Below are 56,665 nucleotides of genomic sequence, written 5' to 3'. Positions count from 1 at the left end.
GCGAAGAAGAGAACCGACGACGACAGCCCGAACTCCGCCGATTTCGAGTACGTCGAGAAGATGATCCCGCACCATAGCCAGGCCCTGGAGATGACCGAACTCGCCCCGAAGCGGGCGAAGTCCACGAAGGTGAAGCGGCTCGCGGAGCGCATCACCGCCGCCCAGAAGCCGGAGATCGGCGCGATGGAGCGGTGGCAGAAGGCCCACGCCAAGAAGGGGAAGCCGGGGGCGAAGCCCTCGAAGCCCGGGCACGACGGCCACGACGACCACGCGGGGATGCCCGGCATGGCGACCCCGGCCCAGCTCAAGCAGCTGCGCGCGGCCAAGGGCGAGGCATTCGACCAGCTCTTCCTGAAACTGATGATCACCCACCACACCGGCGCGGTGACGATGGCGACCGACGCCCTCTCGCAGGGCAACAACCTGCTGGTCGAGGAGATGGCCAACGACGTGGTGGCGCAGCAGACGAGCGAGATCAACAGGATGCGGGGGATGGGCTGAGGGCGCGGTGCGCCGGGGCCTTGGGCGAGTGGCTCCATGGCGTCCGGCCAAGGAACCCCCGTGAAAACCCGTTGGGCGAACCAGGGCGGCCACGCTAGTCTCCCTGAGGCCGTGCGAGAGAACGAGGAGGTGGTACCCGTGAACGCAGTATCGACATGGGTGCTCCCCTCCGGGGTCACGGTCGGGCGATAGGTCGTCCGGGAGTGCCGCTCGAGAACACTCCCGAAAGGCACGACCATGCGATTCACCTCCGAACAGCGCCTCGACGACGGCGTACTGGAGCGCGAATTCACCCTCGGTGAGATCCCCGGCACCCTGTGGACGCCTGGATCCGCACCGGCTCCGCTGATCCTGATGGCCCACAACAACGGCCTGCCCAAGGCGCAGCCCCGGCTGGTGGCCCGGGCCCGGCAAACCGCGGCGTACGGCTACGCGGTGGCCACCATCGACGCCCTCGGATGCGGTGACCGGCCCCGTTCCGCCGCCGACGAGCAGGCCCGCGCCGAGCTCCGCCGGGCGATGCGGGCCGGGGAGCCGGTCGACGAGATCTTCGAGTCCGTCGTCGGCCCGATGGTCGAAAAGGCGGCCCCGGAATGGCAGACCACCCTGGACGCCCTCCTTGCGCTGCCCGAGATCGGCGGCCCGGTCGGGTACTCGGGGTGGACCGCCCTCGGCATCCGCCTCGCGGTGGTCGAGCCGCGCGTCGCGGCCGCCGGTTTCTTCGCCGGGGGTTACGTGCCCCGCGCCCAGCGCGAGGAGGCCCGCCAGATCACCGTTCCGCTGCTGCTCCTGCTCCAGTGGGACGACGAAGGGAACCCCCGGCAACGGGCCCTGGACCTGTTCGACGCCTTCGGCACCAAGGAGAAGACGCTGCACGCCAATATGGGCGGGCACCTCGGCACCCCGTGGTTCGAGATGGAGGACGGGGGCCGGTTCTACGACCGGCACTTGAAGTGAGGCCGGGCCGTCAGGCCGACACCTGAAGTGAGGCCGGGCCGTCAGGCCGGCAGCAGACGGTAGACGTAGAGGCCGCGGTCGCCGCCGACGGCGAGGCCGCGGCTGTCCGGCCGCCAGCTGCAGGACCGCAGCGGGCCCTCGGTGCGCTGGGCGGCCACCACTTGTCCGCCCCGGCGGTCCCACACCCGTACGGTGGCGTCCTCCCCCGCCGTCGCGATCCAGCGGCCGTCCGGGGAGGCGGCCACCGCGTGCAGGGGGCTGTCGCTGCCGGTGCGCAGGCCCCGGTAGGCCCCGGTCCGCGGGTTCCACAGACGTAAGGTCCCGTCCGCGCCCCCGCCGAACAGCCAGTTGCCGTCCGGCGAGACCGAGAGCGTAAGCACCGCACCGGTCCCGCCGGTCAGCTGGTTCCTCCGGGTGCGGGTGGCCAGGTCCCAGACCGTGACCACCCCGCTGTCTCCGCCACTCGCCAGCCAGGTCGCGTCGGGCGAGACCGCGACCGAGCGCACCCGGCCGTCGCCGGTCAGCACAGCCAGTTGCTCCCCCGATGCGCGGTCGCAGAGCCGCACGTTGCCGTCATGGCCCGCGAGGGCCAGCCAGGAGCCGTCGGGAGCGGCCGCCACCGCGGACACGCGGAAGCCCTGGTCGTTCATACTCGCCTTGACGCACCCGGCGGCGAGGTCCCACACATCGATCTCACGGCGCGAGCTCGGGAAGGCCAGCCAGGTCCCGTCGGGAGCGAAGGCCAGGCGCTGCCCGTCCTGCGGCCCGAACACCTCTTGCCACCCGTAGCTGTCGAGCCTCAGCGAGGTGGCACCGTCCTCCGCCCCGTAGAGCCGCACGGCGGCGGAGCCCTGCGCGGCCACGTGCGACCCGTCCGGTGCGTACGCGACGGCCGCCACGGGCCGGTGCCCGGCGTCGACCGGCGCCACCGGCCGCTCGGTCGGCGTCTCCCACCTCCTCGCCTCGCCGCCGCGGTCGACGGTGACCAACCAGGAGCCGTCCGGGGCGACGACGAGACCGGCGACGGCGCCCGCGTGCCCGGTCAACACCGCACGGCGGCGCCCGCGGGACAGGTTCCACAGGCAGACGGCCCCGTCCTCGTCACCCCAGGCGGCCCACGTGCCGCACGGCGCGACGGCCAGCGCCGTGACGGCGGAGGAGTGGCGGGTCAGGAGCGTGGACGAATCCTCGGACCTCATCATCGTCGACGCGCGGCCGACGAGGTCCCACCGGCGGACGTTGCCCTGGGTGTCCGCGGTGAGCAGGAAGTCCCCACGTGGAGAGAAGGCCGCGGCACACGCGGCAGCCGAGGTGAGGAGAATCTGCGTCGGCACAGTGCGTGAGGCCACATCCCACACGCGAACCCGGTCGCCGGGGCCGGCGGTTGCCAGCCGGCGACCGTCGGGTGCGACAGCCAGGGGTCTCCGCGCCGCCGGGTCCCATGGTGGAAACCGGTGGCCGGTCCCGGCAGGAGGCTCGACCGCGAAGGGCCTGGTGGGCAGGCCCCGGAGCGTCCTGGTGAAGTCGGGCCCTGGGCCCAGGGTGAAGACGGATGTGCCACGGTCCGCGTAAGTGAACCCGCGTCCGTCCGCCGCCGCGCACCAGCTCCCGTCCGGCGCGGTAGCCACGTCCAGTATCTCGTCGAGGGCAGTGAACAGCCTCTCGGTCGGGCCTCCGGCGAGCGGGTCGATACGAAGGACCGATCTGCCGACGCCGACGATCAGCGAACTGCCGTCGGGGCCAGGGGCCATGGCCCTGACCGCCCTTCCCGTACGGTCGCGCTCTCGCGCGAGGACGGCACCTGTCCCGGGATCCTGGATCACCACTTCGCCTCGGGCGTCGCCGGTGGCCACCCACGCTCCGTCCGGCCCGATCGCCACCGACAGCACTGGGTGGGCGAGGACGCGCGAGGGTGCGGCGTCCGGCAGGTCGGGGAGCGGCCAGTGGTTGGCCAGCAGTGGGCGGAGGCCGGGGTGGGCGGCCTGCCGGAGGGCGATCTGCCGGTCCCAGTGCGGGAGTTCGGCCAGGCGGCTGTGCAGGACGGCGGTCAGGATCCGGTCGGACTCCATGGGGGTGAGCAGATGGGCGACGCGGGTGAGGTCGCCGGCCAGGGCGGCCGCGGTGGAGGTCGGGATACGGGCGAGGTCGCTCACGAGGGCGGTGGGGCCGCGCTGATGGAGGCGTGCCTCGACCCAGCGGATGTCGCCCGCGATCAGTTCGGCGCGGCCCGTCTGCCCCGCGGCCAGCAGGTGTTCGATCGTGTGGTCCAGGAGGTAGCCCTCCTGGATCGCGAGCCAGTCGGCGGTGAGAGCGGCGTCCACCAGGACGGCGTTCAGGCGTCGCAGTTCGGCTGCCCCCAACTCCTCGCGCAGGTAGTCCCGGAGGACGTCGTGGAGGGTGATCCGCCCGCCGTTCTCCGGACTGAGGGCAACGAGGGAGAACCGGTCCAGCTGGGCGCACAGGTCTCGCGCCTGGGGCTCGGTGAGGCCGCCCGTTGCCTGCCACAGCTGTACGACGATCGGTACGGGGATGGACTCGTCCTCCACGAACACGGCCAGCTCGGCCAAGCGCCGGGAGCCGCCGTCCGAGAGGAGGGTGGTGCTGGCCTCGATCGTCGCGCGGACGGCGCGGGATCTGCGGGCGGGGTCGTCCAGGTCGAGCGGCTGGGGCGGGGCCTCACCGGCGGCCGGTCCCCCGGTCCGCAGCCCCTCCAAGGCATCCCGGGCGGCTGCCGCCGCGTCGGCTCCGGTGGCGATCTGCCGGGCTATGAGGCGGTTCGTCAGCCGCAGCAGCAGGGCCCATCGTCCGGTGGCCCGCAGCAGACCGGTCACGGTCTCGTCCGGCAGCTCGGGCAGCTCCCAGGTGAGCACCGTTCGGGCCTGCTCGGGGGACATCTCATCCACCCGGAGCCGCTCGGCGCCTTCCGGCAGGATGGCCGGGACCCGCGTGGTCACCAGTCGTACGCAGTTCTTGCCGCCGCGCAGAAAGGGTGCCAGCTGTTCCGGCTCCCAGACGTCGTCCAGCACGATCAGGGTCCGTGGCCGCCGTTCCAGCAGCCGCCCCAGGTGTTCACCGGCCAGTTCAGGATGCTCGAAGGCGGTGGTGTCGCCGGTGATGAAGGCCGTCGTCTCGGCGACCTTGGCCGCGATCGCCGCCCGCCCCCGTACGTCCCGGCCCAGGGTGACCGTGTAGACGCGGCCCCGGAACCGGCGCCGCACTCGCCGGTTCGCGCAGACGAGCGTGGCGAGCGTGGTCTTGCCGAAACCGCCCGCACCCTCCAGAGCGGTGGTGATGCCCACCGCCTCGGCCTTGCGTGCGCAGACGGCGGCCGCGGCCCGGCGGCTCTCCGCGCGGTCCACCACCCAGGCCGGCGCGACGGGCGCGACGGGCGGGGGTGGGTCCTGGGCGGCGGCCGTGGGGCCGCCACTGATCAGAGCCGCGGTCACGGCCAAGGCCACTGCCCCGGCGCCGAGTCCGCCCACCCAGGGCCAGGGGCTTGCCCGGATCGCGTCGAGGACGCCCGGCCAACGGTCGTGCGCGGTCGCGGCATTGGCTGCGAGTGAAGCCAGCACCGCGACTGCCGCGGTCAGCGCCGCCGCCAGACATATGGCCAGCGTCTTCACTGCTCGCCGCATTGCTCACCCCCTGGCGGAGGAGGCTACCTCTTCAGGAACAGCTCTCACGCGAGGTGAAGGCAGTCTCAGGTACGGTGCCCCGATGTCAGCGATCAAGAAGTTCCAAGTCACCTTTGACTGCGCAGAGCCTGAGCGTCTCGCTCGTTTCTGGTGCGAGGTATTGGGGTACGTCGCACCGCCGCCACCGGAGGGGTTCACCACCTGGGACGATTTCAACCGCACCCTGCCTCCTGAGCAGCAGGATTCATGGTTCGCCTGCAGTGACCCCTCAGGCGTGGGCCCGCGCCTGTACTTCCAGCGCGTCCCCGAAGGCAAGATCGTCAAGAATCGGGTGCACCTCGACGTCCGGGTGGGCACCGGGCTCGTGGGCGACGAGCGCCTGGCCGCTCTCGAAGCCGAGTGCGCTCGACTGGTCGCGCTCGGCGCCACCCATGTGCAAACGCTGTATGCCGATGAGGAAAACGAGTCGTGCATCCCGATGCTGGACATCGAGGGCAACGAATTCTGTATCGACTGAGCATGCTCCGAGCCGGGGAGGCGGGGAGCCGCCTCCCCGGGGCCTCCCGACAGCCGCCGTCCGCGATGACCGTGGCCCGGCGGCCGAGGGCGGCCTTCGCACCGGGAAGTTCCCTCAGTCGCCAGGGGCGACCGGCTCGGGACCGGCGCCGAGCGCATCGAGCACTGCGTCGCCGTTCGCCCTCGCCCACTCGGTGAGCACGTGGATCGGATCGATCAGCGTCGCCCCGAGCGGGGTGAGCTCGTACTCGACGCGGGGCGGCACCTCGGCGTAGGCGTGGCGGCGGATGAGTCCGTGCGCCTGGAGCCGTCGGAGCGTCTGGGTGAGCATCTTGCGGGAGATGCCGCCGATCAGCTCGATCAGCTCGCCATGGCGCACCGGGCCCTTGCTGAGGCCGGCGAGCACGACCACCGTCCACTTGTCGGCGATGAGCTCGACCGCCAGACGCGCCGGGCAGTCGGCGAGAAAGAGATCACCGGGGCCGTAACCGCTCATGGCGCCAAAGGTACCTGCGCCGCAGGTACCTGCTGGTTCCTATCGGATTCATAGCCTGGGTTCTCTCCCCCTCCCCTTCCAAAGCCAGGAGAGTCATGCGAGTCATGCGCGTCATCACCCAGGAGACGCTTGGCGGTCCCGAGGTGCTCACCATCGTGGACGCGCCCGAGCCCCGGCCCCTGCCGACCGAGGTTCTCGTCCGCGTCAAGGCGATCGGGCTGAACCCGCTGGAGGCGCGCCTGCGCGCCGGCGAGTTTCCGCTGATCGGCCGGCCGCCGTTCATCCTCGGCTGGGACATCAGCGGCGTGGTCGAACAGGCGCCGGGGACGTGGCGGTTGAGGCCCGGTGACGAGGTGTTCGGGATGCCGCTGTTCCCGCGGGCGGCGAACGGGTACGCCGAGGTCGTGTCGGCGCCGGCGCTGCACCTGGCACGCAAGCCGGCGTCGCTCTCGCACGTCGAGGCGTCGGCGCTGCCGATCGTCGGGCTGACGGCGTGGCAGGGCCTCGTCGACCTCGGCGGCGTGGTGGAGGGCGACCGGGTCCTGGTCCACGGCGGTGGTGGCGGGGTCGGCCACGTCGCGATTCAGATCGCGAAGGCGCTCGGCGCGCACGTGATCGCGACCGCGAGCGGGAGCAAGCAGAAGTTCGTCGAGGGGTTCGGCGCCGACGAGGTGATCGACTACGCGGCGGTCGACTTCACCGAGGCGGTCCGCGACATCGATGTCGTGCTCGACACGATCGGCGGCGACACCGCCGAGCGGTCGCTCGCAGTGCTCCGCCCAGGCGGTCACCTGGTGACGGCGGTGGCCGAGGAGGATTCGGAGCTCATCGCCAAGTACGGGGCGGCCGGTATGCGTTTCAGCGGCATCGCGGTCGACCCCGATCCGGTCGCCCTGCGAGGTCTCGTCGAACTCGTCGAACAGGGCAGGCTCCGGGTCCACGTGCAGGAGACGTTCCCGTTCGAGCGCGTCGCCGACGCGCACCGGCTGCTCGACGGCGGTCACCTCCAGGGCAAGCTCGTGCTCACCGTCTGATCCCGTCGGCGATCTTCGCCGCGTGACTGTGACCGAGGGCTTCAGAGAGGTCACTGAGGCTGTACGCCAGCCCGAGGATCTTGCCGTCCACGCGCACTCGAGGGGCCAAAGCGGTGCGCATGGGCGTGCTGGCAGGATGACGGCATGGTGACGAATCAGCCGTGGACGGGGCTTCACGGTGACCTGCTGGCGGCGAAGGCGTTGGTGTACGACCCGGCCGGTTTCGCCTGCTCGCTGCCGGCGCCTGAACCGGAGAGCGCCGAGTACGCGGCTTGCGGGTTCACGCTCGATGGCCACTCGGTTCGGTTCCGCGTGGCCAAAACCACCCCGACGAAGGCGGGACAGTTCGTCACCGTGTGGCAGCGGTCCGAGGAGGGGCCGATCCGGCCCTTCGACGCCGACGACGGGGTGGACCTCTTCGTCATCAGCAGCCGCGACGACGACGGCTTCGGACAGTTCGTGTTCCCGCGCGAGGTGTTGTGCGGGCGCGACATCGTGTCCCGCAACGGCTCCGGCGGAAAGCGCGGATTCCGCGTCTATCCGCCGTGGGTGACCACGACCAACCGGCAGGCCCGCAGCACCCAGGCATGGCAGGTGAACCACTTCTTCAACCTCGGCCGGGCCGACCCTGCCGACCTGACGCGCGCCCACGCCCTCTACCAGCCATAGGTGCGATCTGGCGCTGGGCGGAGAAGAACAGGGTCGAGCTGCACGTCACGTTCGACTGGCACAGACCGGTCACGGACCGCAGCGGGGTCCAGGCCGGTCTCCTCCGCGAGCTCCCGCCGGGCCGCCATCAGCGGTGTCTCGCCCGGTTCGATACCTCCACCGTGCGGCTCCCAGAGCAATGCCCCGTCAAACGGATCACGCCAGTGGAGAAGAAGCAGGCGCTCGGCGGCATCCAGGCAGATCACCCGCGTGGCGGGCCGGTGCGTCGTCCCCCCGGCTTTGTTCCCTGTCAAGTTCGGCGTGTTGAAGCAGACCGCGCTCGTGGGCACACGGCAAACGGGATATTGGCCGCTATTGTGGATGCCCAATAACGAATCCTTGCCTTGTGTCGATGAGCCTGATTCTCCCCAGGCTAACCTCACGTAATTCCCCGCCTCTCCGCTGCGTCAGGCCGTGTCACGTCCCCGCCGTGCTGCTGTGGTCCTAGGCCGGAGGTCGGTAGGCAAGAGACGCATGGCACCACAAGATTGGCGATGTGACATCTCGTAGCTTCGATGTGGACACGTTCCTGCAGCAGCCGCTCACCGCTCGCCTAGCCACCAATGGGCCCACCGTGCGCCCGGTCTGGTTCTTGTGGGAGGACGGTGCATTCTGGGTGCTGACGGGTCCGTGGACCCGGTTGTTCGACCGGGTGAAGAACGATCCGAAGGTCGCGCTCGTGGTGGATGAATGCGATCTCGTGACGGGACGTGTCCGGCAGGCGATCGCGAGGGGGCGGGCTGAGCTCGTGCCGTTCGACGTGCCGAGAGGGCGACGCAAGCTGGTCCGCTATCTGGGGGTGGATGAGGCTCTCTGGGATGCGCGGTTCGCGGGCTATCTGTATGACAATCCGGATCAACGAGGCACGATGTGGCTGCGTTTGAGGCCCGCCTCGCTCAAGGTCCAGGACCTCAGTTATGCCGTCGTTCCGTCCTGAGACTGATGTTGCTGGCTGGGGTGGGAGAGTCGCCAACGCCGACCAGGTCATCGACATGGGGACGGGGCTGCGGCGTCGTAGGCGGAACCATCGTCGCCACTGGCACCCCCGACAGAGCCACCGGCCGTTACACCGCGACCACCTGAGCCCGGAGCGGACGGATTGACCGCAGCCGCCCGTGGTCAGGCGAGGGCGAGTCTTTCCAGCTTCTAGGTGTCGACGCTGTCACGGCCGCCTTCGGCCAGGCGCTGCTCCAGGGCGATCGCGACCAGGGCATAGCCGCCGTGGCTGATGGCGTTGTTGACGGCCGCGAGTTGGGCGAGAGAACAGGCCGAGTCGCCTGCCGCTCTCGAAACCACGGCCTGACCCACCCTGTTGAGCCACTGCGGTCACAGCTCCGACCGCCTCAGCGAAGTGATCTGCTTCACAACCTGTCACAGAGGCCGGCTATGCGGTGACTTAAGGCCGAACACCTGGAACCGAAGGAGGCGCCATGACTGGGAACACGCATGTGCTCGTGATCGGTGGCGGATACGCGGGCGTGATGGCCGCGAACCGGCTGACGCAGCGCGACGACGTGACGGTGACGCTGATCAACCCGCGCCCGGATCTTGTCCACCGGGTCCGCCTGCACCAGTTGGTGGGCGGGTCCGACGACGCGGTCGTCGCGTACGAGGACGTCCTAGCCGACTGTGTGCTGAGCACCGACACCGTGGGCCGCCTGCTCACCGACGAGACGCTGACGAGTGTGGACGACGCGCGCATCATCGCGGTCGGGGACTCGGCGGCACCGTCCGGCCTGCCGCCGCGGATGAGCTGCCTCACTGCGACGCCGCTGGCCGCGCGGGCCGCCGACACGGTGCTTAGCCGGCTCGCGGGTGAGCAGCCGGAGAGCCTCCACCGGTCGATGTACGCCCAGTGCATCAGCCTGGGGCGAAGCGCGGGCATCTACCAGTTCGCCAACAGGTCCGACGTCGCGGTGCGGCTGTACATCGACGATGGCTTGGGCGCCCGGATCAAGGAAATGGTCTGCACGGGCATCCCCAAGCACCTGGCCGGGGAGGCGCACAAGCCCGGTTCGTTCAGCCTGCACCGCATGCCGGGCGGTGTCGCCAAGCGCAAGCAGATGCTGCGCGCCCACCGCGCCGGGACACCGGCGGCCGCCGACCGGGCAGCCTGACCGGTGGGTGCTGGGGAGGATCTTGCTGTGGACATACGCGAACGCGGTCGGCCGCCACGCCCGACCGCGCAGGACGAGGAAACGGGACGAGAGATGGGCGACGACGCCACCGACCCGGCGACCGAGGCATTCCTCGCCCACCGCAACCTGCTGTTCACCGTCGCCTACGAGGTACTCGGATCGGCGGCCGACTCCGAGGACGTCCTCCAGGAGACCTGGCTGCAATGGATCAAGGCCGACCAGGGCCAAGTACGCGACCAGCGCGCCTTCCTCGTCCGGATCACCACCCGCCAGGCGCTCAACCGGCTGCGCACCATCAAGCGCCAGCGGGAGGCGTACGTCGGCTCCTGGCTGCCCGAGCCGCTGCTCACCACGCCGGACGTGGCCCAGGACACCGAGCTCGCCGAGAGCGTGTCGATGGCGCTCATGCTCGTCCTCGAGACACTGTCACCGACCGAGCGTGCCGTCTTCGTGCTGCGCGAAGCCTTCGACATCAGCTATGACGAGATCGCCGAGGCCGTCGACAAGAGCCCCGCGGCCGTCCGCCAGATCGCCCACCGCGCCCGCCAGCATGTCGAAGCCCGCCGCCCCCGCCGGGTGGTCTCCTCGAACGAGAGCCAGGCGGTCCTGGAATCGTTCCACCGCGCGGTCGAAACCGGGGACTCGCACGCCCTCCTTGAGGTCCTCGCCCCTGAGGTCGTCCTGATGAGCGACGGCGGCGGCATCAAACACGCCGCGCTGCGGCCGGTAACTGGCGCCGATCGGGTAGCCCGGATGTTCGCCGGCGGCATCGGCAAAGTCGAAGCCACGATCACCACCGAACCGACCGCGATCAACGGCAACCCGGCACTCCTCGTCCGCATGGACGGCGAGCTCGACGGCGTCATGGCGCTCAGTGTCCAGGACGCCCGCATCACTGGCCTCTACTACGTCCGCAACCCCGAGAAACTGTCCCACCTCACATCCGCGACCCCGCTCACCCTGCGCTGAACACCAACGGTCCCCGTCCGCGGACGTCAATCCTTCCGACGCAGATGAGCCATACAAGCGAGCGAAGAGGAGAAAACATGATGGCAGTGCGTTACCACTCCTACGGCGGCAGCGATGTCCTCGTCTACGAGGAGGCAGACCGGCCGGTGCCAGGCGTGGGCCAAGTAGTGGTGCAGGTGGCCGGCACCTCGTACAACGACGCGGACTCCGGACTCCGCGCGGGATTGCGACAGGACATGCTCCCGCTGGCTTTCCCGCACATTCCCGGCCTCGACCTGGCCGGAGTCATTACCGCGGTCGGCGAGGGGGTGTCCGACTGGAGCGTGGGGAACGCGGTGGTCGCGCTTCTGCCGGCGGACGCGCCCGGCGCGGCTGCCGAATACGTCGCCGCATCCGCCGAGGTGCTGGCCACCGCCCCCCGCACTGTCGAGCTGGCCGACGCCGCGGCCCTGCCCCTCGTCGGGCTGACGGCATGGCAGGCCCTGTTCGAACACGCCGACCTCAAGTCTGGGCAGAGCATCCTGATCAACGGCGCGGGCAGCGCAGTGGGCGGGTACGCCGTCCAGCTTGCCGCGCAGGCTGGTGCCATCGTGACCGCGACCGCCGGTGCGCGCAGCCGCGACCGTGTCCGCTCCTATGGCGCTGACCGGATCGTCGACTATGCCGTGACCCCCGTTGTGCAGGCGCTGGCCGGGCAGCACTTCGACGTGGTGCTGCAGCTGGCTCCCGCCGGTCCTGAGGAAAACGCGCAGCTGGTGGACCTGGTCGCCGACGGCGGAGCCTTCGTCAGCGTCACCACTCCCGGCCCGGAGGATGCCGGGCGCGGGGTGCGCACCGTGCACGTGTTCGGGCGCAGCGACGCCACCCAGCTCGCCAACCTGGTCGCCCGCGTCGATGCTGGAGAGCTAGCGATCGAGGTGGCCCAGCGGCTGCCACTGGCCGACCTGGCCACGGTCCACGCCCGTGCCGCCGGCCGGTTCGCCCGGATCGCTGAGCTGGCCGCCCAGGTCGAGGGTGGAGACCTGGCCGAGCGGCTGCGTGCCGACCCGGCCGCGGTCCGCGCCCCGGCTGCCGTCGGAGAGCTGGCCGGCAAGACCGTCCTGGCCCCCTGACCCGAGCGACGCTGGCGCCGACCCGGTGACGTGATGGCCCCCTCTGAAAAACGGTCAGGTGATGCTCGTATCCTGCCCAGACATGCTCAGTGGAGCGGGCCATCGGAAAACTGAAGCAGTTCGACAACTGGCGCCAGAACTGGAAGTCGTCGACCTCCGACTCCGCTGCCTGCGTCCAGACCTTTCCGCGCTGCCACAGGAAGTTGAGGAACAGGCAGATGTCCGTGATGTAGCTCCGCTTCGTCTCTTTCGTGTATCCGCGGAACGGACTGCTGCGCGTGTACAGGCCGAGGAGTTCGTCGATGCGGTAGTCCGGCGCCAGCAGAATCGGATCACCCGGCCGGATTCCGGTGAACGCTTCGCGCTCCGCCAGGTCCATCCATCCCACCAGAACAGATACGCGCGGTGGCGTGATCGGCGCTGGCTTGGGGGCCCAGAAAACACGCCACTTGCTCATCGCGCCACCCAGTCAGATCGGCTTCAACACGCCGATTCAATAGGGATGCAGTGACACTACTCGATACCCGCGCGACCACCCCGGTGATCCTTTGCGGTCACAGCACTAGGGTCTGCAGGACCGGAGGGACGAATGGCATGGACAGCATTGCGGGAGCCGTGGGCGCGCAGATTCTCAGCGCAGTGGTTACCGCGGTACGAAGTCGCACGAACGCACCCGGCCCTGCGCGTCACGGTGCTTGACGGCCAGGCCGTCCTCCTCGAGGACCGCCGGCTCACCGAGCCACCACGTGCGCGTCCACGTCCTGGATACCCTCGCTCTCCCAGCCCAGCCGCGCGAACAGCGCCGTCAGCTCCTGCCCGTGTGGCGATTGAGCAGGCTGATACCCCGACGCTCGGTTCGCAACGGGGGTCGTCGAACGTGTTGCATCCCAGAGGACGGCGTATGGGGCGGATCATGCTCTCGATTGCTCTGGAATGAGCTCGCCGATCAAGGACCCAGGCCAAGTCTCTGGGGGCGGTGTCAGTGGTGGCTGCGATGCTGCCGACATGATCCCTTGGAACCTGCTTCTCCTGGACAAGGCTCTGCGAGCCAGCTGGGCCGCCGACACGTGCTCGCCCGACGATCAAGCCGACTGGCATCGAGACAACCCGGCCTGGGGCCACTGCGACATCACAGCTTTGATCGTCAATGACATCTTCGGCGGTGACCTCCTCGTCGGCGAGGTGCACCTCGACGGGGCTCAGCACGGCTTTCACTGGTGGAACCGACTGCCCAGCGGCGTCGAGCTCGACCTGACCCACGAGCAGTTCCAGCGTGGTCAGGCTGTCACCGCAGCCCGTGTCGTCGAACGCCCGCCCGGCCCTCTGCACCGTTGGGACGAGTACCTGCTCTTGCGTGAGCGTGTGATCAAACATCTCGGTCACCTGCCGGAGCCCGCCATCTGATCGGGAAGTCAGGCACTGCCCGCCTTCGTATCGGTGCCTCAACTGCTCTCCGTCCGCTACGAGGCGACTGTGCTGGTCGCAGCCGTGAACGAGTGGCTGCGACCAGCGCCGTCACAACAGCCCTCAGACGACGTCGAATTCGTTGCCCTCGGGGTCCCGCATGGCGGCGGCGTAGAACCCCATGTCCGGCTCATCCTTGATCCGCAGCACGGTGGCACCAGCTTTGACCAACCGTGCCACCGCAGCCTCGACCCGCTGTGTGCGGACGTCCAGTGGGACGTCACGGCCACCGCCGACCTTCAGGTCGAAGTGCCACCGGTTCTTGGCGACCTTCGGCTCCGGAACCTGCTGGAACCACACCCTCGGTCCACGCCCCGCGGGATCGATGATCGACTCCGGAATATCCCCGGCACCGGCCGGCAACTCCGCCTCGGGCACCCCCACCGCCGCCCAGTAGGCACGCCACGTGGCGTGCCCGCCCGGCGGAGGCTCAGCCACGTAACCCAGAGCCTCGGCCCAGAAAGTCACCATTCTCTGCGGATCGGAGCAGTCGATCGTCAGCTGCACTGTCATCTCCATGCTCGGAGCATCCCAGGCAGGTCTGACAGTCGATCCACTTTCGATACAGGACCTAGGGCCTGTATCGAAAGTGGATCTTAAAGTGTGATGATCTTGTTTCGTGGCACGTGGAGACCTGACGGACGCGCAATGGGCGGTGCTGGAACCGCTGTTACCCAAGGGCAAGAAGCCCGGACGGCCGCCGACGTGGGCCCGGCGGCAGCTGACAAGGCCGACCAGGCCGGCAACCGTAAGGAACGCGGTTCGCACGGCGGTCGGCCGCCGAAGTTCGACCGACAGGACTACAAGGCCCGGCACGCGGTCGAGAGCGGCATCAATCGCCTCAAGAGGGCATCGCGGCGAGGAGGAAGGTGTGTTCCTGCCCGCCGATGAAGTGGTCCGTGCCGAAGCGGAGGTCGTCGGCCACCTCACCCGGGCCCTGTTCAACGGAGACGGGTCGGACTGGCTCCTCCGCCACGGCGCTGTCCTCCCGACCGGCGAATGGGAGGCACTGCGCTCCGACGCCGAAAACATCGTGGCGATGGCCGAGGCGACGTCACACGCGCACGCGTGGCAATTCACATGCATCACCGGTGTACCGCTCGATCCGCGTAAGCAAGTGGTCTGGCAACCGTGCAGCCCTCACGACCTCGTCGCGTTCGTCGTGGCGCCACGCCTACGTCGTCACCGAAGGGGACACGCTACGCCGCCACGCCAAGCAGCGCGTCTTCACCGGCCCCCAACCCCCCGCCGCACCGGAACGCGCCGCGGGGCAGGCCGTCCACCCCACGAGCACCGCCGCCGCCTCCGCGCAGCCCCAGGCCACCGTCACGCCCGCGCCACCGTGCCCGCAGTTGTGCACCAGCACGCCGCCGCCCAGCGGCACCTCCGGCTGAGCAAGTAGCCGTCCCCGACCGCCTCGCCCATGACCTGTAGTCCCGACGCGCCGGCCGAGGGCTTGCAGACGGCGAGTCCAGCGCGTGCGCCTACGGGTTCCCGGCCTGCCAGACCCCGGACGTCACCCTCCTGCCGCCTGCAGACGGCTACCGTGCCGGCCTGATCTGCCCGCCCTGGCCGCCGGCTTCACCCCAGACCCGGCCGCCAGCTCGGCCCCCTCAATGTCCTCACCGACGCCCGTACGCGCGGCCACCGGCCCCGCCTGCCTGGCCGGCGACCGTGCCGCTCTGATGTCGTTAAGGCACGCGCTCCACGGTCTGCGGATGGCACCGGGAGCACCACAGTGCTGAGCATGAGCAGGTAGCTCGCAGGAGGAGGGAGAACGGGATGGCCGCGGAACGCTGGGTCTCGGGAATCGCGAGCCTGGACCGGGGGATGTTTGCCGTTGATCAAGTGCGCAGACCGTCGGAGGCCGAGCGGTCTGCCTGCTGGGAGCTGGAGATCGACTTCGATCGTGCAGTCACCGTCGGGGACGGCACGCTGGCGGTCAACAGCGATGCTCCCTCGCACGACGCGGCGGTGGCTCTGCGGTGCGGCAGGGAACACCCCACGCCTGGGCCGGAGTTCACCGAGCTAGGAGCATGGCCTTTCACCAGTTACAGCGGCGATCTCGTAGTTTCCACGATCGACGGGCCCGAGCCGGAGCTGTGCAAGCAACTTCTCGACGCCGACCGCAAGTACCGCGTGCGAGTGTGGGCGAAGGGCAGAGATACGGCCCGAGATGCCTTCGAGCGCCTCCAGGGTGAGGTGTACCCGATCACCGGCCTGGAGGAGTACGTCATCGACTTCGAGACCCCGTGAGTCCGGCGGCTGCTCTCGTTCTGCCACGGGATCGGCTCCCAGGCCACGGCTATGCCTTGGAGGCCGGTTGGCGAGGGCCGGCGCGCTGGGCGGTGCCGCACGCCGACGCTGTGTTCAGTCGGCGTAGATGCCGTAGAGGCGAGGCCCCCGTCGAGGATGCGGTCCTTACTGGTCGTCGTAGCGACCGGCAGGCTTGTGTACGCGCTTGGGTCACGGGGGTGTGGCAGCGGGGAAAGCTCGCGAGTGCCTCACGCGCCGCTTGCGAACAAGATACGGCTTGCAAGATCAATCTTCTCCATTGGGTATTCCAGCGGCCTCGTGTAGTCGTCGAGGTCCACCGGAGAATCAGCTCCACCGCACTGGTTGAGGGCGCTGCTGGCTGGCAGTTTGGCAAGGTTGCCAGTGATCGACCCGGGACCGGCTGTGGTGGCTCCGGCTGCCTGGGCTCCGGTGTGGTTGGCGCAAGCGGTACCGAACCCGGGTGAGAGAAAGTCCCCGATGCCGCCAGCGGTCGCGGGTGCGGCAGTAACGAAACCTGCCCCCACTGCGGCGCCTGTAAGTACGAGTGCTGCGGCTGCCCTACTAGTGGTCATGTCCTGCGAACGGCGATCCGTGCGCCGAGTCACTGCTCGTAAGTCCATTCGGCCCTTGCGCGCGTAGACACCCGCCCTGCGAGAGGGGCGGAGCCACCTGTCCCGTGGGCGCCTCGGTACGAGCGGCGGCCTGCTCGCGCAGCTACGCCAGCCGTATGGCCAGCAGGTACTGCGCGGTGCGCTCCCGAGCGGCGTCGGCGGCCTTCGCCGCAGCCGCGACCGCGTCCGCACCTACCATCACCAGTGCAGGTGGCGTGCGCCGAAAACAGCACCATCGGCCGGTACGCACTCTTTACGCCGCCCGGCTTCCCTCTCACTATCTGTGACCAGGGGGTGCGGCTGGCACTTGCCAGCACGCAACCATGCCTGGAGGGGGGCAGGATGGGCGTGTTGTGGAAGCTGGAGCCGGCGACCGCGGCCAAGCACCGGCTTTATCAGCGGTATCTGGATGCCTGGTGGCCGATCCTGCTCCAGACCGCCCAGAGCACCGGATATACGCGGCCCCGCGTCACCCTCCTGGACGCGTTTGCCGGGCCCGGCCGCTACCAGGACGGGGAACCCGGCTCCCCCGTGATCATCCTGGACCGGCTCCTGCACCACGACGCGCTCGACCGCATGCAACTGAGCCCTCAGCGGGTGCACTTGGTGTTTATCGAGAAGGACCGTGCCCGGTACGAGCACCTGATGGCCGAGCTCCACGCCCGCTTCGGTCCCCTGGGTGACTTGCCTGTCCGGGTCGAAGTGCGGCGCGGCGAAGCCGGTCTCGACAGCCTCCCGCTGCTGACCGAGCTCGGCGCCTGGGGGCATCCGATCCTGGGCATCTTCGACAGTTGGGGCAGCGTGAACGTCCCTCTGGACGTGATGCGCCGCATCGCCCGTAACCGCTCGAGTGAGGTCATCACCACCTTCGGTCCCAACTGGTTCAGCCGCCGCGAGGACTTGAACCTCGACATCCTCGACACCGTGTTCGGCGGCCGCACCTTCTGGACACCGGCGGACGAGGAACTGCGCTCCGACGAACGCTGGCGCATCTGGCTGACCACTTACCGCGACGCGCTGCGCCGGGCCGGCTTCGGCTACCAGCTCCAGTTCCAGCTCGTGCCCCGCACCGGACAGCCCTTGTACCTGGTCTTCGGCACCGGCAGCCCCGCAGGGCTGAGGGCCATGAAGGACGCGATGTGGAAGGTCGACGACCGAGACGGTGAAAGCTTCCGCGACCCCCGCACCCGCGGAGCCGAGGCCGACGGGCAGCTCAACTTCTTCCAGATGGACGAGCTGTGCGACCCCGAGCTCGTCGAACTGGTCACCCAGCGCCTGAAGACCGGGCCTGCCGTAGTGGAGACGATAGGTGAGTGGCTGCTCACCGAGACCGCCCGCTGGATGCCCAAGCACGCCCTGAAAGCAGCCCGCCAGATGCGTCAGGACGGTCAGATCACGGTCACTGGAGCGGGCAAGCTCACCACGAAGAGCAGGATCAGCCTGTAGTGGCCGGCACGAGCAGCGGCATCTGGTCCCAGGTGCGGCCCTCAAGCAGACGGCCGGCTGACTTCGGCGTACGCCCGCCCCACTGCTTGAAGAAGAATGCCACGTCGGCCTGGACGCACACGTCCCTGACCTGGGTGACCCACTCCTGCTCCACCGGGCGGAAGTGAGGGCCCGACTCGCCCCCGGCGATCACCCAGTGAATCCCCGTCAGGTCCAGGCCCGGCAGCGGCCCGAGCAGCGGCTCGCACGACAAGAACCGCACCGCGGCCGGCACCCGCCGCAGGTCATCGACCCGCGCGAGTTCCTTCGTGCTCTCCACCGACACGCCCATCCACAGGTTCGCCGGCCACTGAAGCCGGTCCGCGACCTGACGCAGGCGCCGCGCCCGCTTGGTGAGTACCTGGTAGGTGTGCTGCGGGGTGTCCGCCATCACGTCGAAGACGCGCCGCACGTAGTCCAGCGGCACCCGGGCGTGGAAGAGGTCCGACATGGAGTTCACGAATACGGTGCGCGGGCTCTTCCACCCGTGGGGCACCGACAACGCGTCCGGATGCACGGTGAGCCCGAACCCGGGCCCGGAGGTGCGCGGGTCGCCGTCGTTCTGGTACTTCGCAGACCCCATTGCCTTCAGCCGCTTCGCCAGCACCAGCGCATAGCAGTTGTCACACCCGTCCGACACGCGGTCGCAGCCCGTCGTCGGGTTCCACGTCGCCTCGGTCCACTCAATCGCACTGCGGTCACTCACCGGTCGGCCCTCCATCCCCTCGAACCGAGCCCTGCCACGGCGCAACACCAGTCCGCCAACTTCCCAACGAGCCACCGCAGCAACGGACATCGGCATCCAACCACCCGCCACCGAACGGCGCGGCACCACTACCTAACTCGAACATTTGATCCCATTTCTGTGAGGTCGGTGCGACGCGAACCAGCCAATTTTCCCGCGGCACCCGCGACGCCAACGGACTGCGAGGCCGGACCGTCGCCGACCTTCCCGCCGAACGCCCCGAGGTTGTGGTCAAGCGATCACCGCCCGGCGACTTCGCGGTCAAGGGCCGGGCGGCGAGCTCGGGCAGCCGACCAGTCCACGGCGCGCGCGGCCGCCTCGGTGGGAGCCGCAGCCTGCACGCGCAGCTGCTCCAGCCGCGTCGCCAGCAGGTACTGCGCAGTGCGTGCCCGGGCGGCGTCGGCGGCCTTCGCTGCGGCGGCGACCGCGTCCGCGCCGTTCGGATTGGCCCTGAACCAGCGGCGGTTCTGCTCGATCACGTACGCCCGCCGCGCCTCCGCCCCGGCCTCCGGGGTGCGGCCCAGCATCGCCAGCGCGCACCGCCGGTACTCCCCGGCCGCCTGCTCCACCGCCCGGAGCGCGGCGAAGGCGAGCGCGGACGCCGCCAGAGCCGGGTCAGCGTCCCGCCCGCCCGGCTCCACCAACGCCAGGAACTCGCGCCGGGCCTGCGCGATGTCGGCCTCCACCGACGCCCGGACGCGGGCGGTGACCGCGGCGACGTCGTCCGCGTCGTCCAAGGCCGCGGACCAGGTGGCGGCGACCAGGCCGGCCTCCACCGTCAACACCTCGGTCCGGCGCCGGTAGCCGCACGCCTCACACAGCCCAGCCGACCACTCCTGACCACAGTCCTCGCACGCCAGTGCCCGGCGGACCGCTTAGGCGGCGGCCGCGGCTTGGCGCTCGTGTTCCGCCCGCTCCTCGGCTGCCGCGCGGGCGGCGTCCCGGCGGGCCTGTTCCGCGGCGGCCTGCTCGCGCCGCCGCACGAAGTCCTCCGCCTCAGCTGCGGCTTGCTCACGGAGCCGGTCTTCGAGGACCTGGCGGCGCTCGGCGTCGGTGAGGCCGGGCAGTTCCCGGTCGACTTCTGCCGCGATCCTCGCCCGCCGGGCACGCCGGATGTGCACCACCGTGCCGCAGTTCCCGCACTCACCACCGGTGTCCAGGCGGATCCCGTCGTCGCACCGCCAGTCTGAGCATGCCGGCCGCTGCACCATGCCCCGCCGGACCAGCCACGGATACGGGCACTCGACCAGGGCCTCGCCACCGGTCTCCTCCAGCCGGTCGGCGAACCGGCCAGCCAGCAGCCGCGGCGCGGCATCCAGCCGCATCAGCCTGTCGGCCAGCCGGGCCAACTCCGCCTTCGCCACCGCTCCGACCTGGTCCTGCTGCCAGCCCGACAGCCGCACCCACAGCCTCGCGACCGGCCCCAGCGCCACCCGCAGACCAAGATCAACCGGAAGGCCCCGCGGCCACGAGGTACGACAAGCTCGCGGTCCGCTACGAGGCGACCGTCCTCGTCGCGGCCATCAACGAGTGCCTGTGACTGACCACGTCACGATGGCGCTGCGTAACAGCGGATGGCCACCGTCTGGTGCGGACTCCACTGCTGCTCGACTGTCGCCATCAGCTCCCAGCCCAGCCGCTCATACAGGGCTGCCGCCGCGGTATCGGATGCAACGACGTCGAGCACCGGATGCAGGGCACGACGCCGCGCTTCCTCCACTGCCTGGCCGATCAGCAGTGCACCGATCCGCTGTCCCCTTGCCTGCGGAGCAACGAACAGCCTGCTGACCACGGCGGTCATACCCCGCGTCGCCCCGTTCCGTTCGCTCCACAACCCCGGGGCCAGATCGCCTTCGCCGTCTTGCGACAAACTGACATGCCCGACCAGGCCGCCTTCGAGTTCGGCAACCCAGGAGCCCAGCAGGGGGCCGCGTGACAGCCACTCGCCGGGCTGATCCGGCCAGTTCACCGGATAGCCGTCGCGCGCATGGACCTCCGCGAGGACCCGCACGCACTCCTCAACATCGCCATCAGCCCTCTGCCGGACCCAGCGGCTCGGCCTCTCATCCGGCACCCCGGAGCTCTCGATGTTCACTCCGGCATACAAACACAGGCCACAGAGTCACAACCAGCCACTTTCGACACAGGCCCTAGGTCCATGTACTGCGCGCTGCGCGTACGCCCGCCGGCGGAACCCACACGCAGCCCTCACCCGTCACCCCTCATCCGGCGGCAGGCTACACGGACACCACTTCTACGGGCTGCCGCAGAATCGTCCTGAGCCTGGCGGGGTCGGCCCTGCGCGGGTCGCTGAGGTAGATCTCGTGGTGCAGGCCCGTCTCCCGCAGGTTGTTGGCGGGGAGGTATTCGTGGTGCAGCCTGGTCAGGATCGGGGTCTCGTCGTCGTAAGGGCCGATGTGGAGGGCCTGCGCGCTGGTGCCCTCGTGCAGCGTCTCTGGCCGAACGTCCGGAACGGCTGGAAGGTCCTTCTTGGTCAGGGCGGTGCGCTTGGCGTCTTCGATCATGGCGCCAGTGATCCAGTCGGGGACGTTGATGAGCAGTCTCCATCGCCAGTTGTCCTTGAGCCTGGCCAGGAAGTCGTCCATGTCGTCCGCCCACCACAGTCCCTCAAGTGGGCCCACGACGAAGTCCCTGCCGAGGTCGCCTTTGCTCGCGAACTTGACGGTGTAGGCGACCGCGTAGAGCGCCTCGACCGCGTGGCGGTACGCGGGGCTGGTGTTCGGGTCGCCGTGCCCGTCGACGGCGAGGAAGTGGAGCTCGGGGACGTCGACCAGTTCCCAGTCGGTGTTCTTTGGTGCGTAGCACTGCTTGAGCTCGCGCTTGACGTCGTACTTGGTGGTCATGCCGAGGTGTGCCTTCCTGGTGAGTGAATGTCATTACGGGTCAGCGGGGTTGTTCAGTGCAGGCGCACCCAGTGCGGCGGGGAAGCCGTAAGGGCCGCCCTCCCCTGTTCGATGGCCTTGAGCCGATCACTCGGGAAGGTACGCCCTCCGCGTCACAACGGCGCTCCCGGCTGGCAGACTTCTCGATCATGGCGAACAGCGGACTGTGGGTCGGCGTCCTCACCGCGCTGACCGCGCTCGGTGCCAGCTACATCACCGCCCGGGCGACCTCGCGCGCGGCGCTCGCCCAAGCCCGAACCACCGCGACCGCAGAGGCCCTTCGTGAGCAGCGCGACCGGCGTCGGTCCAGCTATCGGGAGATGATGAGCTGCGCGCACGCCTTCTCGGAGGTCACCTGGCAGATCGACGACGTCGACGCGACGCACGACCGTGAGGGCAAGGACCGGATCCTGACGCTGATGTACGAGCGCGTCGGCCCGACCATCGGGAACATGAACAAGGCGAACCACGAGGTCCGGCTCGACGGTCCTGCCGAGGTCTCCGCCGCGGCCGAGCACGTGCGGCAGATGGCGAGACGCTTGCAGCCGCTGCTGAAGGCGCTCATCGGCGACGACAGCCCGGAACGGCGGAGCGACTACGACGCTGCGTACCGGGATTTCCGAGACGCGTACGTCACGTTCATCGGCCTGGCGAGACAGGCGCTGGAAGTCACTGAAGAGGAAGGGTGACTCCCCCAAGGCGCAGCCTTCGGCGCCTAGAGGCCCCTCCCCGGGGAGGGCGGGACCGCCCGGTGCTCCAGCCCACCCGGCGAGACGTAACAAGCCGTCGTCCGGTTTCCCGGGCGCGTCCCGCCAGGGGCGCGGGGAACTGCGCCACCAGCCCTCACCGCCCCGCAGACTCATTTGCGAGCCCCCCAAGCGGAGCGTCTACCGGCGGTGGTGACGTGGCATCAGGAGCCCGGCGTCCCGCGCCCCCGCGATGAGGCGCAGGGACTTGCGGCGGCTGTGTCCCGTCGCGCGCATCACGGCGAGCACCGGGTCCTCGCCGTCGTCCAGCGCCCCGCGGTACGCCTCCGCCGTGACGTGTCGCACGGCACTGCCCCGGCGTGCGTGCGGGCGGCCCCGGCGGGCGACGGGCGGCTCCTGGGCGGGGGCGCCGTTCCGGCAGGCGGGCTCCATGGCCCCGGCTTCGTGCCGCTCGGCCAGGCCGCGGACCGCGTCGTTGAGCGGGCCCTCGATGCGGGCGGCGAGCGCCGCGAGGCTGGCCAGCGGGAGCGGGGGCTGGGCCCGCAGTTCCTCGATGGTGATCCGGCCGTCGGACACGGACGCGAGGACTTCGGCGCCACCGGCCCCGTCGGCACAGCAGCCGCTTCCGGTACCGCCCGCCCGACCGCCGCCTTCGCCTTCGACGCCGCCGCCACTGCCGCTGCCGTCGAAGGCCAGGCGCACATGGAAGAGGGGTCCGTCCTGGCCGGTCACCTCCGGGGCCGCCCAGTCGTTCTGGGGACCCGGCTCCGGCCCGTCGCCGTGGGCGATGCCCTCGCGTGCGGACGCCCACTCGTCCTCGTCGACGGGGGTCAGCCTGTCGCGCTCCACCCGGGAATCCTCCCCGGGAGCGACCCGCGCGTCCCGAACATCCCCCACCGGCCCGACCCACCCCTCCCACACAGCCGCCAGCGGGCCGTCCCACCCGGCCGGAGCGAACCCCGCGGACCGCGTCCAGTCCTCACGGTCGCCGTCCGCCGCCTCGGCCCACTCCCTCTCCCGGGCAGCCGGCTCGGGTTCGGCGGTCCAAGCGGGCGTCGCCGTGCCCAGACCCGCGTCCGACGCCCCGGACACAGGTCTGGGCACGGTGACCACGCGCTCCCCCGCCGGCCACGACACCTCGACCCAGTCCTCGACCACGGTCCATTCAAGTCCGCCGAGGCCCGCGGCCGCCGGGTCCTCCAGGCCGGCCGCCCACTCCCCCGGGAAGCCCGCGAGACCCGCCGGGCCCGCCAGGCCCGCCGGTCCCACCGGCCGCAGGTCCACCGCCCCGCCGCGCGCGGCGCGGTCCCCTTGGCCCGGCGCCGCTTCTCGGCCGCCGGTCCGCCCGTCATCCGATCGGTAATGGTCATTCTCGTCGCAAGATGAACCTCTCCGCACATGCGCACGGTAGCCGTACAGTCACATTCCCCCGTTGGCGGCGCGCACGGGGACGGCCGCCACGGCACCCTGTCAGCGGCACAGGGAGTTCCGCCGGCCGCGGCACGGACCAATGCGCGCGGCGGCACACCTCCCCCTGCGCGCACAGCGGTGCGATGCTGATGCCAGGCAGGTATCACCAGACCTCAAGGCGTCCCGGGGACACCTCGCGGAAGGAGCGCCACCGTGCAGGTCGCCGTCGTGGGATCGGGTCCGAGCGGGGTCTACACCGCGCAGAGCCTGGTCCAGCAGAACCTCGTGCCGGGGGTGCGGGTGGACGTGCTCGACCGGCTGCCGTGCCCGTACGGCCTGGTGCGCTATGGCGTCGCGCCGGACCACGAGAAGATCAAGTCCCTGCAGAACAACCTGCGTACGGTCCTTGAGCACGAGAACGTACGGTTCCTCGGCGGCGTCGAGGTCGGCCCCGGCGCGCTCTCGCCCGCGCAGTTGCTCGGCGTCTATCACGCGGTCGTGTACTGCGTGGGCGCGGCCACGGACCGCCGTCTCGGCGTGCCCGGCGAGGATCTGCCGGGGAGTTGTTCGGCCACCGAGTTCGTGTCCTGGTACAGCGCCCACCCGGACGTGACGGTGAACGGTGCGGGGCCGCCGGACCGTTTCGTACGCGGCGTGGACTCGGCCGTGGTCATCGGCGTCGGCAATGTCGCGGTGGACGTCGCGCGGATGCTGGCGCGCGGCGCAGCCGAGCTGATGCCGACCGACATGCCGCACGAGGCGCTGGGCGTGCTCGCGCAGAGCCGGGTGCGCGAGGTGCACATGGTGGGGCGGCGCGGGCCGTCCCAGGCGCGGTTCACCACCAAGGAGCTGCGGGAGCTCGGTTCGCTCCCGGACGCCGAAGTCGTCGTGGATCCGGCGGAGTTGGCGCTCGATCCGGCGTACGCGGACCCGTCGGGGCTGCCCGCGGCCGGGCGCCGCAACGTCGAGGTGATGCGCGGCTGGGCCGGGGCGCCGGAGCGGGGGCTCGCGCGGCGGATCCGGCTGCGGTTCTTCCTGCGGCCGGTGGCCGTGCTCGACGCGGGCGGCCGGGTCGGCGGCGTACGGTTCGAGCGGACGCTGCCCGACGGGCGGGGCGGGGTGACGGGCTCGGGGACGTACGAGGACATCACCGGCCAGCTCGTCCTGCGCTCCGTCGGCTACCGCGGCGTCCCGATGGACGGGCTGCCGTTCGACGAGGCGACGGGGACGGTGCCGCACGCCGGAGGGCGGGTGCTGCGCGAGGGCGCCGTGTCGCCCGGCGAGTACGTGGCGGGCTGGATCAAGCGCGGGCCGACCGGCGTCATCGGCACCAACCGCCCCTGCGCCAAGGAGACGGCGCTGTCGCTGCTCGACGACGCGCCCGCCCTCGCGCTCCGCGACGTGCCCGACGACCCCCTGCTCGCGCTGTGCGCCGCGGGCGCCCGGCCGGTCGAGTGGCCCGGCTGGCTGGCGATCGAGCGCGCGGAGGCGGACCTCGGGCGTTCGCTCGGGCGCGGGCCGGTGAAGATCCCGGACTGGCCGGGGCTGCTGGCGGCGGCGCGCGGTGAAACATCCGGACGGGCGGACTGACTCTCCCCGGCCAGCGACGACGCCCCTCCGGGGAGGGCGGGGAAAGGAGCCCGTGCTCGTCAGGCGTCGCCGAGGCGGTCGGCCTGCCCCGCCGCCGCGGCGAGGACACTGTCGAGGAGCCCCGGGAAGAGGGCGTCCAGGTCCGCCCGGCGCAGGACGTTGACCTTGGCCGTGCCCCGGTAGACCTGCTGGACCAGGCCCGCCTCGCGCAGCACCCGGAAGTGGTGCGTGGTGGTGGACTTGGTGATGGGCAGCTCGAAGTGCGAGCACGTCAACTCGGCGTCCTCGCTGGCCAGTTCACGTACCACCAGCAGACGCAGCGGGTCCGCCAGCGCGTGCAGCACGCCCTCCAGGCGGATCTCCTCGCGCGCCGGATGGACGAGCGCGCGGGCGTTCGGTGCGGCGGTCGTCATGGCGGCTCCACTCTCCCTGGGCGGTCGGGGGTATCCCTCCGCGGCGCGGACGCCTCCATTGTACGAGGCCCTTCGTAGTTTGACAGCCTCCGTAGTACGATGCTTATCGTACGAGAGGGTTGCGCGCTCCGGGCCGTCCGGGCGCCGCGCCACCCCGTACCACCCGCCGTCACGTATGGAGGCCGCCGTGAGCGCGCTGTTCGAGCCCTACACCCTGCGATCGCTGACCATCCCGAACCGGGTGTGGATGGCGCCGATGTGCCAGTACTCGGCGGAGACGTCGGGGCCGGGGGCGGGCGTGCCGACCGACTGGCACTTCGCCCACTACGCGGCGCGCGCCACCGGAGGCACCGGCCTGATCCTCACCGAGGCCACCGCCGTGAGCCCCGAGGGCCGCATCTCCCCCGCCGACCTCGGCATCTGGAACGACACGCAGGCCGAGGCGTTCCGCCGCATCACCGGCTTCCTCAAGTCGCAGGGCACGGTTCCCGGCATTCAGCTCGCGCACGCCGGCCGCAAGGCGTCGACCGACCTGCCGTGGCAGGGCGGCGCGCCCCTCGCGCCCGACGCGGCGGAGGGCTGGCAGCCGGTGGGGCCCAGCCCGGTGGCGTTCGACGAGCGGTTCAGCGTACCGACCGAGCTGAGCGCCGATCAGATCCAGGACGTGACGCGGCAGTTCGTGGACGCGGCCCGTCGCGCCCTGGACGCCGGTTTCGAGGTCGCCGAACTGCACGGCGCGCACGGCTACTTGATCGGCGAGTTCCTCTCACCGCACTCCAACCGGCGCACCGACGCCTACGGCGGCTCGTTCGAGAACCGGGTCCGCTTCCCCCTGGAGGTCGTGGACGCCGTGCGGGCCGTCTGGCCCGAGGACAAGCCGCTGTTCTTCCGCATCTCCGCCACCGACTGGCTGGAGGAGGGCGGCTGGACGGCCGACGACACCGTACGGTTCGCGGCGCTCCTCAATGAGCACGGTGTCGACCTGCTCGACGTGTCCACCGGCGGCAACGCCGCGGGCGTGAAGATCGCGGTCGGGCCGGGCTACCAGGTCCCGTTCGCGGCGCGGGTGCGCGCCGAGACCGGCCTGCCGGTCGCCGCGGTCGGCCTGATCACCGAGGTCGAGCAGGCCGAGAAGATCGTCGCCAACGGCGAGGCGGACGCCGTCCTGCTCGGCCGCGAACTGCTGCGCAGCCCGTCGTGGGCGCGGGCCGCGGCGCGGGAGCTGGGTGCGGAGATCCGGGTGCCGCAGCAGTATCTCCGGTCCGTCTGACCCAGCCCCGCCAGGCCGGACCCGACGCGCTCGCGGGCTGTAGCCTGCCCGGCGTTTGAGGGCGAGGTGCGGAGCGCCGATGAAAGGGGAAAGGGGCGAAGCCCCATACGAAGCGGAGCCCGGGGCCGCGTCCCGGGCCCGCCCTCGTCCCGCCCACCCCAGCGGCTGGCGGCCAGCGCCGCCTCCCCGCCTCACACCCCCGGATCGCAGCACCCGTCCCGCCGCATCAGGCGGCCGATGTTCAGCCAGTCCGCGCCCGTGTGCTTGTGGCGGGCCGTCGTCGGGAACGCGGCCACCAGGTCGTCGGTCTCGTACGGGACGCCGCCCCGCAGTACCGACACGGTGCGCACCAGCGTGGCGAAGTCCGTGAACGGGTCGCCGTCCACGACCGTCAGGTCGGCGATCTTGCCGGGCGCCACGGTGCCCAGGTCGTCCGCGACGCCGAACAGTCGCGCGGGCAGCACCGTCACGGTGCGCAGCGCCTCGACCGGGGAGAGGCCGCCGCGGTGCAGGGCGCGCAGGCCCAGGTGCAGGGAGAGGCCGATCGGTACGAGGGGCTGGTCGGTGCCGAGGGCGACGAGGCCGCCGGCGGCGAGGATCCGCCGGTAGATGTCGGTCTCCCGGCGCAGCGTGGCCAGTTGGGCCGGTGTGGGGGCGACGCCCGCCGACTTGCGGACCTGGGCGGCGTCCCACGGCGCCATCACGGCCGTGACCCGCGGGTCGTCGGCGAGGGCCGGGTCGGCGCCCAGGAGCGGCGACGAGGTGAACGGTGTGGCGATCATCGCGAAGCGTGCGCCCCGTGCGCTGTAAATCTCCAGCACGTCGTCGTAGGCGCGCCCGGACGCCGTGGTGGCGTGACCGAACTCGCCCCGCTGGGTGGCTTGCAGATGGGTCGTCAGGTCCTGACCGGACTGGATGCCGGGTGACAGGAAGTGGCTGCCCGCACGCACCCCCAGGCGTTCGTGGGCGAAGCGCGCGGCCTCCTCCATGACCCACCTCGGCGCCCGTACGTACGTCTTGACGAAGTCCCAGTCGAGCTGCGCGGCCCGCTCCAGGGAGCGCCGCAGTCCCGCGCGGGTGCGGTGCGCGCGGCCCATGCTGTACGCGACGCGGCCGCCGTCGAGGAGTTCGCCGGTGGTCAGCAGGCGGGGCCCGGCGAGCTGCCCGGTGGCGACCGCCTCGCGGATGCGGGCCTGTTCGTGGGCGAATCCGCCGAGCGAGACCGCCGTGGTGATCCCGTACGTGAGCTGGCCCACGGTCTGGCGGCCGCCGTAGGTGCTCTGCCAGGGGTGGGTGTGGGTGTCCCACAGGCCGGGCAGGACGGTGCGGCCGGAGGCGTCGACGCGCCGGAGCGTGCCCGTGCGGGACGCGCGGTGCGGTTCGACGGCGGCGACGCGGCCGCCGCGTACGACGATGTCGACGTCCTCCCGGACCGTGTCGCCGGTGCCGTCCCACAGCCGCCCCGCGTGCACCACCGTGTCGGTGGGCGCGGGCCTGCGCTGGTCGAGCGGGACGCGCACGGTGCGGGCGCGGCCGCCGTCGACGCCGATGAGGCGCAGCCGGGTGCCCGACAGGTAGAGGAGCGACTTGGAATCCCCGGACCAGGTGGGGTGGTCGGCGGGTTCGGTGGTGAGGGTGCGCAGTTCGCCGCGCGGGCTGCCGTCGGGGGCGACGGGCAGCAGGCACAGCGCGGACTCGACGATCACCGCCATCCAGCGGCCGTCGGGCGACCAGACGGGACCGGAGTCGTACCGGTCCGCGAGGGAGGTGTGGGGCGCGACGGTGTGCAGCCGGTCGGCGCCGGTGGTGGCGTCGACGACGCGCACGAGGTTGTAGCCCTCGCGGAAGCGGAGGTTGAGGCGGTTGCGGTCGCACAGGGCGATGTGGCGGCCGTCGGGCGACCAGCTCGGCCGCCCGGGCAGACCGCCGCCGCCGAGCGGGTCGGCGAGGACGCGTTCGGTGCCCGCGGCCAGATCGCGCACGACGAGCCGTCCGGTCATGTCGAGGCAGGCGAGGCGCTTACCGTCGGGCGAGAGCGCGGGGTGCACGCGGCCGCCCGTGGCGAGCGCGGTCTCCTTGCCGGTGGCGAGGTCGTGCCGGTACACGCCGAGGAGTCCGTCGCGGTCGTCGACGTACACCAGCGACTTGCCGTCGCGCGCCCACGACGGCCCGAGGAGGTAGCGGGTGGGGTCGGCGCGGCGCAGCCGCTTCGGTGCCCGGCCGCCCGAGGTGGCGGGGAGCCACAGGGAGTTGAGGGCGGCGAAGGCGATGTGCCGGCCGTCGGGCGAGAGGGCGGGCAGGTGCACGCCCCGGACGGGCCGCGCGCGCTGCTCCGCGAGTCCGAGGTCGTACTCCTTGACGCGGTAGCGCGGCCGGTCCACGGTCAGGACGCCGTCGAACGGGAGCGGCTCGGCCGCGCCGGGTTCCGCGGGGCGTACGAGGGTGAAGCGGCCGTCGACCGTGAGCAGCAGCTCGCCGTCCCTCGTCCAGCGCGGGGGCACGGGAGCGATGTCCCCGGCGACGTCCACGCGCTTGCCGTCGACCACGAGAGCGCAGGACCCTTCGGGTGCCGGTGTGGTGCGCAGGTAGGCGAGGCGGCGGCCGTCCGGGGCCGGGGCGGGCGTCATGACCTGGGCGTTCTCGGTCTCTGTGTGCTCTACAACGACCGGGCCCGCGCCGTCCGCGGGGACGGCGGCGACGGTGCGCGCCTCCAGGGCGGAGCCGGTGGGCGTCGTGACCGCCCTGGCCCGGACGAACAGGATCCGTTTCCCGTCCGGCGACCAGGCGGGGTCGAAGTCCTCCCAGGGGCCGTCCTGGGCCGGACCGTCCTGCCCGGGCAGTCCGGTCACCCGCGTCAGTTCGCCGGAGCGCAGGTCGAGGACGTGGACGCGATAGGGACTGCCCTTCACCGGGTCGCCGCCGCGCTCGGAGGCGAAGGCGAGCCGGGTGCCGTCGGGCGACCAGGCCGGGCCGCGGTCGTCCCAGGGCCCTTCGGTGCGCTGTCGCACCTCGGAGCCGTCGGCGCGCATGGTCCAGATGTGGAAGCCGCCGCCCTGGTACGCGCAGAACGCGACGAGTGAGCCGTCCGGGGCGAACACGGGCCGGCTGGGTTCGAGGCCGGGCGGGGTGAGCGGCACCGCCTTGCCGCCGGTGCGGGGCTGGGACCACAGGACGTGCTGCACCTCGGCGACGAGCCTTGGTGGCACGGGTGAAGGACAGCGGCCCCCCGGCGGGCTCCCGCGCCGCCGCGGGCCCGGCGCCGGTCGCGGCCACGGCACCGGCGGCCCCCGCCGCGCCTGCGGCGACCAGCAGTTGACGGCGCGTCAGGGGAGGAAGAAGAGGAGAGGGAGACGGAGAGGCGAGGTTCCGGTCACGGTCCATGGCACGAACACTCGCGCACCGCGGAGCACCGGGCAACACCGCCCCCTCAGGGGGCCACGGGCGTCACGGGCGTTCGTCCACGGCGGTGAATAAGCGGTGGGGGGCCGTGGCCGTACGGTGTCATGATCGGCGGCATGGACTCCTCGCCCGCCCCGGAGCCGCCCACACCGTCCGTCATCCACGGCCTTGTGCGGCAGGTGCTGCCCCACGAACCCGGACTGGCCGTCGAACCCGTCGACGAGGGCGGCGAGCACTCCACCTGGTGGGTCGGTGACCGGTACGTCCTGCGGCTCACGCTGGACCCCGACGCGGGGGCGCGGCAACGGCGTGAACTCCTGCTGCGGGACGCGATCCGGCCGCGTCTGCCGGTCGGCGTACCGGCGAGCGTCGCCGCCGGGGTGTGGGCGCCCGGCCTTACGTACACCGTCGACACCCGGCTCTCCGGAACCTCGGCGGATCACCGGCCCGTGTGCCCGGAGGGCGAGTCGGACCTGGCCGGACTGCTGGCCGGGCTGCGCGGGCTCCCTCCGGCGGCGATGGCGGCGCTGCGGCTGCCCGAACAGCGGCCGCGCGCACTCGACCGGCTCCACGCCGCCGCCGAGGAAGCGGCCGACCTCCTCACGGCCGTCGGCGAGATGCCCGCCGCCCTCGCCTCGCACCGCGCGTCCGGCACACGGGACCACTCCGCGCCCGCCCCGAACCCCGTCGTGCTGCACAACGACCTCAAGGGCGAGCACCTGATGGTGAGTTCGGCGGGACGGGTGAGCGGCGTGCTGGACTGGGCGGACGCCGCGCTGGGCGACCCGGCCGAGGACGTGGCCGGGCTCGCCCTGTCCGTCGGCGCCTCGGCGGCCGTACGCGTGGCCACCGCGGCCGGGCACGCACCCGAGGTGGCGCGCCGCGGCGTACTGCTCGCCCGCTACGACACCGCGATCCGCCTCGCCGAGCGTCTGCGGGGCCGCGACGACAGCCCACTGCCGCTGCTGCGGGCGCAGTTGGCCCGGGCCTGGGAGCGCTGAGCGCCGACACGAGCACCGACCCGGGTGCGACCCGGCCCCCGACCGCATCTCCCGTACCGCCCTAGGGACTTCCCTAGGTGCCACACCGACGCGGCCCCGGGGGCGCCGCTTCTACTGTGGTCGGTGTCGCCATGCGTCACGGCTCACGCCCTGGGCCGGCCCCCGGGAGGCGTTGTGCGCTACGTCATTGAGGTGTACCGCTCACACGACGGTGTGTGCGGGAGCGTCGCGTCGGAGAGCTGCGGGAGCGCCCGGCCGTTCCACGGCTGGCTGGAGCTTCTCTCGCTGCTCGAACCGCCGCTGCCGGAGAGCGTGACGCAGGACGGGCCGCCGCTCCAGGAGCCGCCGGGCGCCGACCGCGCCACGCCGTGACGCCCGGCCGCCACGGCCCCAGCCGCCACAGCCCCGGCCGACAGCCGCTGCGCCGAGAGCCGAGAAACCGCGAAACGCGCGCAGAAGGCCGATAAGCGCGGGGCGGAAGTCGGAATTCGCCTTGTGCGGAACAGGCGTCGCCCCGCATCGTGGTGTCCTGGCATGCGCCCGGCACGGGTCACCGTCACAGTCAGGTCACCCGCGGCCGGTGCCGACGCGCGGCGGGCGGTGAGAACACCCCATGACCACCGGGGACACAGCGCACGACCTCTTCCACTCCCCCGCGCCCGGCGACGCGTTCTGCGGCCGCGCGCGGGAACTGGCCGCGCTCCAGCAGGACTTCGCGGACGTCTGCACGGGCTCGCCGCGGCTCGTGCTGCTCGAAGGGCCCGGTGGCATCGGCAAGACGGCGCTCGTACGCCGCTTCCTCGACTCGGTGCACGGCACCTGCGTGCTGCACGCGAGCGGCGAGGAGAACGAGAGCGCGCTGCCGTGCGGCGTGCTCGCGCAGCTCGTCGGGCAGAGCCCGTTGCCGGTGCCGGACACCCTCGCGGGGCTCGTCCGGCTGCCGCAGTCGCTGCACGCCAACCTGCCGCCGCTCGCGGCCGGCTTCGGGCTCCTCGACCTGCTGAGCGAGGTGCAGAGCAAGGGGCCCGTGGTGCTGGTCGTGGACGACGCGCACTGGGCCGACCCGGAGTCCCTGAACGCGCTCACGTTCGCGCTGCGCCGGCTGCGCCACGACCGGGTCCTCGCGGTCGTCGCGCTGCGCGACCCGCAGGTGCCCGAACTGCCCGACGGCCTGCGCCGCCTGCTCACCGACGCCCGCACCCGCCGGCTCGCCCTGGCCGGGCTCAGCCCCGGCGAGCTGTCCGCTCTCAGCACCCGTCTCGGCGTCACCCGGCTCCCGCACTCGGCGTCCCTGCGGCTGCACTCCCACACCCACGGCAATCCGCTGCACGCCCGCGCGCTGCTCGGCCAGGTGCCTCCCGCCGTGCTGCTCGACGTGGCCACGCCGCTGCCCGCACCCCGTTCGTACGCCATGCTGGTGCTCGCGAACCTGGCGGGCTGCGGGCCGGGGACCCAGCGCCTGGTGCAGGCGGTGAGCGTGCTCGGTCTTTCCTGCCGGCTGCGCGCCGCCGCCCGGCTCGCGCGCGTCGACAAGCCGCTGCCCGCACTCGAACGGGCCGTCAAGGCAGGGCTGTTGCGCGAGACGCCCGCCGGAGTGGCCCCCGAGGTCGCCTTCCCGCACCCCCTGGTCCACGCGGCGGTCTATCAGGACATCGGCCCCGCCCAGCGCGCCGCCCTGCACACCCGGGCCGCCGAGCTCGTCGACGACGAGTACACGAAGCTGCGGCACCGCGTGCTCGCCGCCACCGGGCCCGACGAGCAGCTCGCCGAAGCGCTGGCGGCCTGCGCGCGCCGCGAGGCCGCCACCGGCCAATGGGCCGTCGCGGGCACCCACTTGAGGCACGCGTCACGCGTGGCCACCAGCCCCGGGGAACGCGACCGCCTCGCCGTCGAGGCCGTCGAGGCGCTGCTGCTCGACGGCCGGGTCCAGGAGGCGGCCGAACTCGCCCACGGCCTGCCCGACAGCGCGGACCCGGCGCTGCGCGGCTACGTACGCGGCTATGTGGCGCGCGTGCAGGGGCGCACGGAGGCGGCGTGGACGCTGCTCGCGGACGCCTGGGAGCAGTGCGACAACGAGCGGGACCCGTCCCTCGGGGCGCGCGCCGCCGAGCAGTTGAGCTACGCCGCCGTCATGTGCGGGCAGGCGGCGGTGGCCGCGCAGTGGGCCGAGCGGGCGCAGCGGCTCTCCACCGCGCAGGGGCCGAGCCGCATGCTGCGCTTCAACCACCTCATCGCCCTGGGCCTGAGCGGCCGCGCCAAGGAGGGCATCGCCCTCGCGGCGGATCTGCCGGAACCCATGATCGTGCCGCTGAAGAAGATCGATCTGCTGCTCGCGCGCGGGCAGTTGCGGCTGTGGTCGGACGATCTCGCCGGGGCCCGGCAGGATCTGCTCGGCGCGGTCGCCAACTGCCGGACGACGACGGTGCCGTTGCGGCTGCTCTCGGCCTCCGCGCTGGCCCAGACCCTGCACCGGCTCGGCGAGTGGGACGAGGCGCTGATCCACGCCGAGTCGGCCGCCTCCATCGCCGACGACACCGACCAGTCCTGGCTGAAGCCGGTCACGCACGGTGTCGCCGCGCAGATCCTGTCGGCGCGCGGCGCGTGGGAGCGTGCGACGGAACATCTGCGGACCGCCCTCGACGTGCCCGGCGGCGCGGAGACCCCCGTCGCGTTCGCGTACGCGGTGTGTGCGCGGGGGAGCCTCGCGGACGCGCGGGGCGAGCCGCAGGAGGTGGTGGACGCGCTGCGCCCGCTGCTCGGGTTCGCCGAGCAGGACGGCGTGAACGAGCCGGGCGTCGTGGACTGGCAGCCGCTGCTCGTCGACGCGCTGGTCCAGCTCGGCGAGCTCGACGAGGCGGAGGCGGTGCTCGGCCCGTTCGAGGAGCGGGCGCGGGCCCGCGGCCGGCACACGTCGCTCGCGGCGGCCGCGCGCACCCGGGGCAACCTGGCCGCCGCGCGCCGCGATACCCAGCGCGCCCAGGCGGCGTACGCGCGTGCGCAGGACCACGCGGCGCAGGTCCCGGTGGTGTTCGGGCGGGCCCGGGTGGAGCTGGACCACGGGTCGTTCCTGCGCCGCCTCGGGCGCCGGTCCCTGGCGATCGCCCAGTTGCAGGCGGCGTACACGACCATGACGGCGCTCGGCGCGCTGCCCTACCGGGCGCGCTGCGTAAGGGAGTTGAACGCCTGCGGGCGGGCGGCGCCCGACCTTCCGGCCGAGGAGCGGGCCGGGGACGCCGTCGAGGACGGCCTGGACGGGGCGCTCACCCCGCAGGAACTCGCGGTGGCGCGGCTCGCCGCACAGGGCCTCACGAACCGTCAGATCGCCACCGCGCTCGCGCTGAGCGTCAAGACCATCGAGTACCACCTGGGCCACACGTACGCGAAGCTCGGGATCACCTCGCGGATCGGCCTCGTGCGGCGGCTGGGACCGCAGTCGTCGTCGCCGTCGGCGGGTTGAGAGCCCGGCTCGGCCTGCGACTACCGGGGCTCCGACAACTACTGGGGCTCCGGGCCGAAACCACTGGGCCTCCGGGCCGACGTGTTCGATCATGGAGGGATGACTGGCTTCTATCATGTGTGTTTCGTGGTCCCCGACATCGAGCGGGCGATGCGGGACTTCCGGCGTTCGGCCGGGGTCGAGTGGAGTGACCCGGTGTCCGACCGCATGGGCGGGTGGGACTACCGCATCGTCTTCAGCCGGGGCGGGCCACCGTTCATCGAACTCATCACGGGGCCCGCGGGCAGTCCCTGGGACGCGTCCCAGGGCGCCAGATTCGACCACATCGGCTTCTGGTCCAGCGATGTCGGGCAAGCCTCCCGGCGCCTGGAGAAGGAAGGCATGCCCGTGGACTTCTCGGGCTGTCCCTACGGCCGGCCGTTCGCCTACCACCGTGTGGACAGCATCGGAGCCCGCGTCGAGTTCGTCGACGTCAGCCGGCAGGCCGCCTTCCTCGACGGGTGGCATCCGGGCGGGGAACCCATGCCCGCCCTCGACGAGAACTCCAGAGGCTGAGCGCGCGCGGCCTGAGGGTAATCCCCGGCACGCTCCCCGAGGCGCGCGGGGCGCTCGGCCGTTACGTTCGTGCCGGTAGGGCAGGGCGAACGCGGGAGCCCACTGGAGGTGGCCCGATGGATTCCATCAGCTACAGGGCGGCCGGTGAAGAGCGGCCGACGCTGCGGCTGCGGCTGCTCGGCGGATTCCTTCTGACGCGGGAGAGCGGGGGCTCCCGGTGCGGGGACGAGGAGTGCGGGGCCGAGGAGCATGGGGCCGAGGAGTACGGGGCCGAGGAGCATGGGGCCGAGGAGTACGGGGCCGAGGACTTCGGCAGCCCGTCCTCGGGCGGAGCCGCGTCCGCGGACGGCTCCGCCCACGCGTGCCCCGACGGTCTCGTCCACTCCTCCCTGGCGTGCCCCGACGACCCGAGCGCGCTCGGCGCCCGGGGCAGGGAGCCTCTGGAGGTGCCCGCGAGCGGTCAGCAGGTGCTCGCGCGGCTCGCCCTGTGCGGGGCGGCGACCCGCTCGGCGCTCGCCGGGACCCTCTGGCCCGACGCCACCGAGGCGCGGGCCCGCGCCAGCCTGCGCACCGCCGTGTGGCGGCTCAACGGCGCGGGCCGGGCCCTCACGGACGCCCGTGAGGGCGTGCTGTCGCTCAGCCGCCGGGTGCGCGTGGACATCCAGGACCTCACCGCGGCCGCGCACCACGTGCTGTCGGGCAACGCCCTGTCGGCGACGCGCGAGCCCATGCGCGCGGCCTACCAAGTGCTGCTCTGCGGGCGCGAGTTGCTGCCCGGCTGGCAGCAGGACTGGGTGGCCTTCGAGCGCGAGCGGCTGCACCAGTTGCGGCTGCACGCCCTGGAGGCGCTGTCGGCCCGGCTCGTGGCGCGCCGGCAGTACGCGCCCGCGCTGGAGGCCGCCCTGGAGAGCATCCGCGCGGACCCGCTGCGCGAGAGCGCCCACCGGGCGGTGGTGTCCGTACACCTCGCGGAGCACAACCTCACGGAGGCCGTGCGGCAGTACGAGACGTTCCGCGAACTGCTGCTCAGGGAACTCGGCGTGGAGCCGTCCGGCCAGTTCGCGACGATGCTGCGGCACGCCCTGGTGTGATGCTGCTGCGGTACGCCCTGGTGTGACGATCCCGCGGCACGCCCTGGTGCGAGGGCGGTCCGGCGCGGCGCGCCCGATTCGGCTCCCGCCGGACAAGGCACTCACAGATGACGTGACGCCGCGGTGACGGCCGCCCTGCACGATGGGACATGCCCCGTCCAGGATGCGGGGAGAAGGGGGATCTCCCCTGGTTGAGCGACGCGTTGGCCGTCGCGGCCACCATCTCGATGTTCGCTCACGCCCTGGACGGGGCGCCCGAGGTCGTGCACCACGGGCGTCCCCCACCACGCCGGCCCGCACGGGCCCGCGACACGGCCCGTACCGGAGCCACCCCACGCCTGCTCACATCGGAGGGGCCGGGCTCCCCCGAGCCGTCCGGCCCCTCCGCTCCTCGCCCGGACAGGGGGCCCCAAATTCCTCCCCGGTCCGGGGGTCTCAGCCCGGCCCCGCCTCGCGCAGCCGCTCGATCGCCCGGTCCACCGGCCTGTGCGGCAGCCCGGTCCTGCGGCACAGCTCGTCCCTCGGCATCTCCCGCAGCACCTCGCTGACGAACGTTCCCGACAGGTCCGCGATCTCGTGCACATATGCCTCCACGCGGCTCACGGCGTCGGCGACCGGCGGCCGGGGCCCGCTCGCCGGGCCGGTGTCGCCCGGCACGGCGGGGCCGCCGCGCGCAGCCGCCGCGGGCCACCGCTCCTCCTCCAGCCAGGTCGTCCACACCCCGCGCCCGACCAGGTGCTCGGCGACGTTCTCCGCCGCCGAACCGTCCTTGATGACCCCGGGGTCGGCGCCGTCGGCCCGGATCAGGAGCCGGCAGGACGCGGCCAGCATCGGCGGGGACGCGACCTGCGCGGGCGGCCCGTCGAAGAGCGTGCGCAGCGCGGCGACGTCGGGGTGTCCGGGCACGTGCGGTGTCAGCCGGCGGACGACCTCGTCCAGGCGCTCCAGGTCGGGACCGCGGTCGAGCAGCATGGCGTGCGCGGCGACGATCCCGAGGAACGGGTCGACCCGCCCCGAGTCCAGCATCGGGAACAACTGCTGGTCCGAGATCAGGTCGATGCCCTGGCGCAGCCCGGACAGCGCCGCCTCCCGGGCCAGGCTCAGCCCCTCGTCGGCCGGGCACCAGCCGGTGCCAGCCGGTGCCGGCGGGCGCCATCTCCACCGAGGCGTGCTGCGGGCGCGGGCCGTGCGGGCCGTTGCTGACGAAGACGAGCGTGGTCCAGCCCTCCGACACCCACAGCGCCTGGGCCAGCGGCAGACCGTCGCCGGAGGGCTCGCGCAGCCGCAGCCGGTAGCCTCCGGGATCGAGGTCGCCGCTCCAGGCGGCCCAGCCCTGCTGCGGATCGACCTGCCAGCCGTCCTCGCCGCCGTCCACGGCCTCGCCGCTCTCCGCGGTGATCTGGAGGGCGTACGGGTCGAGGCGCCAGCCGCGGCGCAGGTTCCGCAGGAGCACCATGAGCGTGGGCGTGCCCCGGCGGTGCGTGGCTTCCCTGCTCCACCGCAGCGCGGCCTCGCGGTGCGCCGGTTGCGTGGTGGCGGTGCGTGCGACGGGGGCCGGGGCGGGGACGCTGGGCAGCGGCAGGCGTTCGGTGAAGGCGTCCGTGCCGACCTCGGCGAACTGGCTTGCCACGGCGCCCGCGAAGCGCTGCTCGATGCGGTAGATGCCGGGCGGCAGCGTGGTCTCGATGGTGCCCATGCCGTGCGCCACCTCGCGCATCGCCTCGTCGGTCACGGTGATCAGGACCGACGGGGTGTCGGGGATGACGACGAACGGCACCTCGTCACGCCGCTCGGGCGCCGCGGCGGGCGCGGGGCCGGGACGGTGCTGGACGGAACGGGCCCGGGAACCTGAACGGGACTCAGAACTGGACAACGCCGCCACCCCCGGTCACTACCTCGAAGAATCCGCCGTCCGTGAAGTCGGGGGCGGTCAGGCTCTCCGGTACGGCCTTGTAGAGCCCGGGAACCAGCGCCTCGACGTGGTCCGCCCCGGCGATGTCCAGCCAGCAGGGCGCGGTGATGCCCCGCCCGCGCAGCTCCACCCGGCCGCGGAAACCGGCCGGGAAGCGCAGGGTCACGGGGTACGAGCCGACGCCCTGGAGCCCCTCGGCGAAGACGATCGGCGTGCTGGTCTCTCTCAGGAACCGGGCCTCCTGCGGGACCAGTTCCCGTGTCGTGCGGTCGAGCACGTGGCGGCGTACGTAGTCCGCGAGGCTGTCGGAGGTGACCTGGCCCTCGGAGGTGACGGTGCCGCCGCCCGCGCCGCGCAGACCTTCCAGGAGGGCCGAGGTGAAGTGTCCGCGGGACTGGTCCGGGTCGGGTTCGTGCTGTTCGTAGGCCGGGTCGCCGAGCGCCGACGCGTAGCCGACGAACGCCTCGACCTTGTCGGGAGCCTCGGTGGTGTCGGTGAACGGCGGGCCGAAGGCGGTGACACCGCCGAAGCGGGTGCGGCAGCAGTCCGCGAAGAACACGATCTCGTGGAACGGCGACGCCGATTCGTACCACGACAGATAGGGGCGTACGGCGATGTGGTTGCCGAGCAGGTCGATCGCGGCGTTGGCCATGAGCAGCGCGGCGTCGCCGCCGAACGGGGCGATGCCGTGCCCGGCGAGGAACACGTACAGGCGGGTGTCGGCCCAGGCGCCGCCGTCGCGCTCGACGGCGGCGCGGACCGCGCAGTGGGCGCGGTACAGGGCGCGGTTGACGCTCTCGCGGGTCGGGACGGCGCTCATCACGTCGGCCTCGCGCTCGTCGCGCTCGGTGGCCGTGACGAGGGCGACGTTGCTCTCCGGTACGTTGCCTCCTGCCGGGTCGACGAGCCAGTCGCGGAACCGCCCCGCGTCGCCGCGTGCGCCTTGCAGGTCGCTGATCGCCGGATAGCGGTTGATGCCGACGACCACGGCGTGGTGCAGGTCGTTCATCGGGCTTCCCCCCTTGTGCGAACCCGTGTGGACCGCGTGTGAAGCCGCGGACAGCCGTGAGCGGCTCCGGACTCAGTCGGCCAGCATCCGGGCGAGGCTCGCCAGGACCTCCGGGTCGTCGTCGAATCCGCCGTGCGTGCGGGCCCCCGAGCTCAGGCCGGGGCCGCCGTCGGCGGGCGACCACACGGTGCGCTGCGGGTCGGCCGTGAGGAACGCCCGCAGGTCCTCGGAGTCCTGCCCGCCGAAGGCGCCGTCGGCGGCGTACCAGTGCTGCATGCCCGCGATCGGGGCGACCGCCGACTGCCTGGCGGGGCCGCGCTCCAGGACGCCGGAGACGAAGTAGAGCAGCGACCTCGGGTACAACAGGGGCACCAGGTGGTCGGCGCGTTCGGCGGCGTCGGTCATCGTGAACATCCGCAGCCGGTCGAAGAGTTCGTGCTGGAGACGGACGATCGGCGACAGCTGGGCGACGGTGCAGGCGGGCGCGAGCAGCGCGACGTCGCGGACGCGGAAGTCGGCGGGCAGCGGGTCGTCGGCGTCGGCGCGCCGCCGGACGAGGTCGGTGAGCAGGTTGCTGATGAAGACGGCGCCCGCGCTGTGGCCGACGACGGTCACCTTGGGCCTGCTGCCGGTGGCCAGGAGCTGGCTGAAGCGGTCCAGGAAGTAGCGGCCCGCGCGGGCGTCGTCGGACGGGGCGAAGGTGTCGGCCGTCTGGCGCTTCATGGCGTCCCAGATGGAGGCGCCCACGTTGGCGATGTAGAACTCGCGGAGTATCTCCTCGACGACGGTCGGGTACAGGCCGTGGTCGGTGTGCAGCCGGAAGCGGCCCACGACGGCGGCGATGACGCGCACCGTCTTGCGCACCAGGAGCGCGGAGGTCACCAGGGAGCGGCGGTTGTCGGCGGCCGCGGTCTCGGCGGCGAGCTCGGCGACCGTGTCCGGTGACATGAGGGTGGCGACCGCCGCGCGCCCCCCGTCGATGTCGCGCGCGGCGGTCGGCGCGGAAGCCGGACGCAGGACCGAGCCGACGATCTCCCGGTTGCGGTCGGCGAGTTCGGTGTCCGCCGAGAGTTCGGCGGTGATGCGGACGCGTTCGGCCTCGCCGAGCGGCGGCACCTCGGCGGGCGGGGTCAGCCGGGCGTAGGGCTCCTGCCCGGTGCGCAGCAGGGCGAGTTCGGCGTCGACGGCCCTGGCGGGCGGGGCGGTGAGCGATCCGGCGGCGCGCTGCCCCGGCCGCTGGAAGACGGTGCCCGCGGCGTAGCGGGTGACGCGGCTCAGGAGTGTCTGGAAGACGGACTCGCCGATGATCTGGGGCAGGTTGCCCTGGAGGGTCTCCAGCAGGCCGCTGCTCCACACGAAGAACACGGGCTCGGCGCCCGCCGCCTCGTACACGGGCGTGAGCCGCTCGGCCGTCGCGAACCCCAACTGGTCGTCGACGAGCCCGCCGTGGAAGTGCAGGACGACGCGTGGCCGGTCCTTCAGGCTCGCGACGAGCGCGTCGATGTCGGCGGTGCTGGTCGTGGCGAGCCGTCCGTTCGTCCCGCTGTGGACGCAGCGCCTGCGGGCAGGGTGCATATCGGTTACCTCCGGCCGATGGCCGCTCAGCAGGAGCCCCCCTCGCAGAAGTCCCCCGACTCCTGCCGCTCCTGGCAGGGGAAACCGTAGAACGGCCGCGACCGCCGCGTCCTCGGGGGCGGGCCCGGGGATTACCCCAAGGCAGGCGCGTGCGGCCGCTCCGGGCGCCCCTGGGCCGGCCGCCCGCGCCGGGGGTTCAGCCCTCGCCCAGGCACTTCCGTACGGCCGCGACCAGCCGGTTGGCCCGGTCGTCGCCGTGGCCGATCATCTTGTTGGCCGTGTAGGCGAAGCCGACGCCGAACTCGTCGTCGCCGAACGCGAACTGGCCGCCCGCGCCGTCGTTGGCGAAGCTGCGCGGTCCCAGGGTGGGGCGGAAGGCCGGGGAGTCGAGGAGGAAGCCCGAGCCCCAGCGCACGCCCATGTCGAAGCCCAGCCAGGACGTGCCGGCGGACTGCTCGCGCACCGCGTCCGTGACGGTGTCGCGGGTCAGCAGCCGTGTGGAGCCGTCGACGCCGGTCGCGGCGGCGGCGTACAGCGTGGCCAGGCCGCGCGCGGAGGACACCGCGCCCGCGCCGGGGATCTCCGCGCCGAGGAGGGCGGGGTCGTTCCAGCCGTGGGGGACGTCGACGCCGGGGAACGCGAACGCGCCGTTCATGGTGACCATGCGGGTGAGGATCGATTCGGGGCCGGGCATCGGCGGCCTGCCCGGTGCCTCGACGAGCCGGGCGAGGGAGCCGAGTTCGTGCTCCGGCAGGCCGATCCAGGTCCGCAGGCCCAGGTCGTCGGCGACGGCCCGGCGGAAGTAGGCGCCGGGGGTGAGCCCGGTGACGCGCCGGATGATCTCGCCGAGCAGGAAGCCGAAGACGTGCGCGTGGTACTCGTACGTCTCGCCGGGCGCCCACAGCGGTTCCTGCTCCTCGATGGCGCGGATCACCGGGGTCCACTCGGTGATCTCCTCGAATGTCGGGGTGCGGTCGAGGACGGGGAGCCCGGCACGGTGGCCGAGCACCATGCGCGGCGTGATCGTCTCCTTGCCGGCGCCCGCGAACTCCGGCCAGTACCGCGCCACCGGCGCGTCCAGGTCCAGGCGCCCCTCCTGCGCCAGCAGGTGGACGCAGACGCTCACGACGCCCTTGGCGCAGGAGAAGACCGGCACGACCGTTTCCTCCTGCCAGGCCCGGCCGGTCCGCTCGTCGGCGACACCGCCCCACAGGTCCACGACCTTGCGCCCGCCCGCGAACACGGCCGCGCCGAGTTCGTCGAACTCGGCGAAGTTCTGGTCGAAGACGTCCGCGACCGCGCCGAACCGTTCGTCGGCCCATCCACTGTGTTGCACTGTCTCACTACTCTCTGGCGACGCTGTGCTCGCGCGAAGGCGCAGACCTCCGGCGGGCGATGACCGGCACACGATATGTGCCCCTGCCATCCATCTCCAGCGAATTAGGGTCCCGCGTCATCTCCGGCAAATTGGGGTCCCGCGTCATCTCCAGCGAATTGGGGTCCCGTGCCGCGCCTACGGCCCCAACGGCGTGGGCGGCGTCGGGACCTGGAGCGGCGGTGGTGCGGCCTCGGCCAGGACGAGGGCGCTGGAGGGGATGGCCGCGCGCATCTCCAGCAGAGCCACCAGCGCGGTGTGCAGCTGCTCGACGCCCTCGTACGCCTCGTGCGCGAGGACCAGGCGGGCGCGGGTCTCCAGGTTCTGCCAGGCGTACCGGCGGCGCAGGTTCGCCATCTGCCGTGCGTCGGCGCGCAGGAACGTCGACCCGGCCGAGAAGCCCGCCGAAAGGAGCGCGAGGATCGCCGCGGGCACGCGCGCGCCGGGCGAGGCGAGGCCGGCGGCGCCGGAGATCCCGGCGAGCACCGCGGCCGGGAAGCCGAGGCAGATGTACGTGGCGTTCCACAGCTTGCTGCGCCGCTGGGCCCGCCGCGCGCCGATCCGGGACTCGGCCGCGATCTGCCTGACCTCCTCGGCGAGGTGCCGCATGCGCCCTTCGGGGTGCCCGGCGTCCCCGGCAGCCCCGTCGTCGGGCCGCGCTTCTCCCGTCATCACCCGTTCCCCCCGGAGTCGGAGCCGGGATCGTATCAACCGCCCGCCGTCCGGGCCGCTTTGGGGACGGTCAGGAGGCCGACCTCACTTCATCCACTCCGCCTCGTACGCCGCGTACGTCCCGTCGTGCGTCGCGAGGTGCACGAACTGGTCGACGTACTCCTTGAACTGCGCGTCACCGCGCGGCAGGGCGTATGCCTTCTCCGCGAAGGTGAAGGGCTTGTCGGGGTGGAGCGAGCACAGTTCGGGGTGGATCTTCGCCTGGTAGCGGGTCTCACCGGCGTCGGTCATCATCACGTCCGCGCGGCCGTCGATGATCTCCTGGAAGATCGTGGAGTTGTCGGGGTGCACGGTGAGGGAGGCGCGCTTGATGTGTGCGCGGGCGAACTGCTCGTTGGTTCCGCCGGGGTTGACGACGACCTTGGTGCCGGGCTTGTCGATGTCGGCCAGCGTCCCGTCCCCGAACCGTGCCTTGTCGGCGCAGCGCACGATCGGCGTCTTGCCGTCCTCGCGGGTCGGTTCGCTGAAGTACACGGCGCGGGCGCGCGGCAGCGTGATGGAGACGCCGCCGACGGCGATGTCGCAGCGGCCGTCCGCCACGTCGTCGGCGATCTCCTTCCAGGTGGTGGCGGTGAACTTGGGCTTGGCGTCGAGGGACTTGGCGAGGTCGCGGGCCATTTTGATGTCGATGCCGCTGTACGACCCGTCGGCCTCGCGGTGGGTGAAGGGGCGGTAGTCGCCGGTGGTGCACACCCGCAGGACGCCCTTCTTCGGTACGGAGTCGAGGAGGGTGCCCTTCGTGCTCTTGCCGGGGGCGGGGTGGTGCCCGCGGCCCGCGTCGGGTGCCGCGGGCGCCGCGGCGGTGACGGCGAGCAGGCAGACGAGGGCGGACAGGGTGGCGGCACGCTTCATGCGGGCGGGTCCTCTCTCTGTGGCGTCAGGCGCTGTGCGGGGTGAGCGGCGGCAGCTGGGCCGCCGTCAGGCCGGGGCCCGCGCCATCTTCGTACGCGTCGTCGTCGAAGGGGTACATCGGCCGCTCCACGCGGTGGTGGCCGAGCCGCTTCAGGTCCTGGTCGACGCCGCCGGGGGTGAGCGCGAGGAGCCAGTCGGCGGCCATGTCGTACAGCTCCGGCTCCAGGTAGCCGATCTTCACGACGACCAGGTCGTACGTCCTCGGGTCGATGCCGAGGCCGCCGTCGGCGGGGCCCATGAAGTCGGCGAGGGTGTGGAAGGGCTTGCGGCGCTCGACGAGGATCAGGGTGAGCCCGCCCACCCGCACGGCCGCCATGTCGACGCCCCGGTCGTAGGCGCCGCCCTCGGCGCGGTCCTTCTGGTCGGTGGCGCGCTGCAGCGCCTCGACGGTGCCGGTGAGTTCGTACGGTCCCCCGTGGTTGGCGTCGACCTTGCCGCCGACGGACAGCGTCACCTCCGCGCCGACGCCCGCCTCGAAGCAGCGGGCGACGGCGACCGGGTCGGTGATGCCGGGGTGGACGGCGGTGACCTCGCCGGAGCGGATCGCGTCGTGCTCCAGGAGCTTGCCGAGCATGTACGCGAGGTCTCCGGCGCCGCCCGCCGTCGGGTTGTCGCCGGAGTCGCTGATGAGGAACGGCCGTTTCGCCGAGGCCACGGCCTGCTCGACGCACTCCTCGGCGCTGCCGGTCGGGCCGACGAAGACGAAGTCGCGCCGGGCGTCCCAGTAGCGGCGGGCCAGCTTCCCGGCCTCGGCCGCTGCGAGTTCGGCGTCGTCGCCGGTGACGACGATGGCGGCCTGGCAGCGCGGCTCGTCCGCCCAGGCGTAGCCCACCCACATCGCGGCGTCGAGGATGCCGGGAAGCCGCTCGATGTCGGCGAGCGAGGCGTACAGGGACTTGGCGGGCTCCAGGCGGGTGCTGGTCTTCTCGCCCGGAAGGAGCACCGGGACCTGCACCCAGGCGCGGTGCGGGCGGCTGCCCTCGCGCAGGCAGCGCACGAGGTTGCGGGCGGCGCGCTCGCGGGTCTCCCAGGCGTCCTCGTGCGGGGCGAGGCGGTGCGCGGTGAGCAGGTCGATCGGCGCCGCGAAGCGGTGGGAGACGTTGCCGTGCAGGTCCATGGCGGTGGAGATCATGGGGCGGCCGGTGCCGTCCGGGGTGCCGACGGAGTCGAGGGCGGCCCGCACGGCCTCGGTCAGGTCGGCCTCGGCGTCGGTGAGGCCGACGACGCTCATGGCGCCGTGGATGTCGTACACGAGGCCGTCGAGGGGGCCCGCGTGCCGGATGCGGGTGACCAGTTCGTCCTTGAGCGTCAGGTACGACTCGGCCTCCACGGGGCCGCCGGGCAGCGCGGTCGCGTGCAGCAGCGGCACCCACTCGACGAGGTCGGCGAGGTCGGCGTCCGGCTGGGTCCAGGTGTAGCGGTCGAGGAGTTCCTGACCGCGGGTCTGGCGGAAGTCGTCGGCGGTGGAGCGGTGCGGGCAGAAGGTGGAGGACTCGATGCCGATGCCGCCGATGCCGATGCGCAGGCGGCGGTGGGTGACGGCGGGGGCGGCCGGGGTCGCGGTCATGCGGGTGCGCTCTCTTCCTGGACGGGTGTGGCGGACGGGTGGTCTTGGCCGACGATGGGGGGTTCCTGGGCGAGAGGGCTCGTCCGCAGGTGGCGGCGCAGGGCGGTGAGGCCCGCGCCGAGCAGGCCCGCGTCCGGCCCCGTCACCGTGGTGGTGATCTCCAGGTCCGCGGTGGCCACGGGCAGGCAGCGCTCGTACAGGACGCCGCGGACGGCGGCGACCAGCGGTTCGGCGGTGGCGAGGACGCCGCCGAGCGCCACGGCCTGCGGGTTGAAGAAGTTCACGACGACGGAGAGCACGGTGCCGATGTGCCGGCCCGCGGTGCGCACCAGGGTGGTGGCCTGCGGGTCGCCGTCCGCGACGAGCTGGAGCAGCTCGCCGGTGGTGGCCACCTCGACGCCCTGGCGGGCGAGTTCGCGGATCAGCGCGGCGCCGCTCGCGACGGTTTCCAGGCAGCCGATGTTGCCGCAGCTGCATGGCCGCTCGCCCGCCTCCTCGATGCGTACGTGACTGATGTCGCCGGCCGCGCCGTTGGCGCCGTCGTGCGGTCGGCCCGCGGCGATGACACCGCTGCCGATGCCGCGGCCGGCCTTGACGACGACCAGGTGGTCGAGGTCGGGGCGGGCGACGGCGTGCTCGCCGACGGCCATCATCGTGGCGTCGTTCTCGACGGTCACGGGCAGGCCGAGGCGCTCGGCGAGGACGTCGCGCAGCGGGTAGCGGTGCCAGCCCGGCATCCGGGACGGGCTGAGGACGCGGCCCTCGCCCGGGCGCACGGGGCCGGGGAAGGCGACCCCGAGGGCGCGCACGGTGCGCCCGGCCGCACGCTCGCGGGCGGCGAGTTCGGTGACGCGCTCGCACAGCCAGTCGACGGCCGACTCGGGTCCGGCGGTGATGTCGTGCGGCAGGTCGGCGGTGTCGCGGACGGTGCCGTCGAGGTCGACAGCGCCGAGCCGCGCGTGGTGGCTGCCCAGGTCGGCGGCCAGCGCGATGCCGCCCTGGGCGCGCACCCGGAGCAGCCGGGGGCGGCGCCCGCCGCGCGAGGCGCCCTCGCCGGACTCGGTGAGCACCCCGGCGGCCACCAGCTCCTGCACGCGCAGCGACACCGTGGACGGCGCGAGTCCCAGCTCCCGCACCAGATCGGCCCGGGAGGAGGCCGCGCCCGACGAGACCAGCCGCACGATGTGCTGCGCCGATCCGGGTTCGCCGTGCACGTTCCTTGCCATACCGACCCCGTTCGTTCGACGCGTTGATTCGAGTACGAGCCGAACACTAGGTCGCAGCGAAGGAAGTTGACCAGTCCCGCCAAGAAAAGTGCCCCAACTTCCGACTTTCCGCAGTCTTTGCCGAACGAAGCTCTTGACTTGCTTTTCTCCACGGGCCTAGCGTTCGGGCCTCCCTACCGCTCATGTGTACGGATCCGGTCCCGGCAGTTCCTGGAGGCCCACAACCATGCGCTCACTCAAGGCAGCCGCGGCCGCGGTCCTGGTGCTCGCGGCCCTGGCGGGCTGCACCCGCGAGGGCGGCCGCGTCGACATGGGCCCGACCGGCGGCGTCCCGGTCGAGGGCGGCACCGCGACCATGGCGCTGCCGCCCAACGCGACGCCCAACTGGATCTTCCCGATCGGCCCGCCGGGCTATGGCGCCTCGTACAACGCGGGCATCCAGTACCTGCTGTTCATGCCGGTGTACGACGCCGTGCTCGACCAGGACAAGGGCGAGCTGACCACGCACGGCCCGAGCACGCTGGGCCTGGAGCCGACGTACACGGACGGCAACAAGACCGTGACCATTCCCCTGCGCAAGGGCGTCAAGTGGTCCGACGGGAAGCCCGTCACGTCCCGTGACCTGGAGTTCTGGTTCAACCTCGTCAAGGCCAACAAGGCGCAGTGGGGCAGCTATTCGGTCGGCACCATGCCGGACAACGTCAAGCGGTTCGAGACGGTCGACGACCACACGGTGCGGCTGCGCCTGAACCGCGCGTACAACCCGGACTGGTTCACCGCCAACCAGCTCACGCGGATGCGCGCCCTGCCGCAGCACGCGTGGGGCGCGCGCACCGACGGCGGCCCGATCGGCGACTGGGACCGCACGAAGAAGGGCGCCAGGGAGGTCTTCGCCCGGCTCACACGCCACGGCAAGAGCCTCGGAAAGTACGGCTCCGACCCGCTGTGGAAGACGGTCAACGGGCCCTGGAAGCTGGCGGAATGGCGTGACAGCGGCCAGGTGACGATCGTCCGCAACGAGAAGTTCACCGGTCCCGAGTCCGAGCGCCCGCACCTGGACAAGGTGGTCTTCAAGCCCTTCACCACCGCCGACTCCGAGTACAACGTGCTGCGCTCGGGCGGCGTCGACTACGGCTACATCCCGCCGTCGGTCCTCGCGCAGAAGGGGAAGTTCGAGGACAAGGGATACCGCGTGGACCCGTGGGAGGGCTGGGCGGCGACATACATCGTCTACAACTTCAACTCCACGCACGCCGGGCCGCTGCTGCGGCAGCTCTACGTCCGGCAGGCCATGCAGCACCTCGTCGACCAGAAGGCGATGAGCGACGTCATCTGGCAGGGCAGCGCCACACCGACGCTCGGCCCGGTGCCGGTCACGCCGAAGAGCCAGTACTTGTCGAAGGCGATGGAGCGCGACCGCTACCCCTTCTCGGTGGCGAAGGCCAAGTCCCTGCTCAAGGCCCACGGCTGGGAGACGAAGGACGGTACCGCGCGCTGCGTACGCCCCGGCACGGGCGCCGACGAGTGCGGCAAGGACATCGAGCGGGACGATCCCCTGGAGCTGACCCTGCTCTCGCAGTCGGGCTCCACGGAGACCACGAACATGATGCAGGAGCTCAAGTCCTCGCTCTCCAAGGCCGGCATCGATCTGAAGGTGCGCCAGCAGCCGCTCAACTCGGTGCTCGGCAACTCCATTCCATGCACCGCGAAGGATCCGGGCTGCGACTGGGACATGTCCTTCTTCGGCACGGCGGGCAGCTGGTACTACCCGCTCAATCCGAGCGGCGAGCAGCTCTTCTCCACCGGCGCTTCCGCCAACTTCGGCAACTACAGCGACAAGAAGGCCGACCGGATCATCCGCGCCGTGCAGTACTCCCCCGACATGAAGGCCGTGCACGAGTACGGCGAGTACCTGGCCGAGCAGCTGCCGGTGATGTGGATGCCCAACCCCGCGTATCAGGTGTCCGTCATCCGCAACGACCTGCGGGGCATCGAGCAGAACCCGACGGTCACGTTCGCGCCGCAGGACTGGTACTACGTGAAGAAGAAGGGAGCCGACAAGTGACCGGCTTTTCCGGCTTTCTGGTCAAGCGCTTCCTCCAGGCGCTCGTCGTCCTCTTCCTGGTGTCGATCATCGTCTTCGTGCTGCTGCACATGCTGCCGGGCGGCCCGGCGCGCGCGATCCTCGGCCCGAAGGGCACACCGCAGCAGATCACCGACTTCAACCACCAGCAGGGCTACGACCGTTCGCTGCCGACGCAGTACTTCATGTACCTGAAGCGGCTGTTCACGGGCGACCTCGGGGACTCGTACAAACTCAACTCGCCCGTCTTCGAGCTGCTCAAGCAGCGGCTGCCGAAGACGCTGCTCCTGACGGTCCTGTCGACCGCGCTCGCCGTCGTCATCGCGATCCCGCTGGGCCTGCTCCAGGCGGTGCGGCGCGGCAAGGCGTCGGACTACGCGCTGACCGGGCTCGCGTTCCTGCTGTACGCGACGCCGGTCTTCTTCCTCGGCCTCATCATGATCATCCTGTTCGCGCAGGTACTTCCGGTCTTTCCGGCGGAGGCGCCGCAGGGCGAGTCGATCGGTGAACTCCTCAGGGAATTCAGCGGGTTGGTGCTGCCGGTGGTGACGATGGCGTTCGGCATCGTGGCGATGTTCAGCCGGTACATGCGCTCGGCGGTCCTCGACAACCTCACCGAGGAATACGTCCGCACCGCCATGGCGAAGGGCCAGTCGAGCCGCCGCATCATGGTCCGCCATGTGCTGCGCAACGCGCTCATCCCGCTCGCGACGCTGCTCGGCCTGTATCTGCCGACGCTGTTCAGCGGCGCGCTCGTCGTCGAGTCGATGTTCAACTACCCGGGCATGGGGCTGCTGTTCTGGAACGCGGCGCAGGGCTCGGACTTCCCCGTGCTGCTCGGCGTGACGCTGGTCGTCGGCATCGCCACGGTCCTCGGCTCCCTCCTCACGGACATCCTGTACGCCGTCCTCGACCCCCGGATACGGAGCGTGGCATGACCTCCGCGGCCCCTACGACTGCCCCTGTCACCGCGCCCGGTCACGAAGAGGCCGCGCAGGTCACGCCCTCCCTCGCCCGCCGCACGCTCCGGGTCTTCACCGGCAACAAGCTCGCCCTGACGGGCGTCGTCCTGCTGGTCCTGCTGCTCCTCTTCAGCTACCTCGGCCCGCTCCTGTACGACACCGAGCAGACCCACACCGACCTGTCCCAGGCCAACCTGTCCCCGGGCACGGACGGCCATCTCCTCGGCACCACCGACCTCGGCTACGACATGGTCGGCCGCCTCATGGTGGCCGGGCAGACATCGCTCGAAATCGGCCTGGCGGCGGGTCTGTTGGCCACGCTCTTCGGGACCGTGTACGGAGCCGTCTCCGGCTACTTCGGCGGCTGGGTGGACGCCGCGATGATGCGGGTCACGGACGCGGCGCTCGCCATCCCGGCGATGTTCCTGCTCGTCGTCGTCGCCGCGATCATCACGCCCAGCAAGGGCGTCCTCATCCTCATCATCGCGGCCGTCGCCTGGCTGTCCCCGGCCCGTCTCGTCCGGGGCGAGGCGCTGTCGCTGCGCAACCGCGAGTACGTCCAGGCCATGCGGATGATGGGCGGCGGGGGCACCCGGGCCGTCTTCAAGCACATCGTGCCGAACGCGATCGGCACCGTCATCGTCAACTGCACCTTCCAGATCGCCGACGCCATCCTCTACGTCAGCTATCTGGCGTTCCTCGGCCTCAGCATTCCGCCGCCGTCGGCCGACTGGGGCTCGATGCTGTCGGCCGGCATCACGTACACGCAGAACGGCTACTGGTGGCTGATCTTCCCGCCGGGCATCGCGATCGTGCTGGTCGTCGCCGCGTTCAACTTCATCGGTGACGGGCTGCGGGACGCCTTCGAAGTACGGCTGCGCAAGTAAAGGAATTCGACACCATGGACGACAGAGAAGACGTGGGCGGCACGGCGCCCGACCCGCTGCTCCGCATCGAAGACCTGCGCGTCGACATCGCCTCGCGCGAGCGCACCGTGCACGCACTCGACGGCATCTCGCTGGAGCTCGCGCCGGGCGAGGCCCTGGGCGTCGTGGGCGAGTCGGGCTGCGGGAAGGCGAGTCGGGCTGCGGCAAGACGATGACCGCGCTCAGCGTCCTCGGCCTGCTGCCGCCCGGCGGGGCCGTCACCGGCGGCCGGATCCTGTTCGACGGCCAGGACCTGGCGGCGGCGTCGGCGGCCGCCCTGCAGGAGGTCCGCGGGAACACCGTCGGCATGGTCTTCCAGGACCCGCTGACCTCGCTCAATCCCACGATGACGATCGGCGCGCAGGTGGCCGAGCCGCTGCTGCTGCACCGGGAGGGCATCGGCCGCAAGGAGGCGTGGGCGCGGGCCGAGGAGATGCTGCGGCTCGTCGGCATGCCGCAGCCGTCCGAGCGGATGAAGGCATACCCGCACCAGTTGTCGGGCGGGATGCGCCAGCGCGTGGCGATCGCCATGGCCCTGGTGTGCGAGCCGAAGCTGCTGATCGCCGACGAGCCGACGACCGCGCTCGACGTCACCACGCAGCACCAGATCCTGGAACTGATCGACAACCTGCGCGAGACGCTCGGCATGGCGTTGATCCTCGTCACCCACGACCTGGGCGTCATCGCCAACCGCGTGGACCGCGTCGCGGTGATGTACGCGGGCAAGGTGGCCGAACAGTCCGACGTGCGCGCCCTGTTCGCGCGCCCCCGGCACCGCTACACGGAGGCGCTGTTCGCGGCGCTCCCGGAGCGGGCGGCGGAGCGGGGCACGGAGCTGCACACGATTCCGGGGCTGCCGCCGAGCCTCACGGTGCGGCCGACGGGGTGCCGGTTCGCGCCGCGCTGCCTGTTCGCGACGGCGGAGTGCGAGGAGCGGGAGCCGGAGCTGTCGCCGGACCGGGAGCCGGAGCTGTCGCCGGACCGGGTGCCCGAGCTGTCGCCGGACCGGGTGCCCGAGCTGTCGCCGGACCCGGAGCCGCAGCCGGAGGCCGGAGGCAGCCAACTCCTGGGCGCGGAGCACCGGTTCGCGTGCTTCCACCCGGTGCCGTACGGCGACGCGCCCCAGGAGCAGGTGGTGACGCCACCCCCGGCCACGGCCACCGAACCGGGCGAGGTGCTGCTCGAACTCGACGCGCTGGTCAAGGAGTTCCCGCTCACCGGCGGCCCGTTCGCACGCCGGCGGGGCACCGTCAGCGCCGTCGGCGGCGTGTCGCTGGCCGTCCGCAAGGGCGAGACGTTCGGCCTGGTCGGCGAGTCCGGGTGCGGCAAGACGACGCTCGTCCGGATCGTCGCGGGCCTGGAGGAGCCCACCGCGGGCACGGTCCGCTTCGACGGCCGCGACCTGGCCGGGCTCTCCCGTGCGGAACGGCGCGCGCACCGGCGCCGCATCCAGCTCATGTTCCAGGACTCGACGGCGGCGATGGACCCGCGCATGCGGGTCGGCGAGATCCTGCGCGAGCCGCTGGTCATCCAGGGCCTCGGCACCCGCGCCGACCAGGAACGGCTCACCGCCTCTCTCCTCGACGCCGTCGGTCTGCCGCGCGGCGCCGTGCACCGCTATCCGCACGAGTTCTCCGGGGGTCAGCGTCAACGCCTCGGCCTGGCACGGGCGTTGACGCTCTCGCCGGACCTGGTGGTCGCGGACGAGCCCGTGTCGGCCCTCGACGTGTCGGTGCAGGCGCAGATCCTGAACCTGATGCGGGAGCTCCAGCGCGACCGCGGCCTGACCTATCTGTTCATCTCGCACGACCTGGCGGTGATCCGCCACCTCGCCGACACCGTCGGCGTGATGTACCTGGGCAAACTCGTGGAGACGGGTCCGGCCGAGCAGGTGTACGCCCACCCGCTGCACCCTTACACGCGCGGCCTGCTCGACACCGTGAACGTGCCCGACCCGGCCGTCGCGGCTGCGGGGCAGCGCGAGCCGCTGCACGGCGAGACCCCGTCCGCGGCGAAGCCACCGTCCGGCTGCCGCTTCCGCACCCGCTGTCCGCTCGCCCAGGACGTGTGCGCGACCACCGAGCCGCCGGTGAGCACCCCCAGCGGGGCGGGACATCAGGTGGCGTGCCACTTCCCCCTGGCCGTACCTCGGCTAGCGTCGACGGTATGAACGACGCAGCGGGCACGGGGGCGCACGCCGAGGGGCGCGCGGGTACGGACGGGCAAGCCGGGGCGGGCGGGCCCGAGGGGGCGCGGGACAGCCTGGGCCAGGAGGGGGCCCGGGACAGCCTGGGCCTGGAGGCGGCGCTGGCGCGTGCGCCCCTCGTGCTCGACGGCGGTCTCTCCAACCAGCTGGAGGACGCCGGGCACGATCTCGGCGACACTCTGTGGTCGGCGCGGCTGCTCGCCGAGCACCCGGACGCGATCCGGTCGGCGCACCTCGCGTACTACGAGGCGGGCGCGGACGTCGCGATCACCGCGAGCTACCAGGCGACGTTCGAGGGGTTCGCGCGGCACGGCATCGACGCGCTGAGCACGGCGGAACTCCTGCGCCTGAGCGTGGAGTTGGCCCGCGAGGCGGCCGAGCTCGCCGGCGCCGACCGGCCGCTGTGGGTGGCCGCTTCGGCCGGTCCGTACGGGGCGATGCTCGCGGACGGCTCGGAGTACCGCGGCCGCTACGGCCTGAGCGTGGCCGACCTGGAGCGCTTCCACCGCCCGCGCCTGGAGGTCCTCTCCGACGCCGCGCCCGACGTGTTCGCCCTGGAGACGGTGCCGGACACCGACGAGGCCCGGGCCCTGCTGCGCGCGGTACGCGGCCTGGGCGTGCCCGCGTGGCTCTCGTACAGCGTCAGCGGCGACCGCACCCGCGCGGGCCAGCCCCTGGAGGACGCCTTCGCGCTGGCCGCCGAGGCCGACGAGGTCGTCGCGGTGGGCGTGAACTGCTGCGACCCGCGCGACGCGGACGCGGCGGTCCCGCTGGCCGCCCGCGTCACCGGCAAGCCGGTGGTGGTCTACCCGAACAGCGGCGAGACCTGGAACCCCGCGACGCGGTCCTGGCACGGCCCCACCCGCTTCACCGCGGGCCAGGTGGACGGCTGGCGCCGGTCCGGGGCCCGGCTCATCGGGGGCTGCTGCCGGGTGGGTCCGGGCGCGATCGCGAAGGTGGCGGAGGAGATCCACGGCTGAGCGGCGGTGCCGCCCGCACCGGCGCCCGCACCCGCACCGTGACGGCGCCGCACGCCCTGACCTGGGCGGAAACGCGCCGAGGCGTCATTGTCAGTGGTCGGGTGCAGACTGAGCCGTACCTGAGACAACGCCGTCCGAAAGGTGTCAGTCATGGCTGACGTCCTGCTCACCGTTGGTACTCGCAAGGGCCTGTTCGTCGCGCGCCGCACGCACGGCACCTGGCAGTTCGACGACAGTCCGTACTTCAACGCCCAGGCGATCTACTCGATCGCGATCGACACGCGCACACCGCAGCCCCGCCTCCTCGTCGGCGGGGACAGTGCCCACTGGGGGCCGTCGGTGTTCCACTCCGACGACCTCGGCAGGACGTGGACCGAGCCGAAACAGGCAGCCGTCAAGTTCCCCAAGGACACCGGGGCGTCGCTGGAGCGGGTGTGGCAGCTCCACCCGGCGGCGGCCGAGCCGGACGTGGTGTACGCGGGCACGGAACCCGCCGCGCTCTACCGCTCCGAGGACCGGGGCGAGAGCTTCGAGCTCGTCCGCCCGCTGTGGGAGCATCCGTCGCGCTCGCAGTGGCAGCCAGGAGGCGGCGGCGAGGGCCTGCACACGATCCTCACGGACGCCCGCGATCCGGCCGCGGTCACGGTCGCGGTGTCCACGGCGGGCGTGTTCCGCACGGAGGACGGCGGCGCGAGCTGGCGGCCGTCCAACTCCGGTGTCTCGGCGGTGTTCCTGCCGGACCCGAACCCGGAGTTCGGCCAGTGCGTGCACAAGGTCACGAAGGACGCCGTGGACCCGGACCGGCTGTATCTGCAGAACCACTGGGGGGTGTATCGGAGCGACGACGCGGGCGCCCACTGGACCGACATCGGCGAGGGCCTGCCGTCCGACTTCGGTTTCGCGGCGGTCGCCCACCCGCACCGCGGCGACACGGCGTACGTGTTTCCGATCAACGCGGACGCGGACCGCGTCCCCGCCGACCACCGGTGCCGCGTCTACCGCACGGCGGACGCCGGCAAGAGCTGGGAGCCGCTGAGCGCGGGACTGCCGCAGGGCGATCACTACGGCACGGTGCTGCGCGACGCCATGTGCACCGACGGCGCCGACCCGGCGGGCCTGTACTTCGGCAATCGCAACGGCGAGGTGTACGCGTCGGCGGACGACGGCGACACCTGGCAGGAGCTGGCCACCCACCTGCCGGACGTCCTCTGCGTACGGGCGGCGGTCCTGGACTGAGCCGGGCGGCGGCTCCCGGGAGCCGAGGGCGGCCGGGCGGCGGCTCCCGAAGGCCGAGAGCTTCCGGGAGCCGCGACGGCGGCGAGCTTCGGCCATCGGTTGATCAGTGCCGCCGGTACGGCAGTAGAGTGACGCTCCGTGGCACCACGACCCTTGCATGAAATCGTCGAAGCCGGCTGGGCCAAGGCCCTGGAGCCGGTGGCCGAACGGATCGCCTCCATGGGCGACTTCCTGCGCGCGGAGATCGCCGCGGGACGCACCTATCTGCCCGCCGGACCGAATGTGCTGCGCGCCTTCCAGCAGCCGTTCGACGAGGTGCGCGTCCTGATCGTCGGCCAGGACCCCTACCCCACGCCCGGGCACGCGGTGGGTCTTTCCTTCTCGGTGGCTCCCGACGTCAGACCCCTGCCCGGCAGTCTCATCAACATCTATCGCGAACTGAACAGCGACCTGGGCCTGCCCCAGCCGTCCAACGGCGATCTGACGCCCTGGACCCAGCAGGGCGTGCTGCTGCTCAACAGGGCGCTCACGACGGCCCCGCGCAAGCCCGCCGCCCACCGCGGCAAGGGCTGGGAAGAGGTCACGGAACAGGCCATCCGGGCGCTCGCCGCACGCGGCCGCCCGCTGGTGTCCGTCCTGTGGGGCCGGGACGCCCGCAATCTGCGGCCGCTGCTCGGCCAGTTGCCGTCGGTGGAGTCCTCGCACCCCTCGCCGATGTCGGCGGACCGCGGCTTCTTCGGCTCGCGCCCGTTCAGCCGCGCCAACGACCTCCTGGTCCGGCAGGGCGCCGAGCCGGTGGACTGGCGGGAGCCGGTGGACTGGCGGCTGCCGTGACGGAGCCGGCGTTCGTCCTCGGCGTGGACTCCGGCGGCTCGGGGCTGCGTGCCGTGCTCGGCGTCCCGGCCGGTCCGCGCGGGTCGACGCCGGTCCGCTCGAAGGAGCCGGTGCGGACCGGCCCGGGCGGCATCGACGCCCGGCACATGACCGAGCAACTGACGCCCATGATCAGGCAGTTGCTGGACGAGGCGGGCGACGGACGGATCGTCGCGGCCGCGGTCGGCGCCGCCGGGATGGCGACGCTCGGCGAGGAACTGCGCGCCGAACTGCCGTCCGCGCTGGCCGAGTCGTTCGGCGTACGGCGCGTGGCGCTCGCCGCCGACGCCGTCACCGCCTACGCGGGCGCGCTCGGCCAGCGCCCCGGCGTCGTCGTCGCCGCGGGCACCGGCCTCATCGCGATGGGCACGGACCTCACCGCCTGGCGGCGGGCCGACGGCTGGGGGCATCTGCTCGGCGACTGCGGCAGCGGCGCGTGGATCGGGCGCGCGGGGCTGGAAGCGGCGATGCGGGCCTTCGACGGCCGCCGGGGCGGCTCGGCCGCGCTGCGCGCCCGCGCGGAGGACATGTTCGGGGAACCCCTCTCGGACCTCCCCCGCCAGGTCTATCCCCGCGCGGACCGCCCCGCCGTTCTCGCCTCGTTCGCGCCGGAGGTGGGGCGCTGCGCGGCCGACGGCGACCCCGTC

The 56,665-nt window shown here is 72.1% G+C and carries 51 protein-coding genes and 2 pseudogenes (1 of these 53 cut by a window edge); 31 read left to right on the top strand and 22 right to left on the bottom strand.

The genetic code is table 11. The features are described from left to right. Together STRAU_RS21140 and STRAU_RS21135 are read left to right on the top strand one after the other, a co-directional pair. On the top strand, positions 1-501 hold the 3' portion of the coding sequence (locus STRAU_RS21140) for a DUF305 domain-containing protein (RefSeq protein WP_016642413.1). The gene continues 255 nt to the left of window position 1, outside the view; 501 of the gene's 756 nt are visible here — the last part of the coding sequence; its start codon lies beyond the left edge, outside the window; the stop codon is at positions 499-501. Between the two features lie 237 nt (positions 502-738). Then, entirely contained in the window at positions 739-1,458 is a 720-nt protein-coding gene (locus tag STRAU_RS21135) for a dienelactone hydrolase family protein (protein WP_016642412.1), read from the top strand. A gap of 41 nt (positions 1,459-1,499) precedes the next feature. On the opposite strand, the gene STRAU_RS21130 is transcribed toward STRAU_RS21135, so the two are convergent. Next, positions 1,500-5,093, bottom strand: a complete 3,594-nt coding sequence (locus tag STRAU_RS21130; RefSeq protein WP_078621383.1) for an NB-ARC domain-containing protein — start codon at positions 5,091-5,093, stop codon at positions 1,500-1,502. Positions 5,094-5,175: 82 nt separating this feature from the next. On the opposite strand from STRAU_RS21130, the gene STRAU_RS21125 reads away from it, so the two are divergent. Next, entirely contained in the window at positions 5,176-5,610 is a 435-nt protein-coding gene (locus STRAU_RS21125; protein ID WP_037660868.1) for a VOC family protein, read from the top strand. A 114-nt stretch (positions 5,611-5,724) separates the two neighbouring features. Here STRAU_RS21125 and STRAU_RS21120 read toward each other — a convergent pair whose 3' ends face one another. Then, positions 5,725-6,105, bottom strand: coding sequence for a winged helix-turn-helix transcriptional regulator (locus tag STRAU_RS21120; protein ID WP_016642409.1), 381 nt, complete (start codon positions 6,103-6,105; stop codon positions 5,725-5,727). 104 nt (positions 6,106-6,209) lie between these two features. Between STRAU_RS21120 and STRAU_RS21115 the strand changes: the two genes are divergently transcribed. Beyond that, entirely contained in the window at positions 6,210-7,139 is a 930-nt protein-coding gene (locus STRAU_RS21115) for an NADP-dependent oxidoreductase (protein WP_016642408.1), read from the top strand. Between the two features lie 144 nt (positions 7,140-7,283). Beyond that, positions 7,284-7,808 (top strand): MepB family protein, encoded by a 525-nt coding sequence (locus tag STRAU_RS21110; protein WP_016642406.1) that lies wholly within the window; start codon positions 7,284-7,286, stop codon positions 7,806-7,808. Here STRAU_RS21110 and STRAU_RS40435 read toward each other — a convergent pair. Next, positions 7,796-8,137, bottom strand: coding sequence for an NUDIX domain-containing protein (locus STRAU_RS40435; RefSeq protein ID WP_310592263.1), 342 nt, complete (start codon positions 8,135-8,137; stop codon positions 7,796-7,798). The genes STRAU_RS21110 and STRAU_RS40435 overlap by 13 nt on opposite strands. 227 nt (positions 8,138-8,364) lie before the next feature. Between STRAU_RS40435 and STRAU_RS21105 the strand changes: the two genes are divergently transcribed. Beyond that, on the top strand, positions 8,365-8,784 hold the full coding sequence (locus STRAU_RS21105) for a pyridoxamine 5'-phosphate oxidase family protein (protein WP_016642405.1): 420 nt from the start codon (positions 8,365-8,367) through the stop codon (positions 8,782-8,784). A 209-nt stretch (positions 8,785-8,993) separates the two neighbouring features. Here STRAU_RS21105 and STRAU_RS41585 read toward each other — a convergent pair whose 3' ends face one another. Further along, entirely contained in the window at positions 8,994-9,143 is a 150-nt protein-coding gene (locus tag STRAU_RS41585) for a hypothetical protein (protein WP_203227442.1), read from the bottom strand. Positions 9,144-9,277: 134 nt separating this feature from the next. On the opposite strand from STRAU_RS41585, the gene STRAU_RS21095 reads away from it, so the two are divergent. The 4 genes from STRAU_RS21095 (at position 9,278) to STRAU_RS21080 (ending at position 13,470) form a co-directional block, all read left to right on the top strand. Continuing rightward, positions 9,278-9,964 (top strand): NAD(P)/FAD-dependent oxidoreductase, encoded by a 687-nt coding sequence (locus tag STRAU_RS21095; protein ID WP_037660862.1) that lies wholly within the window; start codon positions 9,278-9,280, stop codon positions 9,962-9,964. Between the two features lie 93 nt (positions 9,965-10,057). After that, complete coding sequence (locus STRAU_RS21090) at positions 10,058-10,954, top strand: RNA polymerase sigma-70 factor (protein WP_016642402.1); 897 nt, start codon at positions 10,058-10,060, stop codon at positions 10,952-10,954. A gap of 77 nt (positions 10,955-11,031) precedes the next feature. Beyond that, the gene (locus tag STRAU_RS21085) at positions 11,032-12,066 is read left to right on the top strand and encodes an NADP-dependent oxidoreductase (protein ID WP_016642401.1); all 1,035 of its coding nucleotides are present in this window, start codon (positions 11,032-11,034) and stop codon (positions 12,064-12,066) included. Positions 12,067-13,071: 1,005 nt separating this feature from the next. Continuing rightward, positions 13,072-13,470: a YunG family protein gene (locus STRAU_RS21080; protein WP_037660859.1), complete on the top strand. Its 399-nt coding sequence runs from the start codon at positions 13,072-13,074 to the stop codon at positions 13,468-13,470. A 123-nt stretch (positions 13,471-13,593) separates the two neighbouring features. On the opposite strand, the gene STRAU_RS21075 is transcribed toward STRAU_RS21080, so the two are convergent. Beyond that, on the bottom strand, positions 13,594-14,049 hold the full coding sequence (locus STRAU_RS21075) for a VOC family protein (RefSeq protein ID WP_016642399.1): 456 nt from the start codon (positions 14,047-14,049) through the stop codon (positions 13,594-13,596). Between the two features lie 100 nt (positions 14,050-14,149). Here STRAU_RS21075 and STRAU_RS43735 point away from each other — a divergent pair. After that, positions 14,150-14,254 (top strand): annotated as a pseudogene (locus STRAU_RS43735) (transposase); the annotation flags it as partial. A gap of 117 nt (positions 14,255-14,371) precedes the next feature. Here the strand turns inward: STRAU_RS43735 and STRAU_RS43725 are convergent. After that, entirely contained in the window at positions 14,372-14,506 is a 135-nt protein-coding gene (locus STRAU_RS43725; RefSeq protein WP_016642397.1) for a hypothetical protein, read from the bottom strand. Positions 14,507-15,378: 872 nt separating this feature from the next. Here STRAU_RS43725 and STRAU_RS21070 point away from each other — a divergent pair. Together STRAU_RS21070 and STRAU_RS21065 are read left to right on the top strand one after the other, a co-directional pair. Beyond that, complete coding sequence (locus tag STRAU_RS21070; protein ID WP_106967989.1) at positions 15,379-15,786, top strand: Haze protective factor 1; 408 nt, start codon at positions 15,379-15,381, stop codon at positions 15,784-15,786. A 974-nt stretch (positions 15,787-16,760) separates the two neighbouring features. Further along, a complete protein-coding gene (locus STRAU_RS21065) occupies positions 16,761-17,864 on the top strand; it encodes a three-Cys-motif partner protein TcmP (protein WP_016642395.1) in 1,104 nt (367 codons plus the stop codon). Here the strand turns inward: STRAU_RS21065 and STRAU_RS21060 are convergent. From STRAU_RS21060 to STRAU_RS21040, 5 genes are all read right to left on the bottom strand, one after another. Next, complete coding sequence (locus STRAU_RS21060; protein WP_037660857.1) at positions 17,854-18,609, bottom strand: DUF5131 family protein; 756 nt, start codon at positions 18,607-18,609, stop codon at positions 17,854-17,856. The genes STRAU_RS21065 and STRAU_RS21060 overlap by 11 nt on opposite strands. A gap of 278 nt (positions 18,610-18,887) precedes the next feature. After that, a complete protein-coding gene (locus STRAU_RS43050; protein ID WP_016642392.1) occupies positions 18,888-19,424 on the bottom strand; it encodes a hypothetical protein in 537 nt (178 codons plus the stop codon). A 99-nt stretch (positions 19,425-19,523) separates the two neighbouring features. After that, the gene (locus STRAU_RS21050; RefSeq protein WP_016642391.1) at positions 19,524-20,081 is read right to left on the bottom strand and encodes a hypothetical protein; all 558 of its coding nucleotides are present in this window, start codon (positions 20,079-20,081) and stop codon (positions 19,524-19,526) included. 116 nt (positions 20,082-20,197) lie between these two features. Beyond that, complete coding sequence (locus STRAU_RS21045) at positions 20,198-20,659, bottom strand: GNAT family N-acetyltransferase (protein WP_016642390.1); 462 nt, start codon at positions 20,657-20,659, stop codon at positions 20,198-20,200. 226 nt (positions 20,660-20,885) lie between these two features. After that, positions 20,886-21,512 carry a GyrI-like domain-containing protein gene (locus tag STRAU_RS21040; protein WP_016642389.1) on the bottom strand — a complete coding sequence of 209 codons (627 nt, stop codon included), beginning with the start codon at positions 21,510-21,512 and terminating at the stop codon, positions 20,886-20,888. A gap of 188 nt (positions 21,513-21,700) precedes the next feature. Between STRAU_RS21040 and STRAU_RS21035 the strand changes: the two genes are divergently transcribed. Then, positions 21,701-22,240, top strand: a complete 540-nt coding sequence (locus STRAU_RS21035; protein ID WP_016642388.1) for a hypothetical protein — start codon at positions 21,701-21,703, stop codon at positions 22,238-22,240. Between the two features lie 198 nt (positions 22,241-22,438). Here STRAU_RS21035 and STRAU_RS43715 read toward each other — a convergent pair whose 3' ends face one another. Beyond that, on the bottom strand, positions 22,439-23,542 hold the full coding sequence (locus STRAU_RS43715) for a DUF6214 family protein (protein WP_016642387.1): 1,104 nt from the start codon (positions 23,540-23,542) through the stop codon (positions 22,439-22,441). 339 nt (positions 23,543-23,881) lie between these two features. Here STRAU_RS43715 and STRAU_RS21025 point away from each other — a divergent pair, with 339 nt between their 5' ends. Beyond that, positions 23,882-25,258, top strand: a complete 1,377-nt coding sequence (locus STRAU_RS21025; protein ID WP_016642386.1) for an FAD-dependent oxidoreductase — start codon at positions 23,882-23,884, stop codon at positions 25,256-25,258. Between the two features lie 59 nt (positions 25,259-25,317). Here STRAU_RS21025 and STRAU_RS21020 read toward each other — a convergent pair whose 3' ends face one another. Further along, positions 25,318-25,671: an ArsR/SmtB family transcription factor gene (locus STRAU_RS21020; RefSeq protein WP_016642385.1), complete on the bottom strand. Its 354-nt coding sequence runs from the start codon at positions 25,669-25,671 to the stop codon at positions 25,318-25,320. A 187-nt stretch (positions 25,672-25,858) separates the two neighbouring features. Here STRAU_RS21020 and STRAU_RS21015 point away from each other — a divergent pair, with 187 nt between their 5' ends. Further along, complete coding sequence (locus tag STRAU_RS21015; RefSeq protein WP_037660855.1) at positions 25,859-26,941, top strand: NADH:flavin oxidoreductase/NADH oxidase; 1,083 nt, start codon at positions 25,859-25,861, stop codon at positions 26,939-26,941. 191 nt (positions 26,942-27,132) lie between these two features. On the opposite strand, the pseudogene STRAU_RS21010 reads toward STRAU_RS21015, so the two are convergent. Continuing rightward, positions 27,133-30,322, bottom strand: a pseudogene (locus tag STRAU_RS21010) (amidohydrolase family protein). A 134-nt stretch (positions 30,323-30,456) separates the two neighbouring features. Between STRAU_RS21010 and STRAU_RS21005 the strand changes: the two are divergent. The 5 genes from STRAU_RS21005 (at position 30,457) to STRAU_RS20985 (ending at position 36,444) form a co-directional block, all read left to right on the top strand. Beyond that, entirely contained in the window at positions 30,457-31,341 is an 885-nt protein-coding gene (locus STRAU_RS21005) for a phosphotransferase family protein (RefSeq protein WP_052029180.1), read from the top strand. A gap of 174 nt (positions 31,342-31,515) precedes the next feature. Beyond that, entirely contained in the window at positions 31,516-31,713 is a 198-nt protein-coding gene (locus STRAU_RS21000; protein WP_016642381.1) for a hypothetical protein, read from the top strand. Between the two features lie 241 nt (positions 31,714-31,954). After that, a complete protein-coding gene (locus STRAU_RS20995) occupies positions 31,955-34,798 on the top strand; it encodes an ATP-binding protein (protein ID WP_016642380.1) in 2,844 nt (947 codons plus the stop codon). Positions 34,799-34,897: 99 nt separating this feature from the next. Further along, positions 34,898-35,353, top strand: coding sequence for a VOC family protein (locus STRAU_RS20990; protein WP_037660853.1), 456 nt, complete (start codon positions 34,898-34,900; stop codon positions 35,351-35,353). Between the two features lie 116 nt (positions 35,354-35,469). Then, positions 35,470-36,444 carry an AfsR/SARP family transcriptional regulator gene (locus STRAU_RS20985; RefSeq protein WP_016642378.1) on the top strand — a complete coding sequence of 325 codons (975 nt, stop codon included), beginning with the start codon at positions 35,470-35,472 and terminating at the stop codon, positions 36,442-36,444. 435 nt (positions 36,445-36,879) lie between these two features. On the opposite strand, the gene STRAU_RS20980 is transcribed toward STRAU_RS20985, so the two are convergent. Continuing rightward, positions 36,880-37,470, bottom strand: coding sequence for a hypothetical protein (locus STRAU_RS20980; protein ID WP_037660850.1), 591 nt, complete (start codon positions 37,468-37,470; stop codon positions 36,880-36,882). Positions 37,471-37,612: 142 nt separating this feature from the next. Here STRAU_RS20980 and STRAU_RS42435 point away from each other — a divergent pair, with 142 nt between their 5' ends. Next, positions 37,613-38,296 (top strand): hypothetical protein, encoded by a 684-nt coding sequence (locus STRAU_RS42435; protein WP_158692106.1) that lies wholly within the window; start codon positions 37,613-37,615, stop codon positions 38,294-38,296. Between the two features lie 7 nt (positions 38,297-38,303). On the opposite strand, the gene STRAU_RS20970 is transcribed toward STRAU_RS42435, so the two are convergent. The 7 genes from STRAU_RS20970 to STRAU_RS20940 form a co-directional block, all read right to left on the bottom strand. Then, positions 38,304-39,365, bottom strand: a complete 1,062-nt coding sequence (locus tag STRAU_RS20970) for a caspase family protein (RefSeq protein ID WP_016642376.1) — start codon at positions 39,363-39,365, stop codon at positions 38,304-38,306. A 72-nt stretch (positions 39,366-39,437) separates the two neighbouring features. Further along, positions 39,438-40,940 (bottom strand): hypothetical protein, encoded by a 1,503-nt coding sequence (locus STRAU_RS20965; RefSeq protein ID WP_016642375.1) that lies wholly within the window; start codon positions 40,938-40,940, stop codon positions 39,438-39,440. A gap of 196 nt (positions 40,941-41,136) precedes the next feature. Then, positions 41,137-42,276, bottom strand: a complete 1,140-nt coding sequence (locus STRAU_RS20960) for a serine hydrolase domain-containing protein (RefSeq protein WP_016642374.1) — start codon at positions 42,274-42,276, stop codon at positions 41,137-41,139. A gap of 177 nt (positions 42,277-42,453) precedes the next feature. Continuing rightward, positions 42,454-42,987 (bottom strand): hypothetical protein, encoded by a 534-nt coding sequence (locus STRAU_RS39115; RefSeq protein ID WP_158692105.1) that lies wholly within the window; start codon positions 42,985-42,987, stop codon positions 42,454-42,456. 84 nt (positions 42,988-43,071) lie between these two features. After that, positions 43,072-43,899, bottom strand: coding sequence for a transporter substrate-binding domain-containing protein (locus STRAU_RS20950; RefSeq protein WP_016642372.1), 828 nt, complete (start codon positions 43,897-43,899; stop codon positions 43,072-43,074). 25 nt (positions 43,900-43,924) lie between these two features. Beyond that, positions 43,925-45,526: a M81 family metallopeptidase gene (locus STRAU_RS20945; protein WP_016642371.1), complete on the bottom strand. Its 1,602-nt coding sequence runs from the start codon at positions 45,524-45,526 to the stop codon at positions 43,925-43,927. Then, complete coding sequence (locus STRAU_RS20940; protein ID WP_052029179.1) at positions 45,523-46,752, bottom strand: ROK family transcriptional regulator; 1,230 nt, start codon at positions 46,750-46,752, stop codon at positions 45,523-45,525. The genes STRAU_RS20945 and STRAU_RS20940 overlap by 4 nt, the downstream gene beginning before the upstream one ends. A 226-nt stretch (positions 46,753-46,978) precedes the next feature. On the opposite strand from STRAU_RS20940, the gene STRAU_RS20935 reads away from it, so the two are divergent. The 9 genes from STRAU_RS20935 to STRAU_RS20895 form a co-directional block, all read left to right on the top strand. Beyond that, on the top strand, positions 46,979-48,817 hold the full coding sequence (locus STRAU_RS20935; RefSeq protein ID WP_016642369.1) for a peptide ABC transporter substrate-binding protein: 1,839 nt from the start codon (positions 46,979-46,981) through the stop codon (positions 48,815-48,817). Further along, the gene (locus tag STRAU_RS20930; RefSeq protein ID WP_016642368.1) at positions 48,814-49,773 is read left to right on the top strand and encodes an ABC transporter permease; all 960 of its coding nucleotides are present in this window, start codon (positions 48,814-48,816) and stop codon (positions 49,771-49,773) included. Before STRAU_RS20935 ends, STRAU_RS20930 begins: the two co-directional genes overlap by 4 nt. Next, entirely contained in the window at positions 49,770-50,684 is a 915-nt protein-coding gene (locus STRAU_RS20925) for an ABC transporter permease (RefSeq protein ID WP_016642367.1), read from the top strand. Before STRAU_RS20930 ends, STRAU_RS20925 begins: the two co-directional genes overlap by 4 nt. 14 nt (positions 50,685-50,698) lie before the next feature. Then, positions 50,699-50,899: a putative oligopeptide transport ATP-binding protein YkfD gene (locus STRAU_RS43710; protein ID WP_016642365.1), complete on the top strand. Its 201-nt coding sequence runs from the start codon at positions 50,699-50,701 to the stop codon at positions 50,897-50,899. Continuing rightward, entirely contained in the window at positions 50,896-52,893 is a 1,998-nt protein-coding gene (locus STRAU_RS39110) for a dipeptide ABC transporter ATP-binding protein (protein ID WP_016642366.1), read from the top strand. Before STRAU_RS43710 ends, STRAU_RS39110 begins: the two co-directional genes overlap by 4 nt. Continuing rightward, positions 52,890-53,909, top strand: coding sequence for a homocysteine S-methyltransferase (gene mmuM / locus STRAU_RS20910; RefSeq protein WP_016642364.1), 1,020 nt, complete (start codon positions 52,890-52,892; stop codon positions 53,907-53,909). Before STRAU_RS39110 ends, mmuM begins: the two co-directional genes overlap by 4 nt. 150 nt (positions 53,910-54,059) lie before the next feature. Further along, on the top strand, positions 54,060-55,145 hold the full coding sequence (locus STRAU_RS20905) for a WD40/YVTN/BNR-like repeat-containing protein (RefSeq protein ID WP_016642363.1): 1,086 nt from the start codon (positions 54,060-54,062) through the stop codon (positions 55,143-55,145). 138 nt (positions 55,146-55,283) lie between these two features. Beyond that, complete coding sequence (locus STRAU_RS20900) at positions 55,284-55,979, top strand: uracil-DNA glycosylase (RefSeq protein ID WP_037660847.1); 696 nt, start codon at positions 55,284-55,286, stop codon at positions 55,977-55,979. Then, positions 55,976-56,665, top strand: a 690-nt coding sequence (locus tag STRAU_RS20895) for an N-acetylglucosamine kinase (protein WP_037660845.1), incomplete at its 3' end; no start/stop codon positions are given. The genes STRAU_RS20900 and STRAU_RS20895, both read left to right, overlap by 4 nt.

It is taken from the genome of Streptomyces aurantiacus JA 4570 (genome assembly GCF_000414115.1).
Taxonomy (GTDB): Bacteria; Actinomycetota; Actinomycetes; order Streptomycetales; family Streptomycetaceae; genus Streptomyces; species Streptomyces aurantiacus_A.
This window is presented reverse-complemented; position numbering and strand designations above follow the sequence as displayed.

What these genes read in the sequence shown, in the direction of transcription:
- STRAU_RS21135 (WP_016642412.1), top strand. Translation starts at nt 739, where the DNA reads ATGCGATTCACCTCCGAACAGCGCCTCGACGACGGCGTACTGGAGCGC.
- STRAU_RS21130 (WP_078621383.1), bottom strand. Translation starts at nt 5,093, where the DNA reads ATGCGGCGAGCAGTGAAGACGCTGGCCATATGTCTGGCGGCGGCGCTG.
- STRAU_RS21125 (WP_037660868.1), top strand. Translation starts at nt 5,176, where the DNA reads ATGTCAGCGATCAAGAAGTTCCAAGTCACCTTTGACTGCGCAGAGCCT.
- STRAU_RS21120 (WP_016642409.1), bottom strand. Translation starts at nt 6,105, where the DNA reads ATGAGCGGTTACGGCCCCGGTGATCTCTTTCTCGCCGACTGCCCGGCG.
- STRAU_RS21115 (WP_016642408.1), top strand. Translation starts at nt 6,210, where the DNA reads ATGCGCGTCATCACCCAGGAGACGCTTGGCGGTCCCGAGGTGCTCACC.
- STRAU_RS21110 (WP_016642406.1), top strand. Translation starts at nt 7,284, where the DNA reads ATGGTGACGAATCAGCCGTGGACGGGGCTTCACGGTGACCTGCTGGCG.
- STRAU_RS21095 (WP_037660862.1), top strand. Translation starts at nt 9,278, where the DNA reads ATGACTGGGAACACGCATGTGCTCGTGATCGGTGGCGGATACGCGGGC.
- STRAU_RS21090 (WP_016642402.1), top strand. Translation starts at nt 10,058, where the DNA reads ATGGGCGACGACGCCACCGACCCGGCGACCGAGGCATTCCTCGCCCAC.
- STRAU_RS21085 (WP_016642401.1), top strand. Translation starts at nt 11,032, where the DNA reads ATGATGGCAGTGCGTTACCACTCCTACGGCGGCAGCGATGTCCTCGTC.
- STRAU_RS21080 (WP_037660859.1), top strand. Translation starts at nt 13,072, where the DNA reads ATGATCCCTTGGAACCTGCTTCTCCTGGACAAGGCTCTGCGAGCCAGC.
- STRAU_RS21075 (WP_016642399.1), bottom strand. Translation starts at nt 14,049, where the DNA reads ATGGAGATGACAGTGCAGCTGACGATCGACTGCTCCGATCCGCAGAGA.
- STRAU_RS21065 (WP_016642395.1), top strand. Translation starts at nt 16,761, where the DNA reads ATGGGCGTGTTGTGGAAGCTGGAGCCGGCGACCGCGGCCAAGCACCGG.
- STRAU_RS21040 (WP_016642389.1), bottom strand. Translation starts at nt 21,512, where the DNA reads ATGACCACCAAGTACGACGTCAAGCGCGAGCTCAAGCAGTGCTACGCA.
- STRAU_RS21035 (WP_016642388.1), top strand. Translation starts at nt 21,701, where the DNA reads ATGGCGAACAGCGGACTGTGGGTCGGCGTCCTCACCGCGCTGACCGCG.
- STRAU_RS21020 (WP_016642385.1), bottom strand. Translation starts at nt 25,671, where the DNA reads ATGACGACCGCCGCACCGAACGCCCGCGCGCTCGTCCATCCGGCGCGC.
- STRAU_RS21005 (WP_052029180.1), top strand. Translation starts at nt 30,457, where the DNA reads ATGGACTCCTCGCCCGCCCCGGAGCCGCCCACACCGTCCGTCATCCAC.
- STRAU_RS20995 (WP_016642380.1), top strand. Translation starts at nt 31,955, where the DNA reads ATGACCACCGGGGACACAGCGCACGACCTCTTCCACTCCCCCGCGCCC.
- STRAU_RS20990 (WP_037660853.1), top strand. Translation starts at nt 34,898, where the DNA reads ATGACTGGCTTCTATCATGTGTGTTTCGTGGTCCCCGACATCGAGCGG.
- STRAU_RS20985 (WP_016642378.1), top strand. Translation starts at nt 35,470, where the DNA reads ATGGATTCCATCAGCTACAGGGCGGCCGGTGAAGAGCGGCCGACGCTG.
- STRAU_RS20980 (WP_037660850.1), bottom strand. Translation starts at nt 37,470, where the DNA reads ATGCTGGACTCGGGGCGGGTCGACCCGTTCCTCGGGATCGTCGCCGCG.
- STRAU_RS20970 (WP_016642376.1), bottom strand. Translation starts at nt 39,365, where the DNA reads ATGAACGACCTGCACCACGCCGTGGTCGTCGGCATCAACCGCTATCCG.
- STRAU_RS20965 (WP_016642375.1), bottom strand. Translation starts at nt 40,940, where the DNA reads ATGCACCCTGCCCGCAGGCGCTGCGTCCACAGCGGGACGAACGGACGG.
- STRAU_RS39115 (WP_158692105.1), bottom strand. Translation starts at nt 42,987, where the DNA reads ATGACGGGAGAAGCGCGGCCCGACGACGGGGCTGCCGGGGACGCCGGG.
- STRAU_RS20950 (WP_016642372.1), bottom strand. Translation starts at nt 43,899, where the DNA reads ATGAAGCGTGCCGCCACCCTGTCCGCCCTCGTCTGCCTGCTCGCCGTC.
- STRAU_RS20945 (WP_016642371.1), bottom strand. Translation starts at nt 45,526, where the DNA reads ATGACCGCGACCCCGGCCGCCCCCGCCGTCACCCACCGCCGCCTGCGC.
- STRAU_RS20940 (WP_052029179.1), bottom strand. Translation starts at nt 46,752, where the DNA reads ATGGCAAGGAACGTGCACGGCGAACCCGGATCGGCGCAGCACATCGTG.
- STRAU_RS20935 (WP_016642369.1), top strand. Translation starts at nt 46,979, where the DNA reads ATGCGCTCACTCAAGGCAGCCGCGGCCGCGGTCCTGGTGCTCGCGGCC.
- STRAU_RS20925 (WP_016642367.1), top strand. Translation starts at nt 49,770, where the DNA reads ATGACCTCCGCGGCCCCTACGACTGCCCCTGTCACCGCGCCCGGTCAC.
- STRAU_RS43710 (WP_016642365.1), top strand. Translation starts at nt 50,699, where the DNA reads ATGGACGACAGAGAAGACGTGGGCGGCACGGCGCCCGACCCGCTGCTC.
- STRAU_RS39110 (WP_016642366.1), top strand. Translation starts at nt 50,896, where the DNA reads ATGACCGCGCTCAGCGTCCTCGGCCTGCTGCCGCCCGGCGGGGCCGTC.
- mmuM (WP_016642364.1), top strand. Translation starts at nt 52,890, where the DNA reads ATGAACGACGCAGCGGGCACGGGGGCGCACGCCGAGGGGCGCGCGGGT.
- STRAU_RS20905 (WP_016642363.1), top strand. Translation starts at nt 54,060, where the DNA reads ATGGCTGACGTCCTGCTCACCGTTGGTACTCGCAAGGGCCTGTTCGTC.